The following is a 56305-nucleotide window of genomic DNA, read 5'->3' as shown; positions in this document are numbered from 1 at the left end:
CGCGCCCCCCGCGCTGCGGGCCTTCTTCACCGGGCTCGCCCCGCACGCCGGTCTCTACCGCGCGCTGCTGAGCCCGGGCGGCGGCGGCCCGCTGGGCCTGGTGCTGCACCGCGACCTGCGGGCCCGCAGCCTGGCCGAGCGCACGCTCGCCGGAGCACCGGACGCGCCCCTCGTGGCCTCCGCCGTGGCCGCCACCTTCGCGGGCGTCCTCGCGGACTGGCTGCACGGCCTGCTGGAGGGCACCCCGGACACCGTGGCGGACGAGGTCTGGCAGCTGCTCGTCGCCCTGCACATGAGCAGGTGACGCGCTTGACGGGAAGGCGGCCGCCCGGCCCGCGGCTCACAGGCAACCGAAGCGCGACGTCGTCGACGGCCACGCCTCCACCCCGTCCGAGGTCCTGACGTACGCCGTGGCCCGGTCCGGCGTCAGCCAGAGCCGCCAGTCGCCGTAGCGGTAGCCGGTGTCCCGCGCGCCGGCGGGCATGCGGACGTGCCCTTCGTAGGCGCTGGTGAGGGCCTCGGCCGGGAGGACCCCGCGCGGATCGCGCGCGTACTGACGGCCGTACCGGCCCAGGTCGAGGAAGTGCGCGCTCTGCCAGTCGCAGTGCTCGGGACCGGCCGAGCTCGACACGGTGGTGGTGGGCACGCGGCGGCCGTCCCGGTCCGTCCAGATCTCGTATCCGTGCGCCTTCGTCCAGCTCGCCGGGAACTCGGAGGGGTCGCAGGACGCGCTGGTCTCCGGACCCCAGCCCGGGCGCCGCGGCTGATCCTTCGCGACGACGACGGCGACCTTGGTCCTGCCTCCGACGTCGTACGAGAACAGGACGCGGTCCCCCTCGACGCGCTCCACCCGGTAGCCCCGATCCGGCAGTTCGGGCTGATAGATGTCGAAGTACGCCTTCAGCCCGCCCTCGGGCGTCGACCCGCCGTCACCCTTGCTCCACGCGTCGCCCGCGTCCCCCGCCCGGATCGCCCCGTCGCACTCCAGGGCCCGGCCCGCCGCCCCCGAACTCTGCTCCGCGTCCCCGTCGCCCCCCGCGGTGTACGGAAGGTCCAGCGGACCGGTGTACGGGGCGACCGGGGCCGTACCGGTCACCACCACCCCTTCATGCCCGCCCCCGCCGCATGCCGCCGCCGCGAACCCCGCCAGCGCCACCACCGCGGCCACGATCCCGCTGCGCGTCCCCACCACACTTCCTCCACCCGTCGCTCGTACCCCTACGACGCCGGGGTGCGGAGGTTCGTTCGACCGGCCGGGGGTCAGCGCGTGGTCTGGAAGGTCCGGCGGTACGTCTGCGGCGAGACGCCGATCGTCGCCTGGAGGTGCTGGCGCAGCGAGGCGCCCGTGGCGAAGCCGACCTCGCCCGCGATCCGGTCCACCGGCAGATCGCTGGCCTCCAGCAGATGGCGGGCCCGGGCGACCCGCTGCTGGATGAGCCAGCGGCCGGGGCTCTGCCCCACCTCGTCGTTGAAGCGGCGGGCGAAGGTGCGCAGGCTCATTCCGGCGTGGGCGGCGAGGTCGCTGAGGGTCAGCGGGTCACCGAGGCGGGCCAGCGCCCAGTCGCGGGTGGCGGCGGTGCTCGCCGTCGAGGGTTCCGGGACGGGCTGCTCGATGAACTGGGCCTGGCCGCCCTCCCGCAGGGGCGGCACGACACAGCGCCTGGCCACCTTGTTGGCCAGCTCGCTGCCGTGGTCACGGCGGATGATGTGCAGGCAGATGTCGATGCCGGACGCGGCTCCGGCCGAGGTCAGGATGTCGCCGTCGTCCACGAACAGGACGTCCGGGTCCAGGTCGACCCGCGGGAACATGCGCCGGAAGGCGTCGGTCACGTGCCAGTGGGTCGTGGCCCGCCGTCCGTCCAGCAGTCCGGCGGCGGCCAGCACGAAGGCGCCCGTGCAGATGGAGACGACCCGGGTGCCCGGGCGGATGAGCGCGAGCGCGGCGGACACCTCGTCGGTGAGGGCGGCGGCGATCCGGGCCGGGGTGACGGCCGCGATCACCACCGTGTCGGCGGTGCGCAGGACCTCGGGGCCGTGGTCGACGGTGATGGAGAAGTCGGCGTCGGTGCGGACAGGACCGCCGTCGACGGTGCAGGTCAGCACTTCGTAGCGGCCGTCCGCCGCGCCGAGGATCCGGCTCGGCATGCCCAGCTCGAAGGGATAGACGCCGTCGAGCGCCAGCACCACGACCCGCTCCACCCGCTCCACCCGCTGCTCCATCGACTGCTCCCGCTCTCGTCCCCCGGCACGATCCCGCACGACACGACCTCGCATGGCACGATCTTATCGAAGATTGGCAATCATGCCATTTTCCGCCGGGGCGCGGCCGGGCAGGCTGGTTCACCATGAGCACTGTGAACACCATGCGAGCCATCAGCCAGACCGTCCTCGGCGGTCCCGAGGTTCTTGAGGAAGTGACCCTGGAGCGGCCCGCGCCGCGACCGAACGAGATCCTGGTCCGGGTACGGGCCGCGGGCGTCAACCCGACCGACTGGAAGCACCGCGCGACCGGGGGGTTCCTCGGCGAGCCGCCCTTCGTCCTCGGGTGGGACGTCTCCGGAGTGGTCGAGGCGACCGGGATCGGCGTCGCCCACTTCCGGCCCGGGGACGAGGTCTTCGGGATGCTGCCCTACCCCTTCGGCCACGGCTCGCACGCCGAGTACGTGACCGGTCCGGCCCGCGCCTTCACCCACAAGCCGGCGGTGATCGACCACACGCAGGCCGCGGCCCTCCCGCTGGTCTCCCTCACCGCCTGGCAGGCACTGACCGAGCGGGCCGGCGTCCGGCCCGGACAGCGCGTACTGATCCACGCGGCGGCCGGCGGGGTCGGCCATGTGGCCGTCCAGATCGCCAAGGCCCTCGGCGCGTACGTGATCGGCACCGCGAGCGCGGGCAAGCACGACTTCCTGCGCTCCATCGGCGTCGACGAGCCGCTCGACTACACCGCCGTCGACTTCGCCGAGACCGTACGGGACGTCGATGTCGTCCTGGACACGATCGGCGGCGAGACCGGGCTGCGTTCGCTGCGCGTGCTGCGGCCCGGAGGCGTGGTCGTCTCGATCCTGCCCGTGGGGTCCGACGAGTTCTACGCGGAGGCCGAACGGCTCGGGGTGCGGGCGGTGCGCATGCTGGTGGACGCCGACCGTACGGGCATGGAGGCGGTCGCGGACCTGGTGGAGAAGGGCGCGCTGCGGGCCACGGTCGCCGAGACCTTCCCGCTGGCCGACGCCGCCAAGGCGCATGCCCTGGGCGACACGGGCCGCACCACGGGGAAGCTCGTCCTGGTGGTCGACTGACGCCGAAGGGACCCGGCCCCGGGCGGCCGGACACCCGGCCGCCCGGGGCTCACATTCGGTCAACTCGCCCCGCACAGCGCAGACATATGTCAATCGAACATGCTGGAATTCACCTCAACGAGGGTAACTTGCAGAGCAGAAAACGGTTCTGCTCCCGTGTCACCCGGAGCGGGCCGACGGCCGGCTGGAGGTGATGTCCGCGTGACGAGCGACTCCGCGCCGCGCACCAGGCATCTGCGGATCCACCACGACCGCGGTCATGTGGTACTTGAGCTGCACGGGGAGATCGACCTGCTCGCCGCGGCGGAGATCACCCCGCTCCTGGACACGCTGACGTCGGACCCCGCACCGCAGGTCGTGATCGACCTGCGGTGCGTCGAGTTCTTCGACTGCTCGGGCCTGCGGCTGCTCTACCGCGCCCGGCGCCGCGTCGACGACCGCGGCGGCCGGCTGCACCTGCTCTGCACCCATCCGCTGACCCTCCGCATGGTCCGGCTGACGGGACTCTCCCGGCTCCTGCCGCCCTCGGCCACCCTGGAGGAGGCGCTGAACCGCCCGAAGGCCGCCTCGGACCGGTCCTGAGCACCGGCGGCCGAGCGGTCAGCCGTTCGGCGGCTCCTCCGCGTCCGTCTGCGCCGGCCAGTTGTCCCGTCGCTCCTGGGCCACCTCCGCACGGCCGCCGACCCGCTTGCCTCCGGAGCCGACCCGTTCCCCGCTCAGGGAGCGAGGGGCGCTCACGTCTGCGGGTGCCGGGACGGCGGGTGCCGGGACGAGGGGTTCGGGGACGGCGGGTTCGGGGGCGGCGGGTTCGGGGATCTTGACGGCCGCGGACACCGCGGGGCGCCGGATCTTCCGGTGGGTGATCCATCCGTCGGTCGCGCCGTCGGCTTCCCGGCTCTGATGCTCGAAGAAGCGGAGCATCTCCACGGGGAACGGCATCACGAGGGTGCTGTTCTTCTCGGCGGAGACGTCCACCACGGTCTGGAGCAGGCGCAGTTGGAGGGCTCCGGGGGTGTCGGCCATGGTCGCGGCGGCGTCGCTCAGCCGCTGGGAGGCCTCGAACTCTCCGTCGGCGGCGATGACCCTGGCCCGGCGTTCCCGCTCCGCCTCGGCCTGCTTGGACATCGAGCGCATCATCGACTCCGGAAGGGCGATGTCCTTGATCTCCACGCGTTCGATGCGCAGTCCCCAGGGCTCCTCGGTGGGGGCGTCCATCACCTTCTTGAGTTCCGCGTTGATGTGGTCGCGGTCGGAGAGCAGCGTGTCCAGGTCGGCCCTGCCGATGACCGAGCGGAGCGAGGTCTGGGCGATCTGGGAGACGGCCGCGGGGTAGTCGCGCACGTTCACCAGGGCTTTGACGGGATCGATGACCTTGAAGTAGACGACCGCGTCGACGGTGAGTGTCACATTGTCGGCGGTGATGGACCCCTGCGGCGGGATACCGAGGACCTCGGTCTGCACGGACACCTTCCGCATCCGGTCCCCGATCGGCCGGATGACCCGCAGGCCCGGCCCGCGAATGTCCGGCAGCAGCCGCCCGAAGCGGAACACCACGCCCTTCTCGTACTGCTGGACGTTGCGCACGCTGAGGGCGAGCAGGACGAGCCCGGCCACGGCGAACACCGCCAGCACGGTGATCAGAACACCCATGGTTCTCACGTTCCTCCGTCGATGGCGGCCCCGGACCGACCGGTTCCGGGAGACACGGCACGGGAGGACCCCGGCCTGTCGTGTCACGCGGCCGGGGTCAGGGGCTGCTGTGGAGGTACTGCCGATTCGTGGCGGCGCTCGGGATCACGCAGTCGCCACCGGCTCTCGGGGCCACGTGCGGCGACACGGACAGGGAAGCCGGTGCGCGAAATACCCTCGGTGGCACCGAGCGTACTCCGCCGAGGGTCAGGACGTGCCCGTCGCAGCGCGGCCCGCCTCCATGAGCGACCCGGCCTCCGCCTCCGTGGCCGAGGGCGGTACCACCAGCAGGTCCCATCGGCCGCGTCCGGGCGCCAGCAGGCAGACCGTGGAGGGGGCGTGCCGGCTGGTCGTACGACGCAGGCGCACCACCTGATCGGCGACCAGCAGCCGCCCGGGGAACGCGGCCCAGACAGCGGCGTCCACCAGGACGCTGCCGATCTGTCCCCAGGCCGACGGCAGTCCGCCCAGCAGCTGGGGCAGTTCGGATGTCAGGTCGTCGGAGCGGGGCCACCAGACGCCGTCGATGCGCCGGGGCATGTGGCCCTGTCCCGGTTGGGGCGAGAGGCGCAGGCGGACGCCGGACGACGAGAAGAGCGGGGGCGGGGGCGGGGGCGGGGGAGCGAGCGTCATGAGAACTCCTGACGGGGACACGGCCGATCGGGTTCACGCGCGGCGCGCGGCGATACGGTCCGGGGTGGGCCAGCGCACGTCCGTGACCCAGCCGAGGCGTTCGAAGAGGCGGATGACGGCGGCGGAGGGGTCGAGCTGGCCGCGGTCGACGCCGTGCCGGGCACTGGTGGGGTCGGCGTGGTGGAGGTTGTGCCAGCTCTCGCCGAAGGAGAGCAGGGCCAGGGGCCACAGGTTGGTGGCACGGTCGTGGCGGCGGGTGCGGAACGGACGGTCGCCGATCACATGGCAGAGGGAGTTCACGCTCCAGGTGACGTGGTGGAGCAGGGCGATGCGGACAAGTCCCGCCCACAGCAGGGCAGTCAGAGCGGAGGTCCAGGTGCCGCCGATCAGCCAGCCCGCGGCGAAGGGGACGACGAGCGTGAGCGCGCACAGGGCCGGGAAGGCCCGGGACACGGCCCGGATGTCGCGGTCGGCGACGAGATCGGGAGCGTAACGCTCCGCGGACGTGGGCTCGTTGCGGAACAGCCAGCCCACGTGGGCGTCCACCAGACCCCGCAACTGGCCGCGCACAGACGTGCCGTAGCGGTAGGGAGAGTGCGGATCGCCCGGTCGGTCGGTGAAGGCATGGTGACGGCGGTGGATGGCGACCCAGCCGATCACGTCGCCCTGGAAGCTCATCGACCCGGCCGTCGCGAGCGCGATGCGCAGCGGCCGTGCGGCCCGGTAGCCGCCGTGGGTCAGTCCCCGGTGGAAGCCGACCGTGATGCCGAGGCCGGTGACCGTGTAGAGCACCGCCGCGAGCAGCACGTCGGCGGGGTGGATCAGGCTCCCCCCCAACAACCAGCACGCCAGGCCGAGCGCCAGGAACGGCAGGAAGACGATCAACGCCGTGATCGTCAGGGACAGCCGCTCGTTGCCTGTGCGCTCGGAGGCCGTTCGGCCGCGCGGGAAAGGCGCCCTCCCGTCGTACTCCAGGAGCGCCGCGGCACGGTCCGGCTGGGTGGCTGACGGGGGACGGACGGTCTGAAGAGACATGGGTGGTCCTTGACCTCGGGCGACGACAGTGCGGCCGGGGTCTTGGGCGGCGTCTCGTCTGGGACGGGTGGGTGCGATCGGCGGGCGGTCCGCCGGAGCCGAGCCAGGAGCGGAGCGACCCCGCGGCGTGCGAGGCGTCCACGGTGATGGGCGGGAGCCTGTCCGGTCCGGAGGAGGCCGCGCCATCGGGTCGGGCGCTGTGTGGTCGGGCGGTGCGCGGACTCGGACGTCACGGGGCGGAACCTGCCCGGACCTCGGCGGCCCGCATCTCTCGTGCGACGAGGACGAGGCCCGTGCGATCACCGGCGTACGACATGCCCTCGACGCTTGCAGCGTACTCCTGCGGGCGCGCCGGCCGCGGCGGCACGAGGAGACGGAGTACGTCGCAGGCACCGAGGACAGTGCGCACGCCGGCGTTCGCGCCGGGTCGTTCCCGTGTCAGGTGAGGATCGGGCCGCGGCCTGCCGGCTCATCCGGCACGGAAGGAGCCACCTCGCGTCACCTTCGCCAGAACAGGTGGTGCGTCACACCGCTCGGGCTGGGCACGACCTCCAGATGGAACCGGTCGAGCAGCTCATCGGGGGACTCCCAGAGCCGCAGTCCGGACCCGAGCTTCACCGGCGAGACCGCCACGTGCAGGGTGTCGACGAGACCGGCGTCCAGGAACTGCCGGATGGTGGTGACCCCGCCGCCGAGGCGCACGTCCTTGCCCCGCGCCGCTTCCCGCGCCCGTTCGAGGACCGCGGCCGGGGCGCCGTCGACGAAGTGGAACGTGGTGTCGGAGAGCGTGAACGACGGACGCGTGTGGTGGGTCATGACGAACACCGGCGTGCGGAAAGGGGGTTCCTCCCCCCACCAGCCGCGCCACTCGTGGTCCGGCCAGGGTCCGCGCTGGGGCCCGAACTTGTTGCGGCCCATGATCTCGGCACCGATGTTGCGCGCGAAGTCCCGCGTGAAGTAGTCGTCGAGGCCCCGGCTTCCCCCGGGATCCGTGCGCATGGGCCAGCTCGCCGTGGCACCGGCCCAGGCGAACAGCCTCTCGGGACGGTCATGGCCGAACGGTCTCTCAAGACTCTGGTGCTCACCGGCACCGATTCCGTCACTCGAGATGTTGAAGTTCATGACTCTCAGCAGTTGATTCACGTGTCTCCTCGTCAGGTCGGGTCACGTCATCGTGCGGCGAGGCGCCCCACACCATGACGTCGAACGGGATGCGACCGGATCGACAGGGGCACGCGATCTCTTTCACCGACGGCCGGACAGGGCGGCCAGAGCGCTTCGGGCCTTCGGGGCGAGGAGGGGGCTGAAGTGGGGGTTGATGGCCAGCGCCTCGGTGAAGTCGCCGCGTGCGGCGTTCTGGTCGCCGAGTGTTTGCTCGATGACTGCCCGGTGGTAGCGGAAGAGGGCGTTGCGCGTGCCCTGGGCGAGGGCCCGATCGGATTCGGTGAGGGCCTCACGGTCCTGCCCGTTGACGTGAAGTGCCCAGGCCAGGGCGTCGTGGCTGTCCATGAACGGCCGGGTTTCCAGGCCTTGCCGGGCGATGGCCAGTGCCCTTTCGGCGTCACCGTGGTCGGCTTCGAACAGGGCCGCGTCGGAGTCGGGGGCGACTCCGTTGACGGTGAAGAGTTTCTGCTCGGCACGGAATACCTGGTACTGCTGGGCGGCTTCCCGGTCGCGGCCGAGGGACTGGTGGAACTCGCCGAGTTGGAGGACGTATTCGGGCTGGGGCAGCCTCTGTACGGCCCGGGTGAGGTCGGCGAGTGCCGCATCGGTGTGTCCGAGGGCGGCTTCGGCCCGCGCCTTGGCCTGGAGCAGGGGGGTGTAGCCGCCGTCGGCGGCCAGGCCCGCCTCCGCTTCCCTCAGTTCGGTGGCCGGGTCGCCGTTGTTGAAGGCGAGTTCGCCGAGGTAGTAGTGCGCGAAGGCCGCGTCGGCGGGGCCGGCGGCGTCATTGAGGGCCCGGCGCATGTCTGTTCGGGCCGTGGCGATGTCGCCGCTCAGTTCCGCGACGTAGGAGGCCCGGGAGAGGGACGGTGACCCGGGGCGGAGGTCGACCATCCTCTGGACGGCGTCGGCTGCCTCGGAGTAGCGGCCGAGCTGGGTGTAGGCGTCGGCGAGGGTTCCGTACAGGGAGGAGTTGTACGGGTTGACGGCGACGGCTTTGCGGGACCAGTCCAGCGCCTGGGTGAAGTGGTGGCGCCCGGCCTCCAGTGCGGCCATGCCGCCCATCGCCGTGAAGTTGTCGCCGGTGCCGAGGGCCAGCGAGCGCTTGAGGACCGCTTCGGCCTTGGGGTAGTACGCCGGGTCGGCGGTGCTCTTGGCCCGCTGGACGTAGTCGAGTCCGAGGGTGGCCAGTGCGACCTCGTCCCTTGGTGTCGCCTTCAGCTTGGCCTGGAGCCGGGTGATGTCCGCGGCGAGCGGATCGCCTCCGGCGAGCGGGCTCCCCGCTTCGACGGGCGCGGCGGCGCCGGTGCCGGTGGGCGCCGCGGGCCAGGGAGGCAGGCCAAGCCCTCCGGCGAGGAACATCGCCACACCGAGGACGCCGGCCACGGCGGCGGACAGCAGAAGGCGTCGGCGCTTCGGGCGTCGGCGGAAGGCCATGGTCAATTCCCGCTCCGGGATGGGGTGTTCGGGGACGATGGGGACGGGTGCGATCGGCCGGGGTGGGCCAGTGTGGCGTAGGCGACCACGTTGTCGCGGTAGCCGCCCGCCGCCGGGTCGTAGGTGCCGCCGCAGGTGATCAATCGCAGTTCGGGGGGACCGGTCGTCGCGTAGACCTCGCTGTCGGGGAAGTCGTCCTTCGCGTACTGCCGGAGTGCCCGGACGGTGAAGTCGGCGTGGGTGTGGTCGGCCCGGTCGATGGATATGGAGTCGCCCGGGCGCAGTGCCGCTATGCCGTAGAAGGCGGCCGGACCGGTCAGGGAGTCGACGTGTCCGACCACGATCGCGGCGCCCGCGTCACCGGGGCGTGGGCCGTCGCTCCACCACCCGACCTGGCTGGGCTCTTCCGGGGCGGCGAGGTGGCCGTCCGACTGCACGTGCAGGTCGGTCAGCGGGCGGTCCACGCCGATGCCGGGTATGCGGATCCGCACGGGCGGGGCGGCCTGCGTGGCCGGCTCGGCGGTCGGCCGGATGCCGGGAGCTTCGGCCGCGGGCAGGGCCCCTATGTCTATGGGGGCCGGTGTGCGGGTGTGTTCGGTGATGAGCGCGGTGGCGCCGGCCGCGGCCAGGCCCAGGCCGACGACGACAGCGGCCGCGGTGAGCCGGCGGATGCCGCGCGGCCGCCCGCCCTCCGGTGCGGAGGGCGGGCGGCCGGGTGCGGTGGGGGCGGTCACGCGCGGTCTGCCCGCCGGCGGCGCAGGGCCAGGACTCCGGCCCCGGCCAGCAGGACGCCGCCGCCGACGGCGGTCGCCGCGACGACAGGGAGGTTGCCGCCGAACGCGGTACCGCCGAAGCCCGCTCCGACGCCACCGTCGGGACTGAGGGAGCCGGCCTGGTTGACCGCGGCGGTGCTGGGCAGTGCCACGTAGGGGAACGACGCGCCGGGCGCGCTGTACGGGGCGTTGACGCCGTCTCCGGCCGCGAGGGCCTTCACGATCTTGCCGCTCTGGGCGGCGCCTTCCAGTGCCTGGAGCTCGATGTCGAGGACGTCGTCGGTGAGCCGGCGCCCGTTGGGGAACCCGGCGAGGTCCTGGCCGAGGACACCGAGGCGGTTGGGCTTGGCCGTGGGCGCCACGGACATGTTCAGCCGCAGCTCCTCGCTCGGGGTGAAGGCCTTCTTGTCGACGTCGGCGTTCAGGAGCTGGGAGTTGAGGTCCGCCTTGATCGGGCCGCAGGCCTTGCAGATCCCGGAGAGGAAGATCTCCACCAGGTCGTTCCGTGGGGTCGCGGGGGCCGGCACGCCGTAGATGCTCTGGACGACCTTGGGCAGGATCGGGTCCTTGACCGCGTCGACGACCGGGGTGACCGTGTGGTCCTGGTCGGGGCTGATCGTGTTGAAGGCGTCCTTGTACTTCAGCGGGACGACCACCTCGTTGACCAGTGGGTTGCCGAGGCGGGAGACCTGGTGCCAGCCGGATCCGGCACCCGACCCGTCCCTGCCCGGTGCCTTCCCGTCGTTCACGGCGTCCGCGTCGCCGTTCGAGGAGGTGCCTTGCGCGCCCTTGCTCCCCGACGAGCTGACCTGCGCGCCCTGGCGGTCGGTGGTGGACCATACGCCGATCACCGGGTTGCGGGTCGGGTCGCCGCCCAGCGCGAGGTCTTTCTTGGGCACCTGGATGGTGATGGTGTTGACGTTGTAGCCCGCGAGCGTGTTGTGGCCGGTCTCCGACAGGTTCCCCCCGTAGAGGAGGTCGAAGACCCTCAGGTCCGCGAAGAACGGGTCGGACGCCTGCCCGGCGTAGGTCTGTCCGCCGCCCGGAAGCTGCAAGGTGGCCTGCTTGCGCAGCGAGGCGTAGTTCGGCGTCGAGGCCTTGCCGACGTTGGAGGGCGCGGCCGGGGCGTCCTTGAGCAGGGTCCTGGTGCCGCGGGCGTCGGTGACCGTCAAGTCGTAGGTCTGGCGGAAGTTCAGGGTCGGGTCGTCCAGTTTGTTGACGACGCCGGTGTTGTACAGGAACTGGTGGGCGGCGTCGCGGACGTGGTCGGTGAACGACCACGTGTAGGTGGTGTCGGCCTTGCCATCGCCGTCACTGTCGATCTTGATGTCGTAGTGGGCGTCGTTGGCGAACGGGTAGAAGTTCGGGCCGCCGTTGGGTTCCTCGAACGGGATCCAGTTCGCCACCATCGTCACCGTGTCGGGTTTGTCCGGGCTGGTGAAGGCGTAGACGTCGGTGTTGTCCGCCTTCGGGTCGCCGGCGATCAGCGGCGCCTCGCGGTGACTGGAGGCCGAACTGACGCCCGGCGTCAGACTCGTGAGGGCGGCGGCGGACACCAGGGCGAGAACGCCGGTCGTGGCCAGCGCACGTTCGGCCGAGCGGGCGGGGAACCTCCGGCGCGTGCGGGAGCAATCCATGGGCCATCCGTTTCGGGTGGGGGCCCGCCTCTCCGGGGACGGGAGGGCGGGTTGACGGCGGTGGACACTCGAAGTCCCGGACGGACCCGTCGCGGCCCCGCCCGTCAGGGACGCGGGACTCACTGCAATACGTCCGTGATGCGACTTAAGTTACGAACAAGTCACCACGGGCATATCGGGCCTGCAACGCCGGAACGCCGAACGGGCGTCCCCGTCCGCCGCGCCCCCGGAGGCGGGGCGTCGAACCGATCTCCGGACCCGGGAGTCTCCTGATGGGCTGTCTCGGTGGCGGTCGCGGGCCGGGCGGGTGAGAAGCCCGGTCTGCCGACCTCCGCGCGACCCGGCGGGGTATAGGTGCGGTCACCAGGGCGGGCGACGCCTTCGGATGCCGTTCGGCGTCCCTCCTACAGCACCGGCGCGGAGGCGTCCCATGAGCCATGGCCACCTCGGTCGGCGTGCGGCAGCGGTGGCCGGCGTCGCGCTGTTCCTGTTCGGCGCGGCGGCACCCCTCGCGCAGGCCCATCCGCTCGGCAACTTCTCCATCAATCACTACACCGGGTTCACCGTCCGCCCCGGCCGGGTGGACGTGCTCGCCGTGACCGACAGCGCCGAGATTCCGACGCTGCAAGCGGCCACCGCCGTCGACACCGACCACGACGGCGGCCAGAGCGCGTCCGAACGCGCCGTATGGGCCGCGGCTCGCTGCGCCGACACGGCCGGCCGACTGTCCGTCACCACGCCTCGGCGCCTGGCCTGGACGGTGGATTCAGCCGCCTTCGTGTACCGGCCGGGCCAGGCGGGACTGCGCACCAGCCGTCTTGAGTGCCGCCTGCACGCAGCGCTGGACCTGGCGGGCGGGCCGGTGACACTGGAGGTGTCCACCGGCGTGGACGCGTCCCGCGTCGGCTGGAACGAGATCACCGCCAAGGGCGCCGGCACCCACCTGAGGCAGTCCACCGCGGCGGCCTCCTCGGTCACCGACGAGTTGCGCGACTATCCCCGTGACCTGCTGTCCACTCCGCGGGGGGACACCGCGGCCCGCTTCACGGCGGTCGCCGGCGAGGGCGCGTCCGGCGCCGCGGACCCGGCGGCCGGACCGGGTTCCGGCGGCCTGACCGGCCGGTTCGAGGCACTGTCCCGGCAGCTGACCTCGCTGGCCGGCGCCGAGCGCCTCACCGTCACCGTCGGCTTGCTGGCCGTGCTGCTCTCGATCGTGCTGGGCGCCGGCCACGCGCTGCTGCCGGGCCACGGCAAGACCGTCATGGCCGCCTATCTGGCCGGGCGGCGCGGCAGGGCCCGCGACGCGGTGACGGTCGGCGCCACGGTGACCGTCACGCACACGGCCGGCGTGCTCGTGATCGGGCTGTGCCTCACCACGTTCTCCTCGCTGGCAGGCGACGCCGTGCTCAACTGGCTCGGCGTCGTCAGCGGCGCGCTGGTGGCCGTGGTCGGAGGGGTCCTGCTGGCCGACGGCGTACGACGCTCACGCCGGGGGCGCCAGTCGGCCGACGGTGCCGGCGACCGCTCCTTGCCGATGGCCCCGGCCCTGGTCGGCGCCGGAGGCCCGGCTGCCGGAAACAGCGAGCTCGACGCCTCCGCGAACCCGACCGTTCCGGAGCACGGACACGCCCACGCCCCCGCCCCCGCCCACGGCGACCACCAGCCACACGATCGCCATCACGACCACAGCCACGCCCGCCATCACACCCACGACCACGCGCACGCCCACGCCCACGCCCACGCCCACGCCCACGGCAAGTCGCACCGCCACGGCCTGTTCGGGCATCACCACGCCCACCCGGCGGGCGACGGCGAAGCGCCACCCTTCTCCACCCGCGGCCTGATCGGTCTCGGCGTCGCCGGAGGCCTCGTCCCGAGCCCGTCCGCGCTCGTCGTCCTCCTCGGTGCGATCGCTCTGGGCCGGACCGTCTTCGGGATCACCCTCGTACTGGCCTACGGCCTCGGCATGGCGGCCACGCTCACCGCCGTCGGACTGCTCCTGGTCCGCCTCGGCGACCGGGCCGGGCGCCTCACCGGCCGTCCGCTGCCCGCCCGGGTACGCCGCATCGCCCCCTACACCGCGCTGTTCACCGCCGCTCTCGTCCTCGTCGTCGGCCTCGGCATGATGGCGCGCGGCCTGCAAACCGTCCTGTAGCACCCGGGAGATCCCATGGCTCGCCGACTGATCGCCCCCGTCACCGCCCTGCTCGGCGCCATCGCTCTCGGCGGATGCGGCGCCCCGGCCGTCGGCAGACTGGACGCACAGGCCAACGGCCCCACCCCCGTGTGCCGGGTCCACCAGAAACAACCGCCCGGCAGCAGATACACGGCGGGGACCAGGGCCGACACCGCGGCCGTCCTCCAGATGCTGCGCTACTACACGGCCAACGGAGCCAAGGCCTTCTGCGACGGCAAGCCGCCGACCGGCACCGACCGGCGCTGGACGGACCTCTACGCCGAACTCGGCGGCAGAACCCCCGCCGCGAAGCGGTGAGGAGGAAGAGCGGCGCGCACGGGCGGCGCTCCGGAGTCGCCCCGCACACCCTTCGCGTCGCTAGTGATCCCGCGGGGCGTCGAACAGGGCGCTGACGGACTCGCCGTTGTGGATGCGCCGTACCGCCTCGGCGAGCGCCGGGGCGATGGACAGGACGCTCAGCTTCTCGGTGTACTCCTCGACCGGGATCGGCACGGTGTTGGTGCAGACGATCTCCAGTACGTCGGGCTGTTCGCTGAGCCGCTTGAGCGCGCCCGCCGCGAACAGGCCGTGGGTGCAGGCGACCCGGATCGACCTCGGACCCAACTCCCGCAGCCGGTCCAGGAGTTCGAGGACCGTGCTGCCCTTGGCTATCTCGTCGTCGAGCACGATGACATCACGGCCGGAGATCTCGCCGATGACCGAGTTGATGCTCACCCGGTCGTCCGCGAACCGCTGCTTGGCGCCGGCGGCCACCTGGGCGCCGATCAGCCGGGCGAACGCGGCGGCCTCCTTGGCGTTGCCGAGATCGGGCGAGACCACCGTCGTACGCGAGAGGTCGTTGGTACGGAAGTGCGCGGCCAGCTCCCGCAGGGCGTGCAGATGGTCGACCGGCACCGAGAAGAACCCGTGCACCTGCGGGGAGTGCAGCGTCATCGCGAGGACGCGGCTCGCCCCGGCCGCCACGAGGAGATCCGCCACGAGCCGGCCGCCCAGGGAGATCCGGGGCATGTCCTTCTTGTCCGAACGCGCGTACGAATAATGCGGCATGACGACGGTGATCCGCCCGGCGGAGGCCCCGCGCGCCGCGTCGCACATCATCAGCAGCTCGACCAGGTGCTCCTGCACCGGGGCGACGAGCGGCTGCACCAGGAAGACATCACGTTCGCGGCAGTTGGCCTGGAGCTGGACCTCCAGGCAGTCGTTGGCGAACCGGCTGACCCGGGTCGGGCTGAGGGGCACACCGAGGTGCGCGCAGAGCTCGGCCGCGAGTTCTGGATGGGCACTACCGCTGAACACGGCGATGTCACGCACGTCCGCTCCTCGCATGGTCGAACCGGATCGCGTCGCCGGGCCCAAGATCGGCCCGGAGCCCGCACCTCATGCTACTGGCCGTCTTTCGGGCCTTCGACCGGGGACTTTCCGGTTGCGGTCCGGCCCGGGAAGTGCCGCACGCGCCGGGCGGCCTGCCAAGGGACTTGGAGGGTAGACGGACGTTCGAAAGGAGGAACGCCGACATGACGACGTCCATCAAGCGCATGCCCGGCTGGGCGAAGGTCCTCTCCGCCTTCGTGCTGGTGCTCGTGGTGCTGTTCGCCGGGCTGCGGCTCGCCGTTCTGCCGGGGCTGCGCGATGTGTTCGGCACGGAGACCCAGGACAATTCGGGCCCGACCCTGCTCAAGTCCATCCAGGACATGAGCCGTTACGAAGCGGCCTCGGGCAACTTCCAGGTGGTCGTGGACCTGGAGAAGGACGCGAAGTACCTGCCCGACGCGATCCGCGGCACCCGCACCCTGTACGTGGGAGCCGGCACCGTCGACGCCTATGTCGATCTCGGGCGCATCGGCGAGAAGGACGTGACGGTCAACAGCGACCGTACGTCGGCCACGCTCCGGCTGCCGCACGCGGCCCTGGGCAAACCCGCCCTCGACCCGGACCACTCCTACGCCGTCTCGAAACAGCGGGGTCTTCTCGACCGGATCGGGGACCTGTTCTCGGACAACCCAAACGACGAGCGGGCGGTGCAACGGCTCGCGGCCAAGCACATCGGCAAGGCCGCACAGGACAGCCGCCTCACCGCGCGGGCCGAGACGAACACCACCAGCATGCTCCAGGGCCTGCTGCGTTCCCTCGGCTTCACCGACGTGACGGTCACCTACGGCACCTGAACCCCGAGCAGGGTGCCCGTCGGCGCCGGACCGGCCCCACGGCCGCGCCCGGCGCCGACGGCCGTCCCGGGGGTGCCGGATCCTCGCCCCGCCGGGCACCGGTTCGGCGGGCGTTGTCGCAAAGCGCTCCCCTCCTCCGGGCCACGGGCATTCTCGGCCCGGTCGGGGGTATGCGGGCTGCACCAGAGAGCAGTTGAAAAGGGGAGGGTCTCATGGTCCGCACCGCGTTGCGCGCTCGTGCAGCGAAGGCCGGCCGGGGCAAACCGGCACCGAAGGCGGGATCGGACCGAGGCAAGGGCGCGGCGAACGCCGGACAGGGGAAGCCGGAGAAGTCCCGGTCGTTCTTCGGCCGCGGGAAGCCGGCGCCGAAGGCCGAGCGGGACAAGGAAACCGCGAAGACCGGGTCGCGGTCGTTCCTCCGCCGTGAGGCGCCGAAGCGGACCCCCGCACCGGCACCCGCCAAGGAGAGCCTGCCCCTGCCCGTGCGGCTCCTGGCCATGCTGGTCGCGTTCGCCGCCATGGTGGCGTTCGCCGTCGTCCTGGCCCGGCTGACCCTTGAGCCCTCACCCGCGTCGGCGGCCCTGATCCACAACAATCTCCACCCCGGGGCCTCGCTGCGCGCCTATCTCGACCAGCCGGAACTGCGCGACGCCGTCAAGCAGATCGGCGGGAACCTCGTGCTCGGGGTCCCCTTCGGTGTGCTGCTGCCCGTGGTGTTCCCCAGGACCCGCGGAATCCTGCGCGTCCTCCTGCTGACCGCGGCGGTCATGTTCCTGGTCGAACTGGTCCAGGGAGCCCTCATCACCGGACGCTCCTTCGACATCGACGACGTCATCCTCAACACGTCCGGCGCGCTGGTGGGTTACCTCCTCCTGGGCCGGCGGCTCGGCCGGGCCGTGCACCCCAGGAAGCGTCTGCGCGCCTGACCGCCCTCGCGGGCGCACCCGTCGTCGAAGCCCTCCGGAATCCCCTGCCGCATCGGGGCGTCCGGAGGGCTTCCGCGCCGGGTGCGTCAGTGCGGATGCCAGGTGAGCTTGTCGCCGCCGACCCAGCGGACCAGGTCGGGGTCGTCGAGATCGTCGACCGTGATGCCGTACGCCGCCGCGTACTCCAGGACGTCCGTGATCGCCTTCGCCTCGCCCACCATCTCGCCGTCGATCTCCATGATCCGGAACGGGGGCGTGCCCGGCTGCACCCCGAGCACCATGATCCGTGGGTGGGAGATGTGAGGGCTCGCGCTTTCGGTCATGACAAAAGCGTAAGGCGATTCCCGTCGTTCCCGCTGGTCAGCGGTGACACGCCGGACGCCCGCCGCCCGTGCCGCCGGGCAGGGGCGCAGCGGTGGGGCTCCGGACGTTCGCCCGGCCGGGTGACCCGGCTCCCCGCGGACCCCGCCCCGGCCCGCCGCCCGCCCGAGGTGGCACCCGCCGTGCGGGCGGGCGGCGGCTGGGCAACTCTGGGAGAGCGTGCGACGGCCGGCGCGAGCGCGGAAAGGAGTGCCGATGGACCCCGTCGAGGCCCTGGACCGGATCGCGTTCCTGCTGGAGCGGAGCCTGGCGCCCACCTATCGCGTACGGGCCTTCAGGACCGCGCGGACCCTGCTCGCCGGGCTGTCCGCCGACGAGGTCCGTGAACGCGCCGAGAACGGCACGCTGGAGTCGCTCAAGGGCATCGGCCCGAAGACCGCGCAGGTGGTACGGGAGGCGCTGGCCGGCGAGGTGCCCGGCTACCTGGAGAAGGTGGAGCGCGAGTCCGCGGGGCCGCTCGCCGAGGGCGGTGAGGGACTGCGGGCGCTGCTGCGGGGGGACTGTCATCTGCACTCGGACTGGTCGGACGGCGGCAGCCCGATCGAGGAGATGGGGCGTACGGCGGCACGGCTGGGCCACGAGTGGGCGGTGCTCACCGACCACTCGCCCCGGCTGACCGTGGCGAACGGCCTGTCACCGGAACGGCTGCGCGAGCAGCTGGCGGTCGTCGCCGAGCTGAACGAACGCTGGGCCCCCTTCCGCCTGCTCACCGGCATCGAATGCGACATCCTCGACGACGGATCGCTCGACCAGGAGCCGGAGCTGCTGGAGCAGCTGGACGTGGTGGTCGTGTCGGTGCACTCCAAGCTCCGGATGGAGTCGCGGCCGATGACCCGGCGCATGATCGCCGCCGTCCGCGATCCGCACGCGGACATCCTCGGCCACTGCACCGGCCGGCTGATCGAAGGGCGCGGCCGGCCCGAGTCCGAGTTCGACGCGGACGCCGTCTTCGCGGCCTGCGCGGAGTCGGGTACGGCGGTCGAGATCAACAGCCGCCCGGAGCGCCTCGACCCGCCGCGCCGGCTGCTGCGCCAGGCGGTCGACGCGGGTGTTCTGTTCTCCCTCGACACCGACGCGCACGCGCCGGGACAGCTCGACTGGCAGATCCACGGGTGCGCGCGGGCCGAGGAGTGCGGGGTGCCGCCGGAGCGTGTGGTCACCACGTGGACCCTGGAGCAGGTGCTGACCTGGGCCCGGACCCGCGAGAGACCGTGACACAGGTCACCGGCGACGGGCCCGTTCCCGGGAACACCCACAGGTAGTTACCCGTTGAACAAACCGTGGGTGTGGATGGGACAGTGTCCCCGGGCCTCACCCAAGCCCGCAGGGACGATCGTCCGGCTGAAGCCCTGTGGAGCGTTTCGCCGCGAGGCGACCGCCATCGGCGCCCACACAGACGACCCCGACCGTGATTCCCCCATCCGGTCGGGGTCTTTCTCGTGCCGGGCCGGCCGTTCGCCGCCGCGGCCGTGTCCGCTTGACTTCGAGTCCGCTCCAATTCGTAGCGTGCGGGCATGAGCACTGCACAGCACAGGATCGGTTCGGGATTCGGCGCCCGGAGCACCGCGGACGACGTCCTGGAGGGCGTCGACCTCTCCGGGAAGCTCGCGATCGTCACGGGCGGCTACTCGGGGCTCGGCCTGGAGACGACCCGGGCCCTGGCCAAGGCGGGTGCCCGGGTCGTGGTCCCCGCGCGGCGCCCGGCGACCGCGCGCGAGGCGCTGGCCGGCATCGACGGCGCCGAGACCGACGAACTCGATCTCGCCGACCTGGACAGCGTGCGCGCCTTCGCCGAGCGGTTCCTCGCCTCGGGCCGTGTCGTCGACATCGTCATCGACAGCGCGGGCGTCATGGCCTGCCCGGAGACGCGGGTCGGCCCGGGCTGGGAGGCGCAGTTCGCGACCAATCACCTCGGCCACTTCGCGCTGGTCAACCGGCTCTGGCCGGCGATCGCCCCGGGCGGCGCGCGGGTCGTGTCCGTGTCATCCGCCGGCCACCACAACTCCGGCATCCGCTGGGACGACGTGCACTGGCGGACCGGTTACGACAAGTGGGAGGCCTACGGGCAGGCGAAGACGGCGAACGTGCTCTTCGCCGTGGAACTCGACCGGCGGGGACGGGACTTCGGCGTACGGGCCTTCTCGCTGCACCCCGGCGGCATCCTCACCCCGCTCCAGCGGCACCTGCCCAGGGCGGAGATGGTCGAGCGCGGCTGGATCGACGAGGACGGCACCCCGCTGAACCCGGAGGGCTTCAAGACGCCCGAGCAGGGTGCGGCCACCCAGGTGTGGGCCGCGACCTCGCCCCGGCTCGCCGGCCTGGGCGGGGTGTACTGCGAGGACTGCGACATCGCCGAACCGGCTCCGGCGGACGGCACCCGGACCGGCGTGAGCGCCTATGCGACCGATCCCGAACAGGCCGCGCGGCTGTGGGAGTTGTCGGCCGAGCTGACCGGCGTGAACGCCTTCGGCTGAGCCGCGTCCGGGCCCGAGCGCCGGGAACGACCGTCGTTCGCCATGAAATCCCGCAGATCCGCGGTGAGTTGTTCGCGGTGGGTGGCGAACAGGCCGTGCCCGGCGTTCTCGTAGACCTTGAGCGTGCTGTCGGGCAGCAGGTCCGCGGCCCGGCGGCCGGTCAGGTCCAGGGGCGCCGAGGCGTCGTGGGTGCCGTGGACGACCAGGGCGGGCAGGTCGATCAGGGCCAGTTCGGGGGCGACGTCCAGGGTGACGACGAGGTCGCCGAGGGCGGCTCCGGCCCGCGCGGTCGCGCCGTGGCAGCGGTCGACCATGGAGCGTACGTACGCCTCGGAGAGGTCGTTGCCTGGCAGGCCGCGGGCGAAGAACGCGTCGGCGCCGTCCGCGAAGAACGCGGCCCGGTCCTGGCGGAACCGCCGGTTGCCCTCCTCGACGAGCGCCGGGTCGACGCCGCCCGGATGGTTCACGGTCCGCGCGGGGCCCGGCGCCAGACCGGCGACGAGCGCGATCCTCGCCACCCGCCCGGCCCCGTGCCGGGTCAGGCAGCGGACCAGCTCGGCGGTGCCCACGGAGTGTCCGATCAGGGTGACCTCCCGCAGATCGAGGTGCCGGAGCAGTCCGTCGACGTCGTCGGCGAGGCTGTCGAGGTCGAACCCTCCCCAGACGTCGTCGGACCGGCCGTGCCCGCGCCGGTCGAACCCGACACAGCGGTGACCGGCTTCGGCGAGCGGCAGCATCTGGTACTCCCACATCTCCGTCCCGAAGTAGGCGCTGTTGACGAAGACGGCCACCGGGCCGTCGGCGGGGCCGTGGTCGACGAAGTGCAGCTGGGCGCCGTCGACGGGGCTCGCGAAGTACGGCATGGGGTCCTCCCGGGATCCGGTGGTACGCGTTCGGGCTCTGGTGCCCTTCATGGTTCCGGGAGGCGGCGAACGGGTCGATTACCCCGGAGGTCATGCGGACGCGCGGTACCGGGTCCCGGCCTCAGTGCGGCGCCCGTTCCTCCAGGGCCGTGCGCCAGGCGGGGGAAGGTCCCGTCGGCGCGGGTTCCGCCCGCCGGCCGCCGCGGGCGAAGAAGTCGGCCAGCGGCAGGATCGCGGCACCGACCGTGACGGCGTCGGGGCCGAGCCGGCCGAGGTCCACCGTGACGTGCTGGGCCGGGTAGCGCAGGGCGTACGAGGAGGCGTACCGGCGGACCGCGGGCAGGAAGCGGGAGCCGAGCTGGAGTCCGGCCCAGCCGCCGATGAGGATGCGTTCGGGCTGGAAGAGGTTGATCAGGTCGGAAAGGCCCGCGCCCAGGTACTCCGCGGTCTCCTCCAGGACGGCGAGCGCGATCGGGTCCGGCTCGGTTCCCTCGGGCGGGTAGGCGGCGGCGAGCATCGCGGTGAGCGCGGTCTCCTCGTCGGTGCCCTCCGGGGGCCGTCCGCCCTCCTCGCGCCAGCGGTCCAGCAGTGCCTCGGCCCCCGCGTACGCCTCCAGGCAGCCGAGGGCGCCGCAGCGGCAGCGGCGGCCCCTGACGCGTACGGTCAGGTGCCCCCATTCGACGGACCGGCCGTTCTCGACGTCCTCGGTGACGAGGCAGGCGCCGACGCCGGAGCCGAAGAGCACGACCACCGCGTTGCGGGCGCCGCGTCCGGCGCCGAACCACATCTCGGCCTGGCCGAGGGTGCGGGCGCCGTTGTCCGCGAAGTACGGGACGGTGTCGGGGAGTTCGCAGGCGGAGCGGAGCAGGGACTCCAGCGGGACGGCGTCCCAGCCGATGGTCTGGCCGTGCACGACCGCGCCCTGCTCGGGCGTGCGGGCGACGATGCCGGGCACTCCGATGCCGACACCGAGGAGCTGTGCGGGGGCGATGTCCGCCTCGGCGAGGACCTCGGCGATGCCGTCGCGGATATGGCCGACGATGACGTCGACGTCGTACTCCTGACGCCGCAGCGGCCGGTCGGTCTCGTACCCCGGGTGCTCCAACGGCCGCTCGACACGGGCGAGTTCGGTGAGGGTCAGGTCGAACAGCTCGACACGGACGCGGGTTTCGCCGACATCGACGCCGATCATGTGGCCGCTGCCGGGCACGACACGCAGCAGGGTGCGGGGGCGGCCGCCGTCGGAGTCGACGCTTCCGGCCTCCTCGACCAGACCGTCGGCGACGAGTTCGGCGACCACGTTGCTGATGGATCCGGAACTCAGCCCGGTCGCGGGACCGAGTTCGTAGCGGCTCATCGGCCCGTCGAAATACAACCGTTGTAGTACGGCGGTCCGGTTGCCCCGCCGCAGGTCACGCACTGTCCGACCGTTCCGCCCCGCCATGTGATGTCCCTTCCGGCCTGCCCGACCTGCAAGATACCCCTGCGCGATCCCTTGACGCGACTTTCTTCCGGGTCTTAACTCACGTCCTAAATTAAGCCATGAGGGTCGTTCGGGAAGTGAACGCGGACGCCGTCATCGCTCCCTCCGGGAAAGGGACATAAGCAGCCATGCGCAGAATCCGAGCCGCGGCCGCAGGTGCGGTCACCATCTCTCTGCTGACCGCCGCGACCGCCTGTGGCGGCGGCTCGTCGAGCGGCGGGTCCAACGCCTCGCCGAAGACACTCACGTACTGGGCGTCCAACCAGGGCGCCAGCATCGAGATCGACAAGAAGACGCTCGCCCCCGAACTGGCCAAGTTCGAGAAGCAGACCGGCATCAAGGTGAAGCTGGAGGTCGTGCCCTGGTCCGACCTGCTGAACCGGATCCTCACCGCCACCACCTCGGGCCAGGGCCCGGACGTGCTCAACATAGGCAACACCTGGAGCGCCTCGCTCCAGGCCACCGGCGCGCTGCTGCCCTGGGACGCGAAGAACTTCGCCAAGATCGGCGGCAAGGACCGCTTCGTCGACTCCGCGCTCGGCTCGACCGGCGCCGAGGGCAAGGACCCCGCCGCGGTCCCGCTGTACTCGATGGCGTACGCGCTCTACTACAACAAGAAGATGTTCGCCGAAGCCGGCATCGCCAACCCGCCGGCCACCTGGGCCGAGCTGATCGCCGACGGCAAGAAGCTCTCCAAGGGCGGCCACTGGGGCCTCGGCGCGGAGGGGTCGAACGCCTCGGAGAACATCCACCACGCCTTCGTCTTCGCCAAGCAGCACGGCGCCGACTTCTTCACCTCCGACGGCCAGGCCGACTTCACCAACGACGGGGTCGTCGCCGCGGTCAAGCAGTACGTCGACCTGATGGCGAAGGACAAGATCATCGCCCCGGGCAACGCCGAGTACGCCCAGAACCAGTCGGTGAGCGACTTCGCCAAGGGCAAGAACGCCATGCTGCTGTGGCAGTCCGCGGCCGCCAACCTCAAGTCGCAGGGCATGGCCGACGACGCGTACGGCATCGCCCCGGTGCCCGTGCAGTCCGGCACCCCGGGAACGGGCACGAACGTCAACTCGATGGTCGCGGGCATCAACCTCGCGGTGTTCAGGAACACCAAGAACCTCGACGGCGCCACGAAGTTCGTGAAGTTCCTGACCAGTGACGCCGAGCAGAAGATCCTCAACGGCGCCTACACCTCGATCCCGCCGGTCAAGACCGCCCAGACGGACACCGCGTTCAACTCCCCCTCGAACGCGGTTCTGAAGGACACCCTGGCCAAGAGCGCGGCGGCGCTGCCGCAGGTCGCCGACGAGTCGCAGTTCGAGACCGCGGTGGGTACGGCCATCAAGGGCCTGTTCGCCGACGCGGCCGGCGGCCGCGCGGTGACCACCGCGTCGGTGAAGGCGGCGCTCGAGAAGGCCCAGCAGCAGATGCCGAAGAAGTGAGTGCGGACACCCTCATGACCACCACGACCGCCGCTTCCGCCGAACCCGGCGAGCGGACGGTGCGCAAGAGCTCCCCCGGTGCGGCGCGCGGCCCGCGCCGCACCGGGCGGATCAAGCGCATCGGCCTCCCCTACCTGCTGCTTCTGCCCGCGCTGGTGCTCGAACTCCTGGTGCACCTGGTGCCGATGGTGATCGGCATCGTGATGAGCTTCAAGGAGCTCACGCAGTTCTACATCCGTGACTGGGGCACGGCGCCCTGGGCCGGCTTCGACAACTACTCGGTCTCGGTGCACTTCGACGAGCCCGTCGGCAAGGCGCTGCTGCACTCCTTCTTCGTCACCATCGCCTTCACCCTGCTCTCGGTCGGCCTGTGCTGGCTGATCGGCACGGCGGCAGCCGTCTACATGCAGGACAACTTCGTCGGACGCGGTGTGCTGCGGGCCCTGTTCCTGGTGCCGTACGCACTGCCCGTCTACGCGGCCGTGATCACCTGGGTGTTCATGTTCCAGCACGACAACGGCCTGGTGAACCACGTCCTGCACGACCAGCTGCACCTCACCGACAAGCCGTCGTTCTGGCTGATCGGCGACAACAGCTTCTACGCCCTGCTCACCGTGTCCGTATGGAAGGGCTGGCCGTTCGCCTTCCTGATCGTCATGGCGGGCCTCCAGAACATCCCGGGCGAGCTGTACGAGGCCGCGGCCCTGGACGGTGCCGGACTGTGGCAGCAGCTGCGCCGCATCACCCTGCCGTCGCTGCGTCCGGTCAACCAGGTGCTGGTGCTGGTGCTGTTCCTGTGGACGTTCAACGACTTCAACACGCCGTTCGTCCTGTTCGGCAGGACCGCCCCGGACTCCGCGGACCTCATCTCGGTCCACATCTACCAGGCGTCCTTCGTCACCTGGAACTTCGGCACCGGCTCGGCGATGTCCGTCCTGCTGCTGCTCTTCCTGCTCGTGGTGACCGGCGCCTACCTGCTGCTGACCTCCCGGGGAAGGAAGACGGCCGATGTCTAGCGCCTCCACCACGCACCGCTCCCCGATGGCCCCGCCGCGGTCCTTCCTGTGGTCCCGGCGGATCTTCCTCACCCTGCTCACGAGCTTCGTCCTCGTGCCCGTCTACGTCATGGTCTCCAGCTCGCTGAAGCCGCTCGCGGACGTGTCGGGGAAGTTCCGCTGGATCCCGAGCGGTCTGACCCTGCGGCCGTACGTCGACATCTGGTCGACCGTGCCGCTGGCGAAGTACTTCGTGAACTCGCTGATCGTGGCGGGGGCGGCCACGATCTGCTCGGTCGTGATCGCCGTCTTCTCGGCCTACGCCGTCAGCCGCTACGACTTCCGCGGCAAGCGCGTCTTCACGGTCACCGTGCTGTCCACGCAGATGTTCCCCGGCATCCTCTTCCTGCTGCCGCTGTTCCTCATCTACGTCAACATCGGCAATGCCACCGGGATCGCGCTGTTCGGCTCGCGCGGCGGTCTGATCCTCACGTATCTGACCTTCTCGCTGCCGTTCTCGATCTGGATGCTGATCGGGTACTTCGACTCGGTGCCCCGCGATCTCGACGAGGCTGCTCTCGTGGACGGCTGCGGACCGCTCGGGGCGCTGTTCCGTGTCGTCGTCCCGGCGGCCATCCCCGGCATCGTCGCGGTCGCCGTCTACGCCTTCATGACCGCCTGGGGCGAAGTGCTGTTCGCGTCGGTCATGACCAACGACGCCACCCGCACCCTCGCCGTCGGCCTCCAGGGCTACTCCACGCTCAACGACGTGTACTGGAACCAGATCATGGCCGCCTCGCTGGTCGTCAGCGTCCCCGTGGTGGCCGGCTTCCTGCTGCTCCAGCGCTATCTCGTCGCCGGTCTCACGGCGGGAGCCGTCAAGTGACCGGCCCCGCCGAGGACATCGGCCCCATTGATGACGAAGGGACTTCAGTGACCATCGACCTTGCCGCCCTCCCCGAGGACTTCCTGTGGGGCACGGCCACGTCGGCCTACCAGATCGAGGGCGCCGTCAGCGAGGACGGCCGCTCCCCGTCCATCTGGGACACCTTCTCGCACACGCCCGGCAAGATCGACAACGGCGACGACGGGGACATCGCCTGCGATCACTACCACCGCTGGCGCGAGGACATCGGTCTCATGCGCCGGCTCGGCACCAACGCCTACCGGCTGTCCGTCGCCTGGCCCCGGGTGATGCCCGGCGGCGACGGCCCGGTCAACGCCAAGGGGCTCGACTACTACGACGCGCTGATCGACGGTCTGCTGGAGGCGGGCATCACGCCCTCGGTCACCCTCTACCACTGGGACCTGCCCCAGGTGCTCCAGGACCGGGGCGGCTGGCCGGCCCGTGACACCGCGCACCACCTCGCCGCCTACGCGTCGGCGGTCGCGGAGCGGCTCGGCGACCGCGTCCAGCACTGGACCACCCTCAACGAGCCGCTGTGCTCGGCCTGGATCGGCCACCTGGAGGGCCGGATGGCCCCCGGTCTGACCGACGTCACGGCCGCGGTCCGGGCCTCCTACCACCTGCTGCTCGGCCACGGACTCGCCACGCAGGCGATCCGCGCGGCCGTGCCGGGCGCGCAGGTCGGCATCGTCAACAACCTGGGCAGCATCGAGGCCGCCACCGACCGCCCGGAGGACATCGCGGCGGCGAGGCGGCAGGACGGGCACACCAACCGCTGGTGGCTCGACCCGGTGCACGGCCGCGGCTTCCCCGCCGACATGGTCGAGGTCTACGGCGTCGAGCTCCCCGAGGTCGCGGGCGACCTGGAGACGATGGCCCAGCCGCTCGACTGGCTGGGTCTGAACTACTACTTCCCGTCCAGCGTGGTCGACGACCCGACCGGCCCGGCCCCCCACGCCCGGCAGGTCAGCCGGCCAGGCGTGCCCGTCACGGCCATGGACTGGGAGGTCGAGGCCGCCGGGATCGAGCGTCTGCTGCTGCGCCTGACGAACGAGTACGGCGCCCGCAAGCTGTACGTCACGGAGAACGGCTCCGCCTACCCCGACGTCGTACGCCCCGACGGCACCGTCCACGACCCCGAGCGGGTCGCCTATCTCGAACAGCACCTGGCGGCCTGCGCCTCGGCGGTCCGCAAGGGTGTTCCGCTGGCCGGCTACTTCGCCTGGTCGCTGCTCGACAACTTCGAGTGGGCGTACGGCTACGACAAGCGGTTCGGTCTCGTGCACGTCGACTACAAGACGCAGGTCCGGACGATCAAGGGCAGCGGTCACCGCTACGCGGAGATCGTCCGCGAGCACCTCGGGCGCGCGAGCAGGGCGGCCTAGAACCTCGCCGGAACCCTAGGAACCTGTGTCGGCCGGGGCGTTCGCGCCCCGGCCGATCTCGTCGAGGGCGGCCGTCAGCTTCGGGGCCACCACCTCGCGCACCCAGGCGGCCCGTTCGTCGCCGGAGGCGCGGGGGACGGTCTCGATCAGCATGATCAGGTAGAGGTAACTGCGGTACAGGGCGAGGCGTTGCCCGGGTGCGCCACCGAACTCGACCGTTCCGCCGCCTTCTTGGTAGCCCGTCAGGAAGTCGGCGTCCCGGCGGATGTCCCCGAGCAGGGCCAGGGAGACGAAGTCGGCGAGCGGGTCCCCCCAGAACATGCGCTCGCCGTCGATCAGACCGCCGATGCGCGGTCCCGCCTCCGTGCGCTCGACCAGGATGTTCCCCCTCCACAGGTCGAAGTGGACGAGCCGGGGGACGGTGACCTCCTCCAGGGCCGCGAAGGCGCCCCGCGCGATCCGGGCCACCTCCTCCACGGGACGGGGCAGCCAGGCGCCGTAGCCGCGGGCGTCGTCCAGGAGCGCCTCGTACATCCCGGTGAAGGCGGTGCGCCAGTCGGGCGCGAGCGGACCGAGTGCGCCGGAGGGGTAGCCGAAGCCCGGTCCCGTCACCCTGTGCAGCCGGGCCACGAGGTGACCCAACTCCCTGCGGAGCGGGCCGCGTTCGCCCTCGGGCAGGTCCGCCCAGGGCTCGCCCGGGCAGTGCGTCATCAGCAGGTGGCCGTCGCGGTGGTCGCCCACCGGCGAGGGCGCCGGTACGCCGACGGCGCCGGCCTGGCGGTAGAACTCCGCCTCGGAGAGCAGGAGTTGCCGCTCGTAGGCGAGGGCGGGAACGGTGCGCGGGGGCGGAACCTTCAGCACGTAGCGGCTGCCGTCGGCCAGCGTCAGTTCCTCGACGGCGTTGTACGTGCCCCCGGACAGGACACGGCGGCCGACCAGGCTCCCGGACGGCAGTCCGGCCTCCCGAAGGGCCCGCCCGGCCCGCTCCCACTCGTCCGCTCCGGCTCCCGCGTCCCCCTCGCCCATGAGGTCACTGTGCCAGGTGACCCCGCGCGTCCGCAGCCCCCGTGTGACGGCGTCCACGGATCCCCGGAAATCCGCTGGCTCCCGATCCCGCGACTAGGTACCTTCGTTCAAAACCTAGGACCCCTAGGTTTGGTCACCGGCACCGGGAGGCTCCATGAGACCGCTCACCGAGCAGGACATCCGCACCTCGTTCGTCAACTGCTCCAGGGGCGAGGCGAAGCGGCTCGCGACACCGCGTGATCTCGACGAGCGGCCCTGGGACGACCTGGACTTCCTGGGCTGGCGGGATCCGGGGTCTCCCGACCGGAGCTATCTGGTGTCCGAACAGGACGGCGGGCTCATGGGGGTCACCCTGCGCCTCCCGTCCTCCCGGCGCGGGTCTCAGCACCGCAGCATGTGCTCGCTGTGCCTGACCACGCACCCGGGGGACGGGGTCTCGCTGATGACGGCCCGCAAGGCGGGCGCGGCGGGCCGCGAGGGCAACTCGGTCGGCCTCCACATCTGCGCCGACCTCGACTGCTCCCTCTACGTCCGGGGCAGGAAGCCCCTCCGGGCGGGAAGCCGCTTCGAGGAGACCCTGACGACACAGGAGCAGATCACCCGGACGGTCGACCGACTGTCCTCCTTCCTGGCGAAGCTGCGCGACTGAACCACGACCGCCGCACCATGACCGGGGCATGCCGGCCGCGGCTCTGCGCGCGGGACGCCGGGCGTGGCTCCCGTGTGCCGGGGCCCGTCGGCCGCGGCTCCCGTGCCAGGCGCTCCACGGCCGAGGCTCCCCTGCCAGGCGCTCCTCGGCCGCGACTCCCGCGCCGGGCGCTCGTCAGGATCCGGCGGGCGTCCAGTGCGGGTCGCGGCCCAGGAAGGCGAGCAGCGCCTCGGCCCGGCCGGCACCCTGGGGCACCTCGCGCGCGGGGGCGAACACGCCGAACGCCTCGCGCAGGTGGTCGGCCAGCCGGTCCGCCGCGAGCCGGATGCCGCCGGCCAGCTCGTCGTCGAGGGGGGACGCCTGGCCGGTCGCCACGGCGATGTCCCAGGCGTGCACGCCCGCGTCCATGGCGGCCGCGGCGGCGGCCACACCGAAGGGCAGCGGCCCGAGCGGTGTGGCCACCTCCTCCGCGTCCGCGCGCAGCCCCGCGTAGGCGTCGGCGACCTGGGCGAGGACCTTGTCGAGCTCCGCCGTCACGCCGGCCTCCAGGGTCCCGTCCGGGTGGAAGGCGTCCGACTCGGGCCACCCGGTGCCGGTCACCGCCGCGCCGTACGCCTGCTGGTCGAGCCGGGCGTGGTTGAGCACCTGGGCCACCGTCCACTCGCCGCACGGCGTCGGCGCGCTCCAGGAGTTCTCCGGCACCCCGGCGACCACGGCGCGCAGCCGGTCGTGCGACAGCGTCAGCAGTTCGATGCCCTGGACGTTGCTCGTTGCGCTCATTCCGGTGCCTCTCGATGCGGTACGACCCAGTCGATGCCTTCAATCTAGGACCCCTTGCGGACAGACAGGGTCCGCGATCAGCACGTTCGGTACCCGTGTTAAACGGGAAGGCCCCAAGGATGTACGAGGCACGAGGTGAGTGGACGGCATCCGTCGCGAAGATCGTGGAGCGACGCCGGGAGCCGGTGGTCGTCCAGACACTTCGTTCGACGGCCGCCGCGACGATCGCGTACGTGGTGGCCATCCATCTCAGCCCCGAGCCCGCCCCGCTGACCGCTCCCCTGACCGCGCTGCTGGTCGTCCAGGTCACCCTGTACTCGACGATCACCACCGCGATCCGGCGGGTGAACTCCGTGGTGGTGGGTGTCGTCATCGCCATCGGATTCAGCAGTCTGGTGGGTCTGACCTGGTGGAGTCTCGGGCTGATCATCCTCGCCTCGCTGGCGGTGGGGCATCTGGTCCGGGTCAGCGAGTTCGTGCCCGAGGTGGCGATCAGCGCCATGCTGGTCCTCGGTGTCACCCGGGTGGGCAGTACGGCCTGGGCCCGGGTCCTGGAGACACTGATCGGCGCGGTCGTGGGCCTCGCCTGCAACCTCGTGCTCGCACCACCCGTGTGGGTCGACATGGCCGGGGAGCAGATCGAGGACCTGGCGCGCCGGATGCGGCAGCTGATGCTGCGGGTCGGCGAGGGGGCCGCAGCGCACACCCCCTTCCACGTGGCGGCCGAGCGGCTGCACGAGGCCCGCCGGCTCGACAACGACATCGCCGGGGTGGACGCGGCCCTGCGGCAGGCCGAGGACAGTCTGAAGCTCAACCCGCGGGTGCGCGAAGGACTGATGCACCGCGTCGTGCTGCGCACCGGCCTGGACACCCTGGAGATCTGCACGGTGGTCCTGCGGGTCCTCGCGCGCAGCCTCACCGACCTGGCCAAGGAGCGGGAACCCAGCCCCCTGTTCGAACCACAGGCCGGGGCCGTCCTCCAGGAGCTGCTGTCCGAGATCGCCGACGCGATCGTCAGCTTCGCGGTGCTGGTGACCACCGACGTCACCCGCAACGCCGTGTCCGCCGAGGAGCGGCTCAGCGCGGAACTCGCCACGGCGGCCGCCACCCGCGACAAACTGGCCCAGCTGTTCCTGGAGGAGATCCAGCGCGACCCGAGCCAGTGGCAGCTGCACGGATCCGTCCTGGCCGAGACCAACCGCATCATCGACGAGCTCGACACCGAGCACCGCACCCGCAGGCTGTTCGAGGAGCTGGACCGCTGCACCCGTGAGCAGCGGGAGCGCCGGCCGCGCCTGACCCGGCTGCGGAACCGGCTGCGCCGGCCCCGCCGGAACCGGAACCGCTGAGCCGCCTCCCGTCGCTCCCCGTGACGGGCCGGCGGTTCCCGGCGTTGCGTGAGGCGCAGCGCGCAGTGCCGTTCTTGCCCTTCCGGGGTGCCGCACGCCAAGGTGGCCGTCACACCCGAGGCAACCGACACTCCGAGGTGCAGGCATGAGCAGTGGTGCACGGCCGACGCGCGGCACGGGCGGCGGCCTGAGCAGACGCCGCTTCGTCGGCGCGCTGGCGGGGGCCGCCGCGATCGCGACGGTCCCGGCACCGGCCGCGCCCCGGCCCGGCGGACCCGCCGTCGCGGCCCCGCTCCCGAAGGCGCCCCCGGCCGGCCCCACGGCGTCCGCGTCGGCGCCTTCGTCCCCGGCTCCGCGCTCCGGTCCGCGTCCGCTGTTCCTGGGCACGTACACCTCGGGCGACGGCTCCGGCGGAGGGATCGGTGTCGCCACGTACGACACGGCGACCGGCGCGATCACCGGCGGTGGCGTGGTGACGGGCGTGGCCAATCCGTCGTTCCTCGCGGTGCACCCGGACGGCCGGACGCTGTACGCGGTCGACGAGCAGGCCCCGGGCGCCGTGACCGCCGTCCGGCTCCCGGGGAACGAGGTGCTCGGCAGCCGGTCCACCGGGGGGTCGGGTCCCTGCCATCTGTCCGTGCATCCGGGCGGCCGCTGGCTGCTGAGCGCGAACTACGGCTCGGGGAGCGTCGCGGTGCACCCCCTCGACGCGTCCGGCGCGCCCGGCGAGCGCACCGATCTGGTGACGCACACCTCCCCCGCTCCGGGTCCGGGCCAACAGGGCCCGCACGCCCACCAGTTCGTCACGGCTCCGGACGGCGGGCATCTGCTCGCCGTCGACCTGGGCACCGACACGGTGTACACCTACCGCCTGGACGAGACCCGGGGGACGCTCACCGAGGTCTCCCGTGCGCGGACGAGGCCGGGCGCGGGCCCGCGTCACCTCACGTTCCACCCCGGCGGCCGGTACGCGTACCTGGCCAACGAGGTGGACGACTCGGTGACGGTCTGCGGCTACGACCCGGCGACCGGGCGCCTCACCGTGGGCGAGCCGCAGTCCACGGGCACGGGAGGCGGTACGAACTATCCGGCCGAGATCCTGGTGACGTCGAACGGCTCGTTCGCGTTTCTCGCCAACCGGGGCCACAACAGCCTGACGCGGTACGCGATCGAGGCGGACGGCGCCCGGCTGCGGCTCCTGGACACGGTCCCGGCCGGCGGCGACTTCCCCCGCCACATCGCGTTCTCGCCCGACGAACGGCTGCTGTTCGCGGCGAACCAGCGGTCGAGCACGGTCACGGTCTTCGAGGTCGACCGGGACAGCGGTGAACTCCGCCGCACGGGCGACCCGTTCGCCTCACCCCTCGCGGTCTGTGCGCTGCCGCTGTAGCGGGCGGTGGCAGGAGGCGGCGAGGCCCGCCTGGGTGAGTAGGACGTGCATGCGCTCCGTGAGCTGGGAGACGTCGTCGGCGGGCGCGTGGAAGGGCAGGCGTACGTCGCCGTTGCCGCGGGCCCGTTCGATGCGCAGGGTGAGTCCGTGGCGGTCGACGGCGAGGGGCTGGACGCGCACCGCGCCGTGCAGGCTGTCCGGTTCGACGAGCCGGGTGAGCCGCTCGACGGCGTCCGGGTGGGCGTCGGCGAGATGGGTCAGGAGGTGGGCCTCGGCGAGGGCGAGCGGATCGGGGCGGGCCTCGGCCAGTTCGTCCAGGTCGACCACCACGGTTCCGCCGGGCCGGCGCAGCACCGCGCGGGTGGTGCGGAACGCCAGCCGCCGGTCCTCGGGGACGAACCGGCCGGCGAGCCAGAGCCGGGCCCGGATCCGGTTCCGTACGGGGACGGGCGCGACGTCGGCGAACTCCAGGACGGCGGACGGCTCTCCGCGCGGCGAGCAGAGGGCGGCGGCCGACAGCGCGCTGTCCTCGGGCACGTCCAGGAGCACCCGACCGTCCTCGGTGACGGAGTGCGAGCCGACGAACTCCTCCCGGCCGCCCTCGGCGCTCACGGCGCAGGACCAGGCCGCGGCGAGCACCGAGCGGGCGTGCTCCGCGGCGCCGGGCGCGGCGGTCCAGGTGTGACGGTCACCCATCGACTTCCTCCTTAGGTAAGGCTTGCCTAACCTATCGGAGATCGAGCCGTACGCCAACCACGCCTCGCCCGGAGGGGATGTCAGCCGGTGATCGCGCCGAGCAGTGCCCGCGCGCACAGGTCCCGCACCTGGTCACGGGTCAGGTCGGCGCCCCGGAGCCACTCCAGGCACACGGCCGTGGTGAAGGCGAGCCAGCCGCGTACGGCGACGCGGAGTTCGGGCCGGTCCTCGGCGGACCGGCCGAGCTCGGGGTCCGCGGCCAGGGCCTGGAGGATCTGCCGCTCCTGCGCGGCCAGCGCCTGCTGATAGACCCGGCGCACGGCCTGGTCGCCGGCCGCGTCGGCGCGGTGGAAGGCGCGGAATCCGTGCGCGTGCTCCTGCACGTACCCGAGGAAGACGTCCAGGCCCGCGCCCAGTTGCTCGCGCACCGGGACACCGGGCACCGCCGCGGTCATCCGCAGCATCCGCCCGCTCTCCCGCTCGACCACGGCGGCGAAGAAGTCCCGCTTCGTCGGGAAGTAGTGGTACAGCAGACCGCGCGAGACCCCCGCGATCTCGGCGACCTGCTCGATCCAGACGTCGTCGTACGGGCTCTCCGAGAACAGGCGGGCGCCGACCGACAGCAACTGCTCCCGGCGCTCCGCGGTACTGAGCCGGCGGCGTGCGCGTTCCCCCTGCCTCCCCGTCATGCCCGCACCTTACTTGACGCGGGTTCAGCGACGGGATCAGACTGGGAACCGCTATTGAACTCGCGTACAACAGGCTCAACCGGCCCGGATCACAAGGGAGATGGCGTCATGGCGGACACGAAGGAGGGGGCGCGGCCCAAGGGGTTCCGCAGCGCGGAACTGGGCTGGCCCGAGCTGCACCGCATCCCGCACCCGCCGCGCCGTGTCCCCCTGGTCGGCGATGTGCTCGGCGCCGACGTCCGTTCCCCGCTCCAGGACTCCATGAAGTTCGGGCGCAGGCTCGGACCGATCTTCCGGCGCCGGGCCTTCCGCAACGAGATCGTCTTCGTCTGGGGCGCCGGACTCGCGGCCGAACTGGCCGACGAGACACGCTTCGCCAAGCACGTGGGCCTTGGGGTCGCCAACCTCCGCCCGGTCGCCGGGGACGGACTGTTCACCGCCTACAACCACGAGCCCAACTGGCAGTTGGCGCACGACGTGCTGGCCCCCGGGTTCAGCCGCGAGGCCATGGAGGGCTACCACCCGATGATGCTGGCCGTGACCGAGCGGCTGACGGACCACTGGGACCGGGAACAGGCGGCGGGCCGCGCGGTGGACGTGCCGGGCGACATGACGAAGCTGACGCTGGAGACCATCGCCAGGACCGGCTTCGGCCATGACTTCGCCTCCTTCGAGCGCTCCCGGCCGCACCCCTTCGTGGACGCGATGGTGGGCACGCTGACCTACGCGCAGCGCCTCAACGTCGTCCCGGTCCCGCTGGCGCCGTTCCTGCTGCGGGGCGCATCCCGGCGCAACGCGGCGGACATGGCTTACCTCAACCGCACGGTCGACGCCGTGGTGGCCTCCCGCCGTGCCGGGGGCGGCGGTGGCGGCGACCTGCTCGACCGGATGCTGGAGACGGCCCACCCCGCCACCGGGGAGCGGCTGACCCCGGAGAACATCCGCCGCCAGGTCATCACCTTCCTGATCGCCGGCCACGAGACCACCTCGGGCGCCCTGTCCTTCGCCCTGCACTACCTCGCCCGGCACCCGCAGGCCGCCGCCCGCGCGCGGGCCGAGGTCGAACGGGTCTGGGGCGGCACGGAGCGGCCGGGCTACGAGCAGGTCGCCCGGCTCCGCTACGTACGGCGGGTCCTGGACGAGTCGCTGCGGCTGTGGCCGACGGCACCGGCGTTCGCGCGCGAGGCCCGGCAGGACACCGTGCTCGGCGGTGTCCATCCGATGCGCCGGGGCGCTTGGGCGCTGGTCCTGACCCCGATGCTGCACCGCGACCCGCAGGTCTGGGGCGCAGACGCGGAGGAGTTCGACCCGGACCGCTTCGACGCGAAGGCGGTACGGGCCAGGCCCGCGCACACCTTCAAGCCGTTCGGCACCGGGGCGCGCGCCTGTATCGGCCGCCAGTTCGCGCTGCACGAGGCGACCCTGGTCCTCGGCCTGCTGCTGCGCCGCTACGACCTGCGGCCCGACCCCGGCTACCGGCTGCGGGTGGCCGAGCGGCTGACGCTGATGCCGGAGGGGCTGCGCCTGCACCTCGATCGGCGCACGCCCGTGGAAGCGGGGCGGGAGGCGGACCTGGCCCGCGCGGCCGAGTGAGACAGGGCCCCCGGGCCGCCGGGCCCGAGTTCTCCAGGGGCCCGCTCAGTTCCGGTCGGTCCAGTGGCCGGGGCGGCCGACCGAGTCCGGGAGCCGGGTGCCGGCGCCGCCGCGGGCCGCGTCGAGCTGTGGCTGCGTGAGGAAGAGGGCCCCGGTGAGATCGGCGTCGGTGAGGTCGGTGTCCCGGAGGTCGGCGCCGAGCAGATCGGCACAGCGCAGGTCGGCCCCGGTGAGGTCGGCCGCGATGAGCAGGGCTCCGCGCAGACTCGCGCCGCGCAGGTCGGCGCCCTTGAGCCGGGCACCCATCAGATCGGCGCCGCGCCGGTCCTTCCTCCTGCCGGCTCCGGTCCCCGCCCGGACGAGTTCACTGACCTTCAGCAGCAGTTCGCCGGTCTTCTGCCGGTGCGCGCCCACGTCCAGCGCGGCCAGCTCCTGCGGGGTCCCCCCGGCGAGACGCTCGGTCGCCGAGAGCAGACGCCGGACGTCCGCGTGCACCGGACGGGCGGCGGGGAGCGTGAGTGCCTCGTTCAAGTACCAGAGCATTTCGTGGAGATGGCGTACGACGGGGAACACGTCGAACATCAGCCGGGCCTGCTCCTCGGACCCCGAGCGCCAGTCCACGCCGTGGAAGGTCACCTGGGAGACGTGCTGCCCCGCGCCGAAGCAGTCGTAGACCGTGCAGCCCGTGAACCCCTTCTGCCGCAGCCGGGTGTGGATGCCGCACCGGGAGTCGCCGCGCAGGTTCGGGCAGGGTTCGCCCGCGGCCTTGTCGATCGCGAAGTCGGCCGAGCGGGAGAAGGGCAGGGCGACGCAGCACAGCCCGAAGCACTGACCGCAGTCGGCGCGCAGTTCGTCACGAGGGCCCGGGGATGTGCTGACTTCTTCTGGCATGTCCTCCAGCCTACCGACCTCGCAGGCCCGCTGAACTGGGCCGACTTGACGGCTTGCCCGCGGCGCGGCGACCGGCGGGCTCGCGCTCCGGATGTTTCACGTCACACCGGGTATCGACTCCGCCATGGACGACACCGCGTTCCCCGGTCTCCCCACTCCTCCCCCGCTGGGCGCGAGCGCCCTGCCTCCCGGGACGTACGACGGCTCGCTCGTGCTCGTCACGGGCGGCGGCACGGGACTCGGGAAGGCGATCGCGGCGGAGTTCGCCCGGCTGGGCGCCGACCTTCTGATCGTCAGCCGCCGCGAACGTCATCTCTCGCGCGCCCGGGCGGAGTTGGCGGGGCTGGGCACCCGGGTCGACTCCGCCGTCTGCGACGTCCGGGATCCGAAGCGGATCTCCGAGGTGTTCGACGGATGCGCGCTGCCCGACGTCCTGGTCAACAACGCGGCCGCCAACTTCCCCGTCCCCACGGAGGACATGTCCCCCAACGCCTGGCAGGCGGTCGTCGACATCACGCTCACGGGCACGTTTCTGATGACCCGTGAGTTCGGCCGCAGGCATCTGGCGGCGGGTACGCCGGGCTCGGTCATCGACGTCGGCGCGTCCTACGCCTGGACCGGCGGTCCCGGTTTCGCGCACAGCGCGGCGGCCAAGGCGGGCGTGGAGAGCCTGGTGCGGACCCTGGCCGTCGAGTGGGGGCCGTACGGCATCCAGGTCAACGCACTGGTGCCGGGGCTGATGCCGCACGAGGACATGACGGACGCCATCCGAGGCAATCTGACCCGGGCCTCCACCGCACCCGGTGCGACGGACAGCGGGCGTACCGGGAACGGCGGGACCGCGCGGGCCGGGGAGGGCTCGGAGGGCGGCGGCGGAGGCGAGGGCGGCTGGGGGCGCGGCGCGCTGGACCGGCGGCAGCCCGCCCTGCGCGTCGGCGCGCCCCGTGAACTCGGCTGGGCCGCCACGTTCCTGGCCTCCCCCTACGCCCGTTTCATCACCGGTCACACCCTGGTGGTGGACGGCGCCAACTGGCAGCGCAGGGATCTGGTCGCGCCGCCGGTCACGCCGGTGCGGGACCAGCTGGGGCGTGGTCCCTTCACCGGCTGACCGTCGCTCCTCAGTCCGTCACTCTCCCGGCCGCTCCCCCGCGAGATCGAGGCGGGCGAGCCGTTCGGGGTCGGCCAGGATGAACAGGGCGACGATCCTGCCGTCGGCGATCGAGACACCCATGACGGACCGCGGCCTGCCGTCCACGATCGCGACGACCCCCAGCTCCCCGTTGACCCGGACGAGCCGCGAACTCGCCGCGAACCGGCGGAAGGCGAGCGCCTGCCGGGCCACCGCCTCGGCGCCGCGCACCAGCTTGGACACGGTCACGCCGCCGACCAGGTCGCCCGCGTCGGCGCGCAGGACGACATCGGGATCGAGGACGGTGACGAGCGCCTCGAAGTCCCCGTCGCGCGAGGCCGCGAGGAAGGCGCCGAGGACCTCACGCTGCCGCACGACGTCCCGCTCGGGCTCGGGCGCGGCTCCCTTGACCCGGCGGCGGGCCCGGCTGGCGAGCTGACGGGTGGCGGCCGCGTTGCGGCCGACGACGGGCGCGATGTCGTCGAAGGGCACCGCGAACATGTCGTGCAGCACGAACGCGAGCCGCTCGGCCGGTTCCAGGGTCTCCAGGACGACGAGGAGGGCGAGCCCGACCGAGTCGGCCAGCAGGACCTCCTGTTCGGGGTCGATGCGGTCCAGGGGGCTGACCACGGGGTCGGGGACGAAGGTGCCCGAGGGTTCCAGCGGGTCCTCCCTGCGCGCGGCGCGGGAGCGCAGCATGTCCAGGCACACCCGGCCGGTCACAGTGGTCAGCCAGCCGCCCAGGTTCTTGATCTCACCGGCGTCGGTGCGGCCGAGCTTGAGCCATGTCTCCTGGACGGCGTCGTCCGCCTCGCTCAGCGATCCGAGCATCCGGTACGCCACCGCTCGCAGCCGGCCCCGGTGCTCCTCGAACTCCTTCGCGAGCAGTTCACTGTCGGACATCGCTCCCCCTGTCTCGTCGTACGCGGCAGTGACCGATCAAAACACGTGGGTCACTTCCCCTCGAAGCGGGGCGCGCGCCGGGCGCCCCTGGCCGCGTATCCCTCCGCCGCGTCGTCGGAGGTGAGGGTGAGCGCGGCGGACAGGGCGCTCCGGTCGAGTGCCGCGGTCACGGGGGTCTCGGCGTAGGCGTCGATGCCGTGCTTGACGCCCTGGACCGCGAGCGGCGCGTTCGCCGCGATCTCGGCGGCGACGGTCCGGGCCGTGGCGTCCAGCTCGCCCTCCTCCGCGAGGAGTTGGACGAGGTGGAGGCGTTCGGCCGTCGGCGCGTCCAGCCTTCTTCCGGTCAGCGCCAGGTACTTCGCCCACCCCGCGCCTGCCTCGCGGGCGATCCGCAGATCTCCGCCCGCGTCCACGGCGAGCCCCAACTGGGCCTCGGGCAGGGCGAACAGGGCGTCGCGTGCGGCGATCCTGATGTCCGCCATCAGGGCGAGCTCGAAGCCGAAGCCGAGGCAGTAGCCCTGGACCGCCGCGACGACGGGCTGCGGCAGCCGTGCGAAGGCGGCGAAGCGCTCATGGGCCCAGCGGATGCCCTCGTAGTAGGCGCGGGCCCGCTCGGAACCCGAGCGGCCGGTGATGGCTCCGCCCGGGGCGCTCACGTCGATCCCCGCGCAGAAGGCGCGGCCCTCGGCCCGCAGCAGCACCGCGCGGACCGCGGGGTCGAAGCGGATCCGGTCGGCGAACAGGCCGAGTTGGCGGGTGGACTCCCAGCTCCAGGCGTTGAGCTTCGCCGGCCGGCACAGGGTGAGGACGGCGACGCCGTCCTCCACGTCGAGGCGGAGCCGCTCCTCGCCCTTGGGAATGTCCGTGCGGGTGGTGTCGATCATCCGTGCCCCCTCAGGATCCTGACAGGCCGTCAGAATCCTAGAGGAGAACGGATGATGGCGAAGAGAGGCGGGAAGCGCCGGCGGCTCAGACGTCGTCGCGCGTGAGCGCCAGCAGCCGGTCCAGCACGCGCGGGCCGCCGGCCCGTACCCCGTCGTGCTCGAACTCGTCGGTCACCCAGGTGCGCAGGCCCCGGATGGCGCGGGCGGTGCGCAGCGCGTGGTCCGCGTCGACGTACATGTCGTCGTGGTAGACGGCCGCCGCGACGGGCACCTCGTTCGCGGCGAGGCGGGCCGGGTCGTACAGCGGCGCCCAGTCGGTGCGGGCGGCCAGTTCCTCGGCGGTGTCGCGCAGCGGGCGCAGGGCCGGGTCGGTCTCGAACATCCAGGGGTGCACGGACTCGCCGGTGAAGAGCAGGGGCCCGTCGTCCGCGAGGGTCTTGGCCGCGTCGAACTGGGGGAACTCGGCGCGTACGCGTTCGGCGGACCAGTCGGTGGGGCGGCCGCCCTGGGCGTAGATGGCCTCGTGGACCAGCGCGTACAGGGGGTGGCCCGCGTACGACAGCAGCGCCTGGACCTCCTCCTGGAACGCGTCGGAGAGGGCGGGGCCCTGCGGGGTGCGGACGAAGGCGTCCTCCAGCAGGAAGTGCAGACGGTGGCTGCCGTCGCTGCCGCCGAGCAGGATGCCGAGCGACTGGAAGGCCTCGGCGGTCAGGCGGTAGCCGCCGCTGAGCACGGGCTCGTGCTGGAGCAGGTACTCCGCGATCCGGCGGGCGCGCTCGACGTCCTGCGGGTAGCGGGCGTAGTGCGCGGCGACCTTGCGCTCGATGCGCGGGTAGGCGGCGCGGTAGACGTCGTCCGCGTGTCCGTCGAGGGAGGGCAGACCGCCGGTGACGACGGCGGCGCTCAGTCCCTCGGGGGCGCTGGAGAGGTAGCGCACGGTGCAGAAGCCGCCGAAGCTCTGGCCGAGCACCGTCCAGGGCGCGCCGCCGGTCAGCCCGGGCCTGATGGCCTCGCAGTCCCGGACGATGGAGTCGGCGCGGAAGTGCGCGAGGTACTCGGCCTGCTCGCGGGGGCCGCCGCGCAGCGGCAGCGTCTGCCGGTTGGCGGGGGTGGAATGGCCGGTGCCGCGCTGGTCGAGCAGCAGCACACGGAAGTCCTCCAGGGCTCGGTCGAGCCAGGCCTGACGGCCGACGAAACGATTCGCCCCGAAGCCGGGGCCGCCCTGGAGATAGACCATCCAGGGCAGGTTCCGGTGCGCCTTGTCGCTCGCGACGACCTCGCGGGCGAACAGTTCGATGCTCTCGCCCGCGGGCCGGTCGTGGTCCAGAGGCACGGTGAAGCGGTGGTCGGTGAGGACGACACCGGGCTGGCGGTAGCTGACGGTCAACAGGTCTCCCGAGACGTACGGATTCCAGGCTGTCCCAGTTGAGCACATGTCGGCCGGGCTCCGCGGCCCGGGGACCGGGAAAATGAACTGAACAGTGACTCAGCAGTCCGGTGACGGGGAACTGAACCGCTGGTCAGCGCGCCGCCAGGCTCGAGTGGCGCACCACCAGCTCCGGCTGGAGCACGACCCGCCGGTGCTCGTGCGGCACGGGCGCGGTCTCCGCGTCGATCTCCTCAAGCAGCAGCTCGGCCGCGAGGGCGCCCATGGTCACCGCCGGCTGGCGCACGGAGGTGAGCGGGACGACCGCCGCCGCGGCGAACTCGATGTCGTCGTAGCCGACGATCGCGAGGTCGTCGGGCACGCCGACCCCGGCCGCGTACATGGCCTGGAGGACGCCGAGGGCGAGCAGGTCGTTGGCGCAGAAGACGGCGGTGGGCCGTTCGGCGAGGCCCAGGAGCCGGGCTCCGGCGTCGCGTCCGGCGGCCACGTCCAGCCGCTCGGTGGGCAGCTCGCGCAGCCGCTCCGGGCCCAGGCCCGCCTCGCGCAGGGCGTTCAGCGCGCCCGTACGGCGGTCCCTCACCTGGCTGAGCCCGGGCGGTCCGCTGACGTACGCGATGGAACGGTGTCCGGCGTCCACGAGGTGCCGCACGGCGAGCGCGCCGCCTGCCACGTCGTCGACCGAGACCGAGCACTCGGTGGTGCCCTCGGCGACCCGGTCGACCAGGACGAAGGGGATGCCGTTGCGGCGGAACGCCTCGATGTTGCGCCCGCTCGCGTCCGACGGGGTCAGCAGCACCCCGCGCACCCGCTGCTCGGCGAAGAGCGACAGATAGTCGGCCTCCTCGCTCGGGGACTGCGCGCTGTTGCAGACCATCACCCCGAGTCCGGTCTCCCGCGCGGCGCGCTCGGCGCCGCGCGCGACGTCCACGAAGAACGGGTTGCCCATGTCGAGCACGAGAAGACCCATGATCCGGCTGCGCCCGGCCCGCAGCTGGCGGGCCGACTCGCTGCGCACGTAGCCGAGCCGGTCGATGGCGGACTGGACGCGCGCCCTGGTCTCGGAGGCCACCGAGTCCGGGCGGTTGATCACGTTCGAGACCGTGCCGACGGAGACTCCGGCGGCACGGGCGACGTCCTTGATACCCACCGACTGGGCCATCAGGCGGGAACCTCCAGGAGAACGAGAAGCGGCAGGCCGGCCCTCAGATTACCCGCGAGGGCGCCGGAACCGGTGGTCGTGCGGGCAGCCGGAGAACGATGACGTCCGGGGCCGGAGGAGTGGTCCCGGCGGACGTCTCCCCACGGCACCGGGCAGGGTCCGTCGTCATTGCGGCGCGGTCTCATGTACGGCTCCTCGAATCGTTCCGGGCGGGTGGAGCGGTCAGGCGAGGTGGAACACCTCGGTGAGGGGTGTCATCGCCTCGTCGGGCCTGGCGCCGTCCAGTGCGGTGAAGTACGGCGCCATCTCCTCCTGCCAGCGGGCGTTGACGTCGGTGGCCTCCATGGCGGCCCGAGCGGCCGTGAAGTCCTCGGTCTCCAGATAGCCGACCAGCAGTCCGTCCTCGCGCAGAAAGAGCGAGTAGTTGTGCCAGCCGGTGGCCGAGAGCGCGTCCAGCATCTCGGGCCACACGGCGGCGTGCCGCTCGCGGTACGCGTCGAGGCGGTCCGCACGGACCTTCAGCAGAAAGCACACCCGTTGCATCGATGACCCTCCGGGGCCTGGGAGCCGGGCCGGCGCGGTGGCGGGAGCACCGGCCCGGCACACCGTCAGAAGTCGAACTGGTCGATGTTCTTCGCGTTGAACACGGTCGGCTTGCCGAGGCTGATCACGCCGTCCTTGCCGATCGTGAACGAGCCCATGCCGCCGGCCTTGAAGGTCTCGCCCTCCTTGCCGGTGATCTGCCCCGAGGCGAGCGCGACGGCCGTGCGGGCGGCCAGCTCGCCCAGCTTGGCCGGGTCCCACAGCTCGAAGGCCTCGACCGTGCCGTTCTTGACGTACTTGCGCATGTCGTTGGGGGTGCCGAGGCCGGTCAGCTTGACCTTGCCCTTGTACTTGGAGCCGGACAGGTACTGGGCGGCCGCCTTGATGCCGACGGTGGTCGGGGAGATGATCCCCTTCAGGTTCGGGTGCTCCTGGAGCAGGCCCTGCGTCTGCTGGAAGGACTGCTGGGCCTCGTCGTTGCCGTAGGCGACCTTGACCAGCTTCACGTCCTTGTACTTGGGATCCTTCAGCTCGTCCTTCATGTAGTCGATCCAGGTGTTCTGGTTCGTCGCGGTCTGCGCGGCGGACAGGATCGCGATCTCGCCCTTGTAGCCGATCTGCTGGGCGAGCAGCTGCACCTCGGTGCGGCCCAGGTCCTCCGCGCTCGCCTGCGAGACGAAGGCGTCGCGGCAGTCGGTCTTGGTGTCGGAGTCGTAGGTGACGACCTTGATCTTGTTGGTCATGGCCTGCTTGAGCGCGGTGCACAGGGCACCCGGGTCCTGGGCGGAGACCGCGATCGCGTCGACCTGCTGCTGGGTGAGCGTGTTGACGTAACTCACCTGGCCGCTCGTGTCGGTGGCGCTGTTGGTGCCCACCTCCTTGTACTTCGAGCCCAGTTCCGTCAGCGCCTTCTCGCCGCCCTTGTCCGAGGAGGTGAAGTACGGGTTGTTGACCGCCTTGGGCAGGAAACCGACCGTGAGGCCCTTCTTCGTGGCCGCGTTCGGGTCCGCCGTGGCACCGGCGGCGGCTGCGCCGGAGCCGCCCGAGTCCTTGACGTCGTTCTTGGTGGTGCCGCCGCAGGCCGTGACGGCCAGGGCGAGGGAGGTGACGGCGGCGAGCGCCGCGCAGGTACGGCGGATCGATGTTGTGCGCATGGCTGAGGGTTCCTTTGCGACGGTGAGCGGACCGGGGTGACGAGTACGGGGCCGAGCCGGCCGGGACGACGGGTACGGGGCCGGGCCGGGCGGGGTTACGGAATCGGGGCCGGGGTCGGGGCGGCGGCTCTGCGGCCCGCCCGCGCCACGGAGATCTGGCGCCCGACCCGGGGGCCGAGCACGGAGACGACGAGCAGGACGCCGGTGACGACGATCTGCGACTGCGCGGAGACGTTGAGCAGGCTCATCACGTTCTGGAGCGAGCCGAGCAGGAAGACTCCCCCGATCGCGCCGCCGAGCGTGCCCCTGCCGCCGTCGAAGTCGATCCCGCCGAGCAGGACGGCGGCCACGACGGACAGTTCGAGCCCGGTGGCGTTGTCGTAGCGGGCGCTGGCGTAGTGCAGCGCCCAGAACACGCCGGTCAGGGAGGCCATGAGGCCGGTCGCGACGAACAGGATCAGCTTCTGCCGCTTGACCCGGACACCGGCGAAGCGGGCGGCCTCCTCGTTGGCGCCGATCGCGAACGCCGACCTCCCGAAGGGGGTGGCGTGCAGGACGACCACGGCGACGGCGAGCAGCACCAGGAAGACCGGGAGGGCCTGGGGCACGAACGTGTCCCCGATGCGTCCGGCCGCGAAGTCCTGGTACTGGGTGGGGAAGTCGGTGACGGCGTCGGAGCCGAGCACGATCTGCGCGATGCCCCGGTAGGCGGCGAGCGTGCCGATGGTGACGGCGAGGGAGGGCAGGCCGAGCCGGGTCACCAGCAGGCCGTTGACGAGCCCGCACACCACGCCGAGCACGAGACAGAGCGGGATGATCGTCTCGATCGCCATGCCCTGGTTCCACAGGGCGCCCATCACCGACCCGGAGAGCCCGGCCGTGGAGGCCACGGACAGGTCGATCTCGCCGGCGACCACGAGCAGGGTCATGGGCAGGGCGATCAGCGCGATCGGCAGGGTGTTGCCGATCAGGAACGACAGGTTGAGGGCGTTGCCGAAGCCGTCCACGAAGGAGAAGGAGAAAAGCAGCAGGACGATGAGGAGGGCGCCGACGACCGTGTCCCAGCGGACGGCGCGCGCGAGAGCGGAGTCAGCCATGGCGGGCGTTCCTCTTCTTCAGTGCGGAGGCCACGCGCAGCGCGACGATCCGGTCGACCGCGATGGCGAGGATGAGCAGGACGCCGTTGATGGCGAGCACCCAGACGGAGCTGACACCGAGGGCGGGCAGGACGCTGTTGACGGAGGTGAGCAGCAGGGCGCCGAGGGCGGCTCCGTAGACGCTGCCCGAGCCGCCGGTGAAGACGACGCCGCCGACCACGACCGCGCTGACGACGGTGAGTTCGTAGCCGGTGCCGGTGCCGGAGTCGACGTTGCCGAACCGGGCGAGGTAGAGGGCGCCCGCGAGTCCCGCGAGGCCGCCGCAGACGACGTACGCGGTGAGGATGCGCTTGCGGACCGGGATGCCGGCGAGCCGCGCGGCCTCCGGGTTGGAGCCGAGCGCGTACAGCTCGCGGCCGCTGCCGAAGTGCTTGAGGTAGTACGCGGCGACCACCAGGACGGCCAGGGCGATCAGCGCGAGATACGGGACGGCCGAGATGCCGCCGGAGCCGAAGTCGACGAAGCCGCCGGGGAGATCGGCCGCCGTGATCTGCCGGGAGCCGACCCAGATGGAGTCGACGCCGCGGATGATGTAGAGCGTGCCGAGGGTGACGACGAGGGCGGGCACCTGGCCGAGGCTGACGAGCATGCCGTTGACCAGTCCGCACCCGATGCCGAGCAGCACCGCGAGGAGGACCGCGACGACGGGGTTGCCGCCGCCCTGGAGGTACGTACCGGCCGCGAAGGCGCTGATGCCGAGGGTCGAGCCGACCGACAGGTCGACGTTGCGGGTGATGACGACGAGGGACTGGCCGGTGGCGACCAGCACGAGGATGGTCGCGTTCAGCAGCAGGTCCTTGACGCCCTGTTCGGACAGGAACTCGCTGTTGCCCAGCTGGGTGACGGCGATCATCACCAGGAAGACGGCCAGGATGGCGAGTTCGCGCATCTTGAAGACGCGGTCCACGAGCCGGGCGCCGCTGGACCTGGGCACCTCGGTGGCGGGGGCGGGGGTGGGCGCGGTGACCGTCATGCGGCGGCCCTCCGGGAGGTCGGGGTCATTCGGGCGGCCCTCTCGACGGCTGTCATGCGGCGGCCCTCCGGGGGATGAGCGAGGTCACGCGGGGAGCCCTCTCGGCAACTGCCGTACGGGCGGCCCTCTCTGCGGATGTCATGCGGCGGCCCTCCCGGTGGCGGCGGCCATCACGGACTCCTCGGTGGCTTCGGAGCGCGGTATCTCGGCGGTGAGCCGGCCCTCGTGCATCACGAGCACGCGGTCGGCCATGCCGAGGATCTCGGGGAGATCCGAGGAGATCATCAGGACGGCCACGCCATCGGCGGCCAACTCGCTGAGCAGCCGGTGCACTTCGGCCTTCGTACCGACGTCGATGCCCCGGGTGGGCTCGTCGACGATCAGCACCTTGGGGCCGGTGGCCAGCCATTTGGCGAGGACGACCTTCTGCTGGTTGCCGCCGGAGAGCGTGGCGACGGTGTCGGCGATCCGGGCGTACTTCACCTGGAGCCTGACCGCCCAGTCGAGGGAGCGGCTGCGTTCGGCCCCTCGGTCCATCAGGCCCGCCCTGACCGTCGAACGCAGCCCGGTCAGACCGATGTTGCGCTCGATGGACATGCCCATCACCAGGCCCTGGGCGCGCCGGTCCTCGGGGACGAGGGCGAGCCCGGCGGCCATGGCCGTGGACGGGGCCCCGTTCGTCAGCGGGCGGCCGTCGATCTCGACCTCGCCGGCATCCCAGCGGTCCACGCCGAACACCGACCGCGCGACCTCGGTGCGGCCGGCGCCGACGAGCCCGGCGAGTCCGACGATCTCGCCGCGCCGGACGTCGAAGGAGACGTCGGTGAAGACGCCCTCCCGGGTCAGCCGGCGCACGCTGAGGGCGACTTCGCCCGCCTCGACGTGCTGCTTGGGATAGAGCTCGTCGAGATCGCGGCCGACCATCCGGCGTACCAGGTCGTCCTCCGTCATGCCCTCCAGCGGCTCGCTGGAGATGAGGGCCCCGTCGCGCAGGGTCGTGACGCGCCCGCAGATCCGGAAGATCTCCTCCAGCCGGTGCGAGATGAACAGCACCGCGGAGCCCTGCTCGCGCAGGGCCCGGACCACGCCGAACAGCCGGGCCACCTCGCTTCCGGTGAGGGCGGCGGTCGGCTCGTCCATGATCAGGACGCGGGCGTCGAAGGAGAGGGCCTTGGCGATCTCCACGATCTGCTGGTCGGCGATGGACAGTCCGCGCGCCGGGCGCTCGGGGTCGAGTTCTACGCCGAGGCGCTTCATGAGGGCCGCGGTCGCGGCGTGGGTGGCCTTGTGGTCGATGCGGCGAAGGGCGCGCCGGGGCTGACGGCCCATGAAGATGTTCTCGGCGATGGACAGGTCGGGGAAGAGGGTCGGCTCCTGGTAGATCACCGCGATGCCCGCGTCGCGGGCGTCGGCGGGGCCGTGGAAGACGGTGGGTTCGCCGTCCAGCAGCACCTGGCCGGCGTCCGGTCGGTGCACGCCGGCGAGCGTCTTGATGAGGGTCGACTTGCCCGCGCCGTTCTCTCCGGCGAGCGCGTGCACCTCGCCGGGGAACAGTTCCAGGGACACGTCCCGCAGGGCGCGCACGGCGCCGAAGGACTTCGAGATGTCCTTCAGCGCCAGCACCGGGGCCGGTCCCGTGTCGGACGGGTGGGTCATGAGGGGCTCCTCGACAACGCCGGCGGGACGGCCCCACAGCGTCGTGAAAGGTTTCAATTGGATTGCCGGGACGTTAGGCATGCCACCCAGGTCGCGTCAATGGGTTCGCGTCGAAATTCTTGGACGTCCGTGCGTCACAAGAGGGTCACGGTGATCGACCCGCGCCGGAGGGGTTGACAGCCCTTCGGGGGGCTCATAACTTCGCTGCTGAATCGTTTCAGAGCGATCCGTGTCAGGAAGCTGTCGCATCCGAAGTCGTAGGAGTCCCGAAGTGACCGACCTCGCCGCGGTGAAGGCCGCGCTCAAGACCCAGGCCGTCGAGACGCCGTCGTGGGCGTACGGGAACTCGGGCACCCGGTTCAAGGTGTTCGCGCAACCGGGAGTGCCGAGGACGCCTCAGGAGAAGCTGGACGACGCGGCCAAGGTGCACGAGTTCACCGGCGCGGCCCCGACCGTCGCCCTGCACATCCCCTGGGACAGGACCGACGACTACGCGGCGCTCGCCAAGCACGCCGAGGAGCGCGGGCTGAGGCTGGGCGCGATCAACTCCAACACCTTCCAGGACGACGACTACCGGCTCGGCTCCGTCTGCCACCCGGACGCGGCCGTGCGCCGCAAGGCCGTCGGCCACCTCCTCGAATGCGTCGACATCATGGACGCGACGGGTTCGAGGGACCTGAAGCTGTGGTTCGCCGACGGGACGAACTATCCCGGCCAGGACGACCTGCGCGCCCGTCAGGACCGGCTCGCGGAGGCGCTGGCGCAGGTCTACGCGCGCCTCGGCGACGGCCAGCGGATGCTGCTCGAGTACAAGTTCTTCGAGCCCGCCTTCTACGCCACGGACGTCCCCGACTGGGGCACGGCGTACGCGCACTGCCTCAAGCTCGGCCCCAAGGCGCAGGTCGTGGTCGACACCGGCCACCACGCTCCCGGCACCAACATCGAGTTCATCGTCGCCACGCTGCTGCGCGAGAACAAGCTCGGCGCGTTCGACTTCAACTCGCGGTTCTACGCCGACGACGACCTGATGGTGGGCGCCGCCGACCCCTTCCAGCTGTTCCGGATCATGTACGAGGTGATCCGCGGCGGCGGCTTCACCCCGGACGTCGCCTTCATGCTCGACCAGTGCCACAACATCGAGGCGAAGATCCCGGCGATCATCCGGTCGGTGATGAACGTGCAGGAGGCCACCGCCAAGGCGCTCCTCGTCGACGGCGCCGCGCTCGCCGAGGCACAGCGGAGCGGGGACGTACTGGCCGCGAACGCCGTGCTGATGGACGCGTACAACACGGACGTGCGGCCGCTGCTCGCGGAGGTCCGCACCGAGCTGGGGCTCGACCCCGATCCCGTGGCCGCGTATCGCCGGTCCGGCTGGGCTGAGCGGATTGCCGCGGAGCGGGTGGGGGGTGAGCAGGCGGGGTGGGGGGCCTAGGCCCCTTGTCCGGCCGGGTTTCCCGGGCCGGCCGACCCGGCGGCGCGTCTGCCCCGATCGGTGGTTCGCCGGGCGCGCGGCTCGTCGGGGCTGGTCGCGCAGTTCCTCGCGCCCCTGACGGGCGCTGTCCGTGACCTCCCTCTTAGGCCAGGCCGCCTCGCGTCTGCCCGATCGGTGCTTCGCCGGGGGCCCGGCTCGTCGGGGCTGGTCGCGCAGTTCCCCGCGCCCCTGACGGGCGCTTCTCCTCCCCCTCTCTCAAAGGACCCGGAACATGGCACCCCATCCCGAAGCCGAGGCTCTGTTGGCGCGGTCGCGGCGGCTCGGCGGCGATCCTCGCAACACCAACTACGCGGGCGGCAACACGTCCGCGAAGGGCACCGGCACCGACCCCGTGACCGGCGGCGACGTGGAGCTGATGTGGGTGAAGGGGTCGGGTGGAGACCTCGGCACCCTCACCGAGGCCGGACTCGCGGTGCTGCGACTCGACCGGTTGCGCGCGATGACCGAGGTGTACCCGGGCGTCGAGCGCGAGGACGAGATGGTCGCCGCGTTCGACTACTGCCTGCACGGCAAGGGCGGCGCCGCGCCGTCGATCGACACGGCGATGCACGGTCTGGTCGACGCCCCGCACGTCGACCATCTGCACCCGGACTCGGGGATCGCGCTCGCCTGCGCGGCCGACGGGGAGAAGCTGACCGCCGAGTGCTTCGGCGACCGGGTCGTGTGGGTTCCCTGGCGCCGGCCCGGGTTCCAGCTGGGACTGGACATCGCGGCGGTCAAGGAGGCCAACCCGCAGGCCGTCGGCTGCGTCCTGGGCGGCCACGGCATCACCGCGTGGGGCGCCACCGCCGAGGAGTGCGAGCGCAACTCGCTGTACGTCATCCGCACCGCCGAGGCCTTCCTCGCCGAGCGCGGGAAGGCGGAACCGTTCGGGCCGGTCGTCGAGGGGTACGAGGCCCTCGCCCCGCGGGAACGCCGTGAGCGGGCCGCCGCGCTGGCCCCTCACATCCGGGCCGTCGCCTCCCAGGACCGCCCGCAGGTCGGCCACTTCACCGACTCCGACGAGGTGCTCGACTTCCTCTCCCGCGCCGAGCACGGGCGCCTCGCGGCCCTCGGCACCTCGTGCCCCGACCACTTCCTGCGCACCAAGGTCAGGCCGCTCGTCCTCGACCTTCCGCCGGCCGCCCCCCTCGACGAGGCGGTAGCCCGGCTCGCCGAGCTGCACGCCGGGTACCGCGCCGAGTACGCGGCCTACTACGAGCGGCACGCGCTGCCCGACTCCCCCGCGATGCGCGGCGCCGACCCGGCGATCGTGCTGGTCCCCGGGGTCGGCATGTTCTCCTTCGGCAAGGACAAGCAGACGGCCCGGGTGGCGGGCGAGTTCTACGTCAACGCGATCAACGTGATGCGGGGCGCCGAGGCCGTGTCGGCGTACGCGCCCATCGAGGAGTCGGAGAAGTTCCGTATCGAGTACTGGGCCCTGGAGGAGGCCAAGCTCCGGCGGATGCCCGCGCCCAAGCCGCTCGCCACCCGGGTCGCCCTGGTCACCGGCGGGGGCAGCGGCATCGGCCGGGCCGTCGCGGAACGGCTGGTGGCCGAGGGCGCGTGCGTCGTGATCGCCGACCTGAACATCGAGGGCGCCGAACGGGTCGCCGCCGAGCTCGGCGGTCCCGACCAGGCCGTCGCCGTGGGTATGGACGTCACCTCCGAGGAACAGATCGCCGAGGCCTTCACGTCCGCGGCACTGGCCTTCGGCGGTGTCGACCTGGTGGTCAACAACGCGGGCATCTCCATCTCCAAACCGCTCCTGGAGACCACCGCGAAGGACTGGGACCTCCAGCACGACATCATGGCGCGCGGTTCCTTCCTCGTCTCGCGCGAGGCGGCCCGGGTCATGATCGCGCAGGGGCTGGGCGGCGACATCGTCTACATCGCGTCCAAGAACGCGGTCTTCGCGGGTCCGAACAACATCGCCTACTCCGCGACCAAGGCCGACCAGGCGCACCAAGTACGCCTTCTGGCAGCCGAGTTGGGCGCCCACGGCATCCGGGTCAACGGCGTCAACCCGGACGGTGTCGTGCGCGGCTCGGGCATCTTCGCGGGCGGCTGGGGCGCGCAGCGGGCGGCGACGTACGGCATCGAGGAGGAGAAGCTCGGCGAGTTCTACGCCCAGCGGACCATCCTCAAGCGCGAGGTGCTGCCCGAGCATGTCGCGAGCGCCGTATTCGCCCTGACCGGCGGGGACTTGACGCACACGACGGGTCTGCACATCCCGGTGGACGCCGGCGTGGCCGCCGCGTTCCTGCGATGACGGCCCGCAAGACGTACGCCGCCGTCGACCTCGGCGCGTCCAGCGGGCGCGTCATGGTCGGCCGCGTCGGGCCGGACACCCTCGGCCTGACCGAGGCGCACCGCTTCCCGAACCGGCCGGTCCGCGTCCCCGAGGGACTGCGCTGGGACGTCCTCGGGCTGTACGCGGGGGTCCTCGACGGACTGCGCGCGGCGGGGCCGGTCGACTCCGTCGGCGTCGACAGCTGGGCGGTGGACTACGGACTGCTGGACGCCGACGGAACGCTGCTCGGCAACCCGGTGCACTACCGCGACGCCCGCACCGAGGGCGTCGCGGAGAAGGTGTGGGCGAGTGTGCCCGCGGCCGAGCTGTACGCGGCCACAGGACTCCAGTACGCGCCCTTCAACACCCTGTACCAGCTCGTCGCCGCCCGCGCATCGACCCAACTCGCTTCCGCAAAGCACTTGTTGCTCATCCCGGACCTGCTGGCGTACTGGCTCACGGGCGAGTTGGGCACCGAGCTGACCAACGCCTCCACCACGCAGCTGATCGATCCGAGGACCCGCGACTGGTCGTACGGCCTCGCGGAGCGGCTCGGGATCGACCTGGGCCTGTTCCCGCCGCTGCGCCGTCCCGGCGACCGGGCCGGAACCCTGCTGCCGCGGGTGCTGGAGGAGACCGGGTTGTCCGGCCCGGTGCGGGTGACGGCGGTCGGTTCGCACGACACGGCGTCCGCGGTGGCCGCCGTTCCCGCGACCGGGGAGCGGTTCGCCTACATCTGCACCGGCACCTGGTCCCTGGCGGGCCTGGAGCTGGAGGCTCCCGTCCTCGGCGAGGCGAGCCGGGCCGCCAACTTCACCAACGAACTGGGCCTGGACGGCACGGTCCGCTATCTCCGCAACATCATGGGCCTGTGGCTGCTCCAGGAGTGCGTACGGGAGTGGGGCGACCCCGATCTGGGTCAACTCCTCGCGGCCGCCGCCGAGGTGGCGCCGCTGCGGTCCGTCGTGGACGCGGGGGACGCGGTGTTCCTGGCGCCGGGCCGGATGCCGGCGCGGATCGCGGACGCCTGCCGCGCCACGGGGCAGCCGGTGCCGGAGTCCCGTGCGGAGATCACCCGCTGCATCCTGGACTCCCTCGCGCTCGCGCACCACCGGGCCGTCGAGCAGGCACAGGCGCTGGCCGGCCATCCGGTCGACGTCGTGCACCTCGTCGGCGGCGGCACCCGCAACGAACTGCTGTGCCGGCTGACCGCCGACGCCTGCGGACTGCCGGTCGTAGCGGGTCCGGCGGAGGCGGCCGCGCTCGGCAACGTCCTCGTCCAGGCCCGGGCGGACGGACTGGTCGGCGACCGTGCCGACATGCGCCTGCTGGTCGCGCGCACCCAGCCGCTCCGCCGCTACGAGCCGCGCGGCGACACGGCGGCGTGGCGCGCGGCGGAGGCACGGCTCGGCAGACCGTGAGGCTGCGGCGGGGCCCGACCCCCGCACCCCGGCACCGTGAAGCACGCGGCCGGGCGTGCTTCCCCGACCGCGGCGGGCCGCACGGCCTCCGGACGGCGGGCGCGCGCCTCCCGTCCGGCGGACGCCCGCCACGTACCCTGCACCCATCCATGACCGACCCAGAGGAGCCGCGATGCGTGTCGCCCTGTTCCTGACCTGTGTCAACGACACGCTGTATCCGGACACCGGCCGCGCCGTGGTGAACCTGCTGACCAGACTGGGTGTCGAGGTCGACTTCCCCATGGGGCAGACCTGTTGCGGCCAGGCGCACTACAACACCGGCTACCGCCACGAGGCCGAACCGCTCGCCCGGCGTTTCGCCGAGGTGTTCGGGGAGTACGAGGCGATCGTGACGCCGTCCGGATCGTGCGGGGCGATGGTGCGGGAGCTGTATCCGCGGATGGGTGAACGGGCCCGCGCGGAAGGCCGCGGCGACACCCTGGCCCGGACCCTTGCGCCGGTCGTGCCGAGAACGTACGAGCTCACCGAGTTCCTGGTCGACGTCCTCGGGGTGACGGACGTCGGCGCGTACTTCCCGCACACGGTGACCTATCACCCCACCTGTCACGGGCTGCGGAGTCTGGGACTCGGCGACCGGCCCCGCCGACTGCTGGAGGCCGTCAGGGGACTTGAGCTGCGGGAGCTGCCCGGCGCCGAGGAGTGCTGTGGCTTCGGTGGCACCTTCGCCCTCAAGAACCCCGACGTGTCCGCCGCGATGGGCGCCGACAAGGTGCGCAACGCCGAGTCGACGGGCGCCGAGGTGCTGTGCGCGGCGGACAACTCGTGTCTGATGCACATCGGCGGCACGATGGGCCGCCTCAGGACGAGGATGCGGCCCGTGCACATCGCGGAGATCCTGGCGAGCACGGAAGCGGGTCCGGCGAGCACGGAAGCGGGTCCGGCGAGCACGGAAGCGGGTCCGGCGAGCACGGAGGCGGGTCCGGCGAGCACGGAGGCGAGTGCGGACGCGGGTTCGCGAGCGATCGCCGAAGCGGGCACGCGGGCGAGCACGGCAGAGGAGCCGAGGGCATGAGCGGAACGTTCGTCGGCATGCCGGCCTTCCCGGAGGCGGCCCGCGAGGCCGTCGGCAACGCGACCCTGCGCGGCAATCTGCGGCACGCCACCCACACCATCCGCGCCAAGCGCGCCAAGGCCGTCGCCGAGGTGTCCGACTGGGCGGAACTGCGCGAGGCGGGCAAGCGGATCAAGGATCACACCCTCCGTCATCTCGACCGCTATCTCGTGCAGTTGGAGGAGTCGGTGACCGCGGCCGGTGGCGTCGTGCACTGGGCCGCGGACGCCGAGGAGGCCAACCGCATCGTCACCGAACTGGTCAGGGCGACCGGCGAGAGCGAGGTCGTCAAGGTCAAGTCGATGGCCACGCAGGAGATCGGGCTCAACGAGGCGCTTGAGGCTGCGGGCATCCACGCCTACGAGACCGATCTCGCCGAACTCATCGTGCAGTTGGGCAGGGACAGGCCGTCGCACATCCTCGTCCCGGCGATCCACCGCAACCGCGGCGAGATCCGGGACATCTTCGTCCGCGAGATGGGCGCCTGGGGCAGGGCGGCGCCCGACGGACTCACCGACACCCCCGCCGAACTGGCCGAGGCGGCCCGCCTGCATCTGCGCGAGAAGTTCCTGCGGGCCAAGGTCGGCGTCTCCGGCGCCAACTTCATGGTCGCCGAGACCGGCACGCTCGTGGTCGTCGAGTCCGAGGGCAACGGCCGGATGTGCCTGACGCTGCCCGAGACCCTGATCTCGGTCGTCGGCATCGAGAAGATCGTCCCGACCTGGCGGGACCTGGAGGTGTTCCTCCAGACGCTGCCCCGCTCGTCGACGGCCGAGCGCATGAACCCGTACACCTCGATGTGGACGGGCACCACGGACGGGGACGGGCCCCGGACCTTCCATCTGGTCCTGCTCGACAACGGCCGCACCGACACGCTCGCCGACGAGGTCGGACGCCAGGCGCTGCGCTGCATCCGCTGCTCCGCGTGCCTGAACGTCTGCCCGGTGTACGAGCGGGCGGGCGGCCACGCCTACGGCTCGGTCTACCCGGGGCCGATCGGCGCGATCCTCAGCCCCCAACTCCGGGGCACCGAGAGCGAGATCGACGCCTCCCTGCCGTACGCCTCCTCACTGTGCGGCGCCTGCTACGAGGTCTGCCCGGTCGCCATCGACATCCCGGAGGTCCTCGTCCATCTGCGCGAGAGGATCGCGCAGGGCGGACGGGCGACCCGGGACGGGAACACGGTCGTCCTGCGGCCGGCCAAGGGACACGCGGCGGAGCGGGCGGCGATGCGCGCGGCCCGCTGGGCGTTCGGACGCCCCGGCGCGCTGCGCGCCGGGCAGCGGCTGGCGTCCGGGACCCGCCGCTTCCACCCGCGGACCCTGCCGGGGCCCGGCAGGGCGTGGAGCGCGACCCGTGAACTGCCCGCGGTCCCGGCGGAGTCGTTCCGTGAGTGGTGGCAGCGCACGCGGGGCGGAAAGGACGTGACGAAGTGAGCGGCAGGGATCAGATCCTCGGCCGGGTGCGCCGGGCCCTCGCGGACGTGCCCGAGGACGACGGCACCTCGTACGAGCGGGCGGTCGGGCGGGGTTATCTGCGCGAGCACGGTGCGCGCGGTGTCGCGGAGACGGTGGACCTCCTGGCGGAGAACCTCGCGGACTACCGGGCGATCGTGCACCGCGCCACCGAGGAGGAACTGCCGTACGTCGTCATGCGGTTGCTCGCGGAGCGCGGCTCCCGGTACGTGCTCGTGCCGCCGGGGCTGCCGCCCGCGTGGATGTCGGCGGCGGACCCCACCCGCGTCCACGACCGTGCCGTCAGCACGCCCCGGGAACTCGACGCGGTGGAGAGCGTGGTGACCGGCTGCGCCGTCGCCGTCGCCGAGACGGGCACGATCGTCCTCGACGGCGGCCCCGACCAGGGCCGCCGCCGGATCACTCTGATCCCGGACCACCACATCTGCGTCGTCCGGGTCCCCGACCAGGTGGTGGCCTCCGTGCCCCAGGCCCTGGAACGCCTGGACCCGGCCCGCCCACTGACCTGGATCTCCGGCCCGTCCGCCACCAGCGACATCGAACTGGACCGGGTGGAGGGGGTGCACGGTCCCCGCACGCTTGAGGTGGTGCTGGTGAGCCGGAAGTGAGGGGTGCGGCGCTCGGCGGGTCGCCTGGCGGCGGCTGCCGGGCGGGGCGGCCAGGACCGGCTGGCTGGCTGGCTGGCTGGGGCGGGTCGGCCGGGACCGGTTGGCCGGGACGGGTCGGCCGGAGTGGCGGGAGCGGTCGGGACGGGTCGGCCAGAGTGGCTGGAGCGGGCCGGACGGGTCGGCCGGAGTGGCTGGAGCGCGTCGGCCAGGTCGGGTCGGCCAGAGTGTATGGGGCGGGCCGGGCGGGTCGGGTGCGAGACCTCCCTTCGTATCATCGCGATCATGGCGCCGACCAGGCATTCCCCAGGACCGTTCAGGTTGTGTTCAGGCTCGGCGCGGCTCATGGCAAGTCATGCTCCAGAAGCGTCAAAGCCATGGCAAAGCCCTCTGTGACGCGAGGGGTCGGGCATGCCATCGTGCCGCGCATGAGCACCGAGCACGTCACCCGTCAATCCCCGCCCGTCACCTCCGCCGCCGTCCTGGCGAGCAAGGTCCCGGAAGTCACCCTCTACTTCTGGGTGATCAAGGTATTGACCACCGGAATGGGTGAGACGGCGTCCGACTTCCTGGCCCACGCGCTCGGGCCGATTCCCGCCGTGGGGCTCGGCGGTGTGGCCTTCGCGGCCTCCCTGGTGCTCCAGTTCGCCGTACGCCGCTACGTGGCCTGGATCTACTGGACCGCGGTCGTCATGGTCAGCGTGTTCGGCACGATGGCCGCCGACATCCTGCACGTCGGCCTCGGTGTTCCGTACCTGATCTCCACGCCGCTCTTCCTGGTCGTCCTGGGCGCCGTGTTCGCCGTCTGGTACGCCAGCGAGCGCACGCTCTCCATCCACAGCATCCGCACCCGCCGCCGCGAGGTGTTCTACTGGGCCACCGTGCTCGCCACGTTCGCGCTCGGCACCGCGGCCGGCGACCTCTCCGCCACGATCGGCCTCGGCTACCTGGGCTCGGCCGTCCTGTACGCCGTCGCCATCGCGGTCCCGGCCATCGCCCACAAGTGGGGTGCCCTGAACGCGGTCGCCGCGTTCTGGACCGC

The 56305-nt window shown here is 72.1% G+C and carries 52 protein-coding genes (2 of these 52 cut by a window edge); 25 read left to right on the top strand and 27 right to left on the bottom strand.

Annotated elements, in window-relative coordinates:
* Positions 1-304, top strand: partial view of a TetR/AcrR family transcriptional regulator gene (locus tag WJM95_RS29485; protein ID WP_339133196.1) — the 3' portion only. The gene continues 272 nt to the left of window position 1, outside the view; the window shows 304 of its 576 coding nt (coding positions 273-576); its start codon lies off the left edge, out of view; its stop codon occupies positions 302-304.
* A gap of 36 nt (positions 305-340) precedes the next feature.
* Here WJM95_RS29485 and WJM95_RS29480 read toward each other — a convergent pair whose 3' ends face one another.
* Entirely contained in the window at positions 341-1159 is an 819-nt protein-coding gene (locus tag WJM95_RS29480) for a hypothetical protein (protein ID WP_339135928.1), read from the bottom strand.
* Between the two features lie 101 nt (positions 1160-1260).
* Entirely contained in the window at positions 1261-2220 is a 960-nt protein-coding gene (locus WJM95_RS29475) for a helix-turn-helix domain-containing protein (RefSeq protein WP_339135926.1), read from the bottom strand.
* A gap of 125 nt (positions 2221-2345) precedes the next feature.
* On the opposite strand from WJM95_RS29475, the gene WJM95_RS29470 reads away from it, so the two are divergent.
* Together WJM95_RS29470 and WJM95_RS29465 are read left to right on the top strand one after the other, a co-directional pair.
* Positions 2346-3296, top strand: a complete 951-nt coding sequence (locus WJM95_RS29470; RefSeq protein WP_339133194.1) for an NADP-dependent oxidoreductase — start codon at positions 2346-2348, stop codon at positions 3294-3296.
* Between the two features lie 201 nt (positions 3297-3497).
* Positions 3498-3878, top strand: a complete 381-nt coding sequence (locus tag WJM95_RS29465; protein ID WP_339133192.1) for an anti-sigma factor antagonist — start codon at positions 3498-3500, stop codon at positions 3876-3878.
* Positions 3879-3896: 18 nt separating this feature from the next.
* On the opposite strand, the gene WJM95_RS29460 is transcribed toward WJM95_RS29465, so the two are convergent.
* The 7 genes from WJM95_RS29460 to WJM95_RS29430 form a co-directional block, all read right to left on the bottom strand.
* Complete coding sequence (locus WJM95_RS29460; RefSeq protein ID WP_339133190.1) at positions 3897-4946, bottom strand: slipin family protein; 1050 nt, start codon at positions 4944-4946, stop codon at positions 3897-3899.
* A 246-nt stretch (positions 4947-5192) separates the two neighbouring features.
* On the bottom strand, positions 5193-5618 hold the full coding sequence (locus WJM95_RS29455; RefSeq protein ID WP_339133188.1) for a DUF5994 family protein: 426 nt from the start codon (positions 5616-5618) through the stop codon (positions 5193-5195).
* Positions 5619-5651: 33 nt separating this feature from the next.
* The gene (locus WJM95_RS29450; RefSeq protein WP_339133186.1) at positions 5652-6653 is read right to left on the bottom strand and encodes an acyl-CoA desaturase; all 1002 of its coding nucleotides are present in this window, start codon (positions 6651-6653) and stop codon (positions 5652-5654) included.
* A gap of 498 nt (positions 6654-7151) precedes the next feature.
* Positions 7152-7796 (bottom strand): dihydrofolate reductase family protein, encoded by a 645-nt coding sequence (locus WJM95_RS29445; RefSeq protein WP_339133184.1) that lies wholly within the window; start codon positions 7794-7796, stop codon positions 7152-7154.
* Positions 7797-7898: 102 nt separating this feature from the next.
* Positions 7899-9251 carry a tetratricopeptide repeat protein gene (locus WJM95_RS29440; protein WP_339133182.1) on the bottom strand — a complete coding sequence of 451 codons (1353 nt, stop codon included), beginning with the start codon at positions 9249-9251 and terminating at the stop codon, positions 7899-7901.
* A gap of 2 nt (positions 9252-9253) precedes the next feature.
* Complete coding sequence (locus WJM95_RS29435; RefSeq protein ID WP_339133180.1) at positions 9254-9985, bottom strand: class F sortase; 732 nt, start codon at positions 9983-9985, stop codon at positions 9254-9256.
* Entirely contained in the window at positions 9982-11661 is a 1680-nt protein-coding gene (locus WJM95_RS29430) for a DUF4331 domain-containing protein (protein WP_339133178.1), read from the bottom strand. The genes WJM95_RS29435 and WJM95_RS29430 overlap by 4 nt, the downstream gene beginning before the upstream one ends.
* 430 nt (positions 11662-12091) lie before the next feature.
* On the opposite strand from WJM95_RS29430, the gene WJM95_RS29425 reads away from it, so the two are divergent.
* Positions 12092-13816 (top strand): high frequency lysogenization protein HflD, encoded by a 1725-nt coding sequence (locus WJM95_RS29425; protein ID WP_339133176.1) that lies wholly within the window; start codon positions 12092-12094, stop codon positions 13814-13816.
* Between the two features lie 15 nt (positions 13817-13831).
* Positions 13832-14155 carry a hypothetical protein gene (locus tag WJM95_RS29420; RefSeq protein ID WP_339133174.1) on the top strand — a complete coding sequence of 108 codons (324 nt, stop codon included), beginning with the start codon at positions 13832-13834 and terminating at the stop codon, positions 14153-14155.
* Positions 14156-14215: 60 nt separating this feature from the next.
* Here the strand turns inward: WJM95_RS29420 and WJM95_RS29415 are convergent, their stop codons facing one another.
* The gene (locus WJM95_RS29415; RefSeq protein ID WP_339133172.1) at positions 14216-15169 is read right to left on the bottom strand and encodes a ribose-phosphate pyrophosphokinase; all 954 of its coding nucleotides are present in this window, start codon (positions 15167-15169) and stop codon (positions 14216-14218) included.
* Positions 15170-15372: 203 nt separating this feature from the next.
* On the opposite strand from WJM95_RS29415, the gene WJM95_RS29410 reads away from it, so the two are divergent.
* Positions 15373-16023, top strand: a complete 651-nt coding sequence (locus WJM95_RS29410) for a DUF4230 domain-containing protein (protein ID WP_339133170.1) — start codon at positions 15373-15375, stop codon at positions 16021-16023.
* Positions 16024-16235: 212 nt separating this feature from the next.
* Positions 16236-16949 carry a VanZ family protein gene (locus WJM95_RS29405; protein ID WP_339133168.1) on the top strand — a complete coding sequence of 238 codons (714 nt, stop codon included), beginning with the start codon at positions 16236-16238 and terminating at the stop codon, positions 16947-16949.
* Positions 16950-17035: 86 nt separating this feature from the next.
* Here the strand turns inward: WJM95_RS29405 and WJM95_RS29400 are convergent, their stop codons facing one another.
* Positions 17036-17272 carry a hypothetical protein gene (locus WJM95_RS29400; protein WP_339133166.1) on the bottom strand — a complete coding sequence of 79 codons (237 nt, stop codon included), beginning with the start codon at positions 17270-17272 and terminating at the stop codon, positions 17036-17038.
* Between the two features lie 253 nt (positions 17273-17525).
* On the opposite strand from WJM95_RS29400, the gene WJM95_RS29395 reads away from it, so the two are divergent.
* Complete coding sequence (locus WJM95_RS29395; protein WP_339133164.1) at positions 17526-18545, top strand: PHP domain-containing protein; 1020 nt, start codon at positions 17526-17528, stop codon at positions 18543-18545.
* Positions 18546-18844: 299 nt separating this feature from the next.
* Positions 18845-19804: an SDR family NAD(P)-dependent oxidoreductase gene (locus tag WJM95_RS29390; protein WP_339133162.1), complete on the top strand. Its 960-nt coding sequence runs from the start codon at positions 18845-18847 to the stop codon at positions 19802-19804.
* Here WJM95_RS29390 and WJM95_RS29385 read toward each other — a convergent pair.
* Both WJM95_RS29385 and WJM95_RS29380 read right to left on the bottom strand, forming a co-directional pair.
* Complete coding sequence (locus WJM95_RS29385) at positions 19726-20667, bottom strand: alpha/beta hydrolase (protein ID WP_339133157.1); 942 nt, start codon at positions 20665-20667, stop codon at positions 19726-19728. The two genes, WJM95_RS29390 and WJM95_RS29385, sit on opposite strands and share 79 nt — an antisense overlap.
* A 121-nt stretch (positions 20668-20788) precedes the next feature.
* Complete coding sequence (locus tag WJM95_RS29380; protein WP_339133155.1) at positions 20789-22111, bottom strand: ROK family transcriptional regulator; 1323 nt, start codon at positions 22109-22111, stop codon at positions 20789-20791.
* Between the two features lie 167 nt (positions 22112-22278).
* Here WJM95_RS29380 and WJM95_RS29375 point away from each other — a divergent pair, with 167 nt between their 5' ends.
* From WJM95_RS29375 to WJM95_RS29360, 4 genes are read left to right on the top strand one after another with little or no spacing between them, the layout of a single operon-like run.
* Positions 22279-23592, top strand: coding sequence for a sugar ABC transporter substrate-binding protein (locus WJM95_RS29375; protein WP_339133153.1), 1314 nt, complete (start codon positions 22279-22281; stop codon positions 23590-23592).
* Between the two features lie 14 nt (positions 23593-23606).
* On the top strand, positions 23607-24608 hold the full coding sequence (locus WJM95_RS29370) for a sugar ABC transporter permease (protein ID WP_339133151.1): 1002 nt from the start codon (positions 23607-23609) through the stop codon (positions 24606-24608).
* 25 nt (positions 24609-24633) lie between these two features.
* A complete protein-coding gene (locus WJM95_RS29365; protein ID WP_339135924.1) occupies positions 24634-25473 on the top strand; it encodes a carbohydrate ABC transporter permease in 840 nt (279 codons plus the stop codon).
* 47 nt (positions 25474-25520) lie between these two features.
* Positions 25521-26879, top strand: a complete 1359-nt coding sequence (locus WJM95_RS29360) for a GH1 family beta-glucosidase (RefSeq protein ID WP_339133150.1) — start codon at positions 25521-25523, stop codon at positions 26877-26879.
* 15 nt (positions 26880-26894) lie between these two features.
* Here WJM95_RS29360 and WJM95_RS29355 read toward each other — a convergent pair whose 3' ends face one another.
* Complete coding sequence (locus WJM95_RS29355) at positions 26895-27905, bottom strand: aminoglycoside phosphotransferase family protein (RefSeq protein WP_339135922.1); 1011 nt, start codon at positions 27903-27905, stop codon at positions 26895-26897.
* Positions 27906-28059: 154 nt separating this feature from the next.
* Here WJM95_RS29355 and WJM95_RS29350 point away from each other — a divergent pair, with 154 nt between their 5' ends.
* Positions 28060-28554 (top strand): FBP domain-containing protein, encoded by a 495-nt coding sequence (locus WJM95_RS29350; RefSeq protein ID WP_339133149.1) that lies wholly within the window; start codon positions 28060-28062, stop codon positions 28552-28554.
* Between the two features lie 174 nt (positions 28555-28728).
* Here the strand turns inward: WJM95_RS29350 and WJM95_RS29345 are convergent, their stop codons facing one another.
* On the bottom strand, positions 28729-29334 hold the full coding sequence (locus tag WJM95_RS29345) for a TIGR03086 family metal-binding protein (RefSeq protein ID WP_339133147.1): 606 nt from the start codon (positions 29332-29334) through the stop codon (positions 28729-28731).
* Positions 29335-29453: 119 nt separating this feature from the next.
* Between WJM95_RS29345 and WJM95_RS29340 the strand changes: the two genes are divergently transcribed.
* On the top strand, positions 29454-30683 hold the full coding sequence (locus WJM95_RS29340; RefSeq protein WP_339133145.1) for an aromatic acid exporter family protein: 1230 nt from the start codon (positions 29454-29456) through the stop codon (positions 30681-30683).
* 145 nt (positions 30684-30828) lie between these two features.
* On the top strand, positions 30829-32073 hold the full coding sequence (locus tag WJM95_RS29335) for a lactonase family protein (RefSeq protein WP_339133143.1): 1245 nt from the start codon (positions 30829-30831) through the stop codon (positions 32071-32073).
* Here the strand turns inward: WJM95_RS29335 and WJM95_RS29330 are convergent.
* Both WJM95_RS29330 and WJM95_RS29325 read right to left on the bottom strand, forming a co-directional pair.
* Positions 32041-32769: a DUF2470 domain-containing protein gene (locus tag WJM95_RS29330; RefSeq protein ID WP_339133141.1), complete on the bottom strand. Its 729-nt coding sequence runs from the start codon at positions 32767-32769 to the stop codon at positions 32041-32043. The genes WJM95_RS29335 and WJM95_RS29330 overlap by 33 nt on opposite strands.
* Before the next feature lie 80 nt (positions 32770-32849).
* Entirely contained in the window at positions 32850-33458 is a 609-nt protein-coding gene (locus tag WJM95_RS29325; RefSeq protein WP_339133139.1) for a TetR/AcrR family transcriptional regulator, read from the bottom strand.
* Between the two features lie 108 nt (positions 33459-33566).
* Between WJM95_RS29325 and WJM95_RS29320 the strand changes: the two genes are divergently transcribed.
* Positions 33567-35051 (top strand): cytochrome P450, encoded by a 1485-nt coding sequence (locus WJM95_RS29320; protein WP_339133137.1) that lies wholly within the window; start codon positions 33567-33569, stop codon positions 35049-35051.
* Positions 35052-35096: 45 nt separating this feature from the next.
* Here the strand turns inward: WJM95_RS29320 and WJM95_RS29315 are convergent, their stop codons facing one another.
* Complete coding sequence (locus WJM95_RS29315) at positions 35097-35942, bottom strand: pentapeptide repeat-containing protein (RefSeq protein WP_339133135.1); 846 nt, start codon at positions 35940-35942, stop codon at positions 35097-35099.
* 124 nt (positions 35943-36066) lie between these two features.
* Between WJM95_RS29315 and WJM95_RS29310 the strand changes: the two genes are divergently transcribed.
* Complete coding sequence (locus WJM95_RS29310) at positions 36067-37050, top strand: SDR family oxidoreductase (protein WP_339133133.1); 984 nt, start codon at positions 36067-36069, stop codon at positions 37048-37050.
* An 18-nt stretch (positions 37051-37068) separates the two neighbouring features.
* Here WJM95_RS29310 and sigJ read toward each other — a convergent pair whose 3' ends face one another.
* From sigJ to WJM95_RS29265, 9 genes are all read right to left on the bottom strand, one after another.
* Positions 37069-37974 (bottom strand): RNA polymerase sigma factor SigJ, encoded by a 906-nt coding sequence (gene sigJ, locus WJM95_RS29305; protein ID WP_339133131.1) that lies wholly within the window; start codon positions 37972-37974, stop codon positions 37069-37071.
* A gap of 50 nt (positions 37975-38024) precedes the next feature.
* Complete coding sequence (locus WJM95_RS29300) at positions 38025-38858, bottom strand: enoyl-CoA hydratase/isomerase family protein (protein WP_339133129.1); 834 nt, start codon at positions 38856-38858, stop codon at positions 38025-38027.
* Positions 38859-38943: 85 nt separating this feature from the next.
* Positions 38944-40245, bottom strand: a complete 1302-nt coding sequence (locus tag WJM95_RS29295; protein WP_339133127.1) for an alpha/beta fold hydrolase — start codon at positions 40243-40245, stop codon at positions 38944-38946.
* A 133-nt stretch (positions 40246-40378) separates the two neighbouring features.
* Positions 40379-41404 carry a LacI family DNA-binding transcriptional regulator gene (locus WJM95_RS29290; protein WP_339133125.1) on the bottom strand — a complete coding sequence of 342 codons (1026 nt, stop codon included), beginning with the start codon at positions 41402-41404 and terminating at the stop codon, positions 40379-40381.
* 222 nt (positions 41405-41626) lie between these two features.
* Positions 41627-41947 carry an L-rhamnose mutarotase gene (locus tag WJM95_RS29285; protein WP_339133123.1) on the bottom strand — a complete coding sequence of 107 codons (321 nt, stop codon included), beginning with the start codon at positions 41945-41947 and terminating at the stop codon, positions 41627-41629.
* Positions 41948-42012: 65 nt separating this feature from the next.
* A complete protein-coding gene (gene rhaS, locus WJM95_RS29280) occupies positions 42013-43101 on the bottom strand; it encodes a rhamnose ABC transporter substrate-binding protein (protein WP_339133121.1) in 1089 nt (362 codons plus the stop codon).
* A 95-nt stretch (positions 43102-43196) separates the two neighbouring features.
* A complete protein-coding gene (locus WJM95_RS29275) occupies positions 43197-44198 on the bottom strand; it encodes an ABC transporter permease (RefSeq protein WP_339133119.1) in 1002 nt (333 codons plus the stop codon).
* A complete protein-coding gene (locus WJM95_RS29270; RefSeq protein WP_339133117.1) occupies positions 44191-45231 on the bottom strand; it encodes an ABC transporter permease in 1041 nt (346 codons plus the stop codon). The genes WJM95_RS29275 and WJM95_RS29270 overlap by 8 nt, the downstream gene beginning before the upstream one ends.
* A 138-nt stretch (positions 45232-45369) precedes the next feature.
* Positions 45370-46887 (bottom strand): sugar ABC transporter ATP-binding protein, encoded by a 1518-nt coding sequence (locus tag WJM95_RS29265; RefSeq protein ID WP_339133115.1) that lies wholly within the window; start codon positions 46885-46887, stop codon positions 45370-45372.
* A 271-nt stretch (positions 46888-47158) separates the two neighbouring features.
* Here WJM95_RS29265 and rhaI point away from each other — a divergent pair, with 271 nt between their 5' ends.
* From rhaI to WJM95_RS29230, 7 genes are all read left to right on the top strand, one after another.
* On the top strand, positions 47159-48319 hold the full coding sequence (gene rhaI / locus WJM95_RS29260; RefSeq protein WP_339133114.1) for an L-rhamnose isomerase: 1161 nt from the start codon (positions 47159-47161) through the stop codon (positions 48317-48319).
* 271 nt (positions 48320-48590) lie between these two features.
* Complete coding sequence (locus WJM95_RS29255) at positions 48591-50630, top strand: bifunctional aldolase/short-chain dehydrogenase (RefSeq protein ID WP_339133113.1); 2040 nt, start codon at positions 48591-48593, stop codon at positions 50628-50630.
* A complete protein-coding gene (locus WJM95_RS29250; protein WP_339133111.1) occupies positions 50627-52072 on the top strand; it encodes a rhamnulokinase family protein in 1446 nt (481 codons plus the stop codon). The genes WJM95_RS29255 and WJM95_RS29250 overlap by 4 nt, the downstream gene beginning before the upstream one ends.
* A 172-nt stretch (positions 52073-52244) precedes the next feature.
* Positions 52245-53144, top strand: a complete 900-nt coding sequence (locus tag WJM95_RS29245; protein WP_339133109.1) for a (Fe-S)-binding protein — start codon at positions 52245-52247, stop codon at positions 53142-53144.
* Positions 53141-54619 (top strand): LutB/LldF family L-lactate oxidation iron-sulfur protein, encoded by a 1479-nt coding sequence (locus tag WJM95_RS29240; RefSeq protein ID WP_339133107.1) that lies wholly within the window; start codon positions 53141-53143, stop codon positions 54617-54619. Before WJM95_RS29245 ends, WJM95_RS29240 begins: the two co-directional genes overlap by 4 nt.
* Positions 54616-55266, top strand: coding sequence for a lactate utilization protein C (locus tag WJM95_RS29235; RefSeq protein WP_339133105.1), 651 nt, complete (start codon positions 54616-54618; stop codon positions 55264-55266). The genes WJM95_RS29240 and WJM95_RS29235 overlap by 4 nt, the downstream gene beginning before the upstream one ends.
* Before the next feature lie 425 nt (positions 55267-55691).
* Positions 55692-56305 carry the 5' portion of a hypothetical protein gene (locus WJM95_RS29230; protein ID WP_339133103.1) on the top strand. 196 nt of this gene lie beyond the right edge of the window, so 614 of the gene's 810 nt are visible here — the first part of the coding sequence; its start codon is at positions 55692-55694; its stop codon lies beyond the right edge, outside the window.

The sequence above is a fragment of the Streptomyces sp. f51 genome (genome assembly GCF_037940415.1).
Taxonomy (GTDB): Bacteria; Actinomycetota; Actinomycetes; order Streptomycetales; family Streptomycetaceae; genus Streptomyces.
This window is presented reverse-complemented; position numbering and strand designations above follow the sequence as displayed.

Excerpts from the sequence above, each read along its gene's own strand:
- WJM95_RS29405 (WP_339133168.1), top strand. The coding sequence starts at position 16,236 with ATGGTCCGCACCGCGTTGCGCGCTCGTGCAGCGAAGGCCGGCCGGGGC.
- WJM95_RS29300 (WP_339133129.1), bottom strand. The coding sequence starts at position 38,858 with ATGATCGACACCACCCGCACGGACATTCCCAAGGGCGAGGAGCGGCTC.
- WJM95_RS29285 (WP_339133123.1), bottom strand. The coding sequence starts at position 41,947 with ATGCAACGGGTGTGCTTTCTGCTGAAGGTCCGTGCGGACCGCCTCGAC.
- WJM95_RS29245 (WP_339133109.1), top strand. The coding sequence starts at position 52,245 with ATGCGTGTCGCCCTGTTCCTGACCTGTGTCAACGACACGCTGTATCCG.
- WJM95_RS29310 (WP_339133133.1), top strand. The coding sequence starts at position 36,067 with ATGGACGACACCGCGTTCCCCGGTCTCCCCACTCCTCCCCCGCTGGGC.
- WJM95_RS29410 (WP_339133170.1), top strand. The coding sequence starts at position 15,373 with ATGACGACGTCCATCAAGCGCATGCCCGGCTGGGCGAAGGTCCTCTCC.
- WJM95_RS29240 (WP_339133107.1), top strand. The coding sequence starts at position 53,141 with ATGAGCGGAACGTTCGTCGGCATGCCGGCCTTCCCGGAGGCGGCCCGC.
- WJM95_RS29250 (WP_339133111.1), top strand. The coding sequence starts at position 50,627 with ATGACGGCCCGCAAGACGTACGCCGCCGTCGACCTCGGCGCGTCCAGC.
- rhaS (WP_339133121.1), bottom strand. The coding sequence starts at position 43,101 with ATGCGCACAACATCGATCCGCCGTACCTGCGCGGCGCTCGCCGCCGTC.
- WJM95_RS29320 (WP_339133137.1), top strand. The coding sequence starts at position 33,567 with ATGGCGGACACGAAGGAGGGGGCGCGGCCCAAGGGGTTCCGCAGCGCG.
- WJM95_RS29255 (WP_339133113.1), top strand. The coding sequence starts at position 48,591 with ATGGCACCCCATCCCGAAGCCGAGGCTCTGTTGGCGCGGTCGCGGCGG.
- WJM95_RS29385 (WP_339133157.1), bottom strand. The coding sequence starts at position 20,667 with ATGCCGTACTTCGCGAGCCCCGTCGACGGCGCCCAGCTGCACTTCGTC.
- WJM95_RS29420 (WP_339133174.1), top strand. The coding sequence starts at position 13,832 with ATGGCTCGCCGACTGATCGCCCCCGTCACCGCCCTGCTCGGCGCCATC.
- WJM95_RS29265 (WP_339133115.1), bottom strand. The coding sequence starts at position 46,887 with ATGACCCACCCGTCCGACACGGGACCGGCCCCGGTGCTGGCGCTGAAG.
- WJM95_RS29380 (WP_339133155.1), bottom strand. The coding sequence starts at position 22,111 with ATGGCGGGGCGGAACGGTCGGACAGTGCGTGACCTGCGGCGGGGCAAC.
- WJM95_RS29330 (WP_339133141.1), bottom strand. The coding sequence starts at position 32,769 with ATGGGTGACCGTCACACCTGGACCGCCGCGCCCGGCGCCGCGGAGCAC.
- WJM95_RS29390 (WP_339133162.1), top strand. The coding sequence starts at position 18,845 with ATGAGCACTGCACAGCACAGGATCGGTTCGGGATTCGGCGCCCGGAGC.
- WJM95_RS29335 (WP_339133143.1), top strand. The coding sequence starts at position 30,829 with ATGAGCAGTGGTGCACGGCCGACGCGCGGCACGGGCGGCGGCCTGAGC.
- sigJ (WP_339133131.1), bottom strand. The coding sequence starts at position 37,974 with ATGTCCGACAGTGAACTGCTCGCGAAGGAGTTCGAGGAGCACCGGGGC.
- WJM95_RS29275 (WP_339133119.1), bottom strand. The coding sequence starts at position 44,198 with ATGGCTGACTCCGCTCTCGCGCGCGCCGTCCGCTGGGACACGGTCGTC.
- WJM95_RS29470 (WP_339133194.1), top strand. The coding sequence starts at position 2,346 with ATGAGCACTGTGAACACCATGCGAGCCATCAGCCAGACCGTCCTCGGC.
- WJM95_RS29425 (WP_339133176.1), top strand. The coding sequence starts at position 12,092 with ATGAGCCATGGCCACCTCGGTCGGCGTGCGGCAGCGGTGGCCGGCGTC.
- WJM95_RS29365 (WP_339135924.1), top strand. The coding sequence starts at position 24,634 with ATGGCCCCGCCGCGGTCCTTCCTGTGGTCCCGGCGGATCTTCCTCACC.
- WJM95_RS29430 (WP_339133178.1), bottom strand. The coding sequence starts at position 11,661 with ATGGATTGCTCCCGCACGCGCCGGAGGTTCCCCGCCCGCTCGGCCGAA.
- WJM95_RS29455 (WP_339133188.1), bottom strand. The coding sequence starts at position 5,618 with ATGACGCTCGCTCCCCCGCCCCCGCCCCCGCCCCCGCTCTTCTCGTCG.
- WJM95_RS29315 (WP_339133135.1), bottom strand. The coding sequence starts at position 35,942 with ATGCCAGAAGAAGTCAGCACATCCCCGGGCCCTCGTGACGAACTGCGC.
- WJM95_RS29400 (WP_339133166.1), bottom strand. The coding sequence starts at position 17,272 with ATGACCGAAAGCGCGAGCCCTCACATCTCCCACCCACGGATCATGGTG.
- WJM95_RS29290 (WP_339133125.1), bottom strand. The coding sequence starts at position 41,404 with ATGGCCCAGTCGGTGGGTATCAAGGACGTCGCCCGTGCCGCCGGAGTC.
- WJM95_RS29370 (WP_339133151.1), top strand. The coding sequence starts at position 23,607 with ATGACCACCACGACCGCCGCTTCCGCCGAACCCGGCGAGCGGACGGTG.
- WJM95_RS29440 (WP_339133182.1), bottom strand. The coding sequence starts at position 9,251 with ATGGCCTTCCGCCGACGCCCGAAGCGCCGACGCCTTCTGCTGTCCGCC.
- WJM95_RS29450 (WP_339133186.1), bottom strand. The coding sequence starts at position 6,653 with ATGTCTCTTCAGACCGTCCGTCCCCCGTCAGCCACCCAGCCGGACCGT.
- WJM95_RS29325 (WP_339133139.1), bottom strand. The coding sequence starts at position 33,458 with ATGACGGGGAGGCAGGGGGAACGCGCACGCCGCCGGCTCAGTACCGCG.
- WJM95_RS29395 (WP_339133164.1), top strand. The coding sequence starts at position 17,526 with ATGGACCCCGTCGAGGCCCTGGACCGGATCGCGTTCCTGCTGGAGCGG.
- WJM95_RS29475 (WP_339135926.1), bottom strand. The coding sequence starts at position 2,220 with ATGGAGCAGCGGGTGGAGCGGGTGGAGCGGGTCGTGGTGCTGGCGCTC.
- WJM95_RS29345 (WP_339133147.1), bottom strand. The coding sequence starts at position 29,334 with ATGAGCGCAACGAGCAACGTCCAGGGCATCGAACTGCTGACGCTGTCG.
- WJM95_RS29460 (WP_339133190.1), bottom strand. The coding sequence starts at position 4,946 with ATGGGTGTTCTGATCACCGTGCTGGCGGTGTTCGCCGTGGCCGGGCTC.
- WJM95_RS29270 (WP_339133117.1), bottom strand. The coding sequence starts at position 45,231 with ATGACGGTCACCGCGCCCACCCCCGCCCCCGCCACCGAGGTGCCCAGG.
- WJM95_RS29375 (WP_339133153.1), top strand. The coding sequence starts at position 22,279 with ATGCGCAGAATCCGAGCCGCGGCCGCAGGTGCGGTCACCATCTCTCTG.
- WJM95_RS29350 (WP_339133149.1), top strand. The coding sequence starts at position 28,060 with ATGAGACCGCTCACCGAGCAGGACATCCGCACCTCGTTCGTCAACTGC.
- WJM95_RS29340 (WP_339133145.1), top strand. The coding sequence starts at position 29,454 with ATGTACGAGGCACGAGGTGAGTGGACGGCATCCGTCGCGAAGATCGTG.
- WJM95_RS29355 (WP_339135922.1), bottom strand. The coding sequence starts at position 27,905 with ATGGGCGAGGGGGACGCGGGAGCCGGAGCGGACGAGTGGGAGCGGGCC.